The sequence below is a fragment of the Streptomyces sp. NPDC021212 genome (genome assembly GCF_044332925.1).
Taxonomy (GTDB): Bacteria; Actinomycetota; Actinomycetes; order Streptomycetales; family Streptomycetaceae; genus Streptomyces.
Window position 1 is genome coordinate 1 of record NZ_JBIRPZ010000023.1, and the last position, 56079, is coordinate 56079.

Annotated in this window: 53 protein-coding genes, 1 tRNA gene and 1 pseudogene (1 of these 55 only partly in view); 19 read left to right on the forward strand and 36 right to left on the reverse strand. The window is 71.4% G+C overall.

Annotated elements, in window-relative coordinates:
• Together ACH4SI_RS39415 and ACH4SI_RS39420 are read left to right on the forward strand one after the other, a co-directional pair.
• On the forward strand, positions 1-336 hold a 336-nt coding region (locus ACH4SI_RS39415), incomplete at its 5' end, for a DUF6415 family natural product biosynthesis protein (RefSeq protein ID WP_398304923.1).
• Between the two features lie 587 nt (positions 337-923).
• Positions 924-1665 (forward strand): annotated as a pseudogene (locus ACH4SI_RS39420) (tyrosine-type recombinase/integrase).
• Between the two features lie 76 nt (positions 1666-1741).
• On the opposite strand, the gene ACH4SI_RS39425 reads toward ACH4SI_RS39420, so the two are convergent.
• Positions 1742-1814: transfer RNA gene (locus tag ACH4SI_RS39425), tRNA-Thr, on the reverse strand.
• A gap of 178 nt (positions 1815-1992) precedes the next feature.
• On the opposite strand from ACH4SI_RS39425, the gene ACH4SI_RS39430 reads away from it, so the two are divergent.
• The 3 genes from ACH4SI_RS39430 to ACH4SI_RS39440 all read left to right on the forward strand — a co-directional run bounded on the left by ACH4SI_RS39430 (position 1993) and on the right by ACH4SI_RS39440 (position 4640).
• Positions 1993-3129, forward strand: coding sequence for an ABC transporter ATP-binding protein (locus tag ACH4SI_RS39430; protein WP_398304926.1), 1137 nt, complete (start codon positions 1993-1995; stop codon positions 3127-3129).
• Between the two features lie 219 nt (positions 3130-3348).
• Entirely contained in the window at positions 3349-3768 is a 420-nt protein-coding gene (locus tag ACH4SI_RS39435; RefSeq protein ID WP_398304929.1) for a hypothetical protein, read from the forward strand.
• A gap of 59 nt (positions 3769-3827) precedes the next feature.
• Positions 3828-4640 carry an NDP-sugar synthase gene (locus ACH4SI_RS39440; RefSeq protein WP_398304932.1) on the forward strand — a complete coding sequence of 271 codons (813 nt, stop codon included), beginning with the start codon at positions 3828-3830 and terminating at the stop codon, positions 4638-4640.
• A 94-nt stretch (positions 4641-4734) separates the two neighbouring features.
• On the opposite strand, the gene ACH4SI_RS39445 is transcribed toward ACH4SI_RS39440, so the two are convergent.
• From ACH4SI_RS39445 to ACH4SI_RS39475, 7 genes are all read right to left on the reverse strand, one after another.
• A complete protein-coding gene (locus ACH4SI_RS39445; RefSeq protein ID WP_398305259.1) occupies positions 4735-6432 on the reverse strand; it encodes a DoxX family protein in 1698 nt (565 codons plus the stop codon).
• 196 nt (positions 6433-6628) lie between these two features.
• Positions 6629-7582, reverse strand: coding sequence for a 23S rRNA (guanosine(2251)-2'-O)-methyltransferase RlmB (rlmB, locus tag ACH4SI_RS39450; protein ID WP_398304935.1), 954 nt, complete (start codon positions 7580-7582; stop codon positions 6629-6631).
• A 145-nt stretch (positions 7583-7727) separates the two neighbouring features.
• Positions 7728-9125, reverse strand: coding sequence for a cysteine--tRNA ligase (gene cysS / locus ACH4SI_RS39455; protein WP_398304938.1), 1398 nt, complete (start codon positions 9123-9125; stop codon positions 7728-7730).
• Positions 9126-9211: 86 nt separating this feature from the next.
• Positions 9212-9616, reverse strand: a complete 405-nt coding sequence (locus tag ACH4SI_RS39460; RefSeq protein ID WP_398304941.1) for a PPOX class F420-dependent oxidoreductase — start codon at positions 9614-9616, stop codon at positions 9212-9214.
• 229 nt (positions 9617-9845) lie between these two features.
• Positions 9846-10349: a 2-C-methyl-D-erythritol 2,4-cyclodiphosphate synthase gene (gene ispF, locus ACH4SI_RS39465; protein WP_398304944.1), complete on the reverse strand. Its 504-nt coding sequence runs from the start codon at positions 10347-10349 to the stop codon at positions 9846-9848.
• The gene (gene ispD / locus ACH4SI_RS39470; RefSeq protein WP_398304947.1) at positions 10339-11112 is read right to left on the reverse strand and encodes a 2-C-methyl-D-erythritol 4-phosphate cytidylyltransferase; all 774 of its coding nucleotides are present in this window, start codon (positions 11110-11112) and stop codon (positions 10339-10341) included. The genes ispF and ispD overlap by 11 nt, the downstream gene beginning before the upstream one ends.
• A 275-nt stretch (positions 11113-11387) precedes the next feature.
• Positions 11388-11870: a CarD family transcriptional regulator gene (locus ACH4SI_RS39475; RefSeq protein ID WP_009716930.1), complete on the reverse strand. Its 483-nt coding sequence runs from the start codon at positions 11868-11870 to the stop codon at positions 11388-11390.
• A gap of 659 nt (positions 11871-12529) precedes the next feature.
• Between ACH4SI_RS39475 and ACH4SI_RS39480 the strand changes: the two genes are divergently transcribed.
• Positions 12530-13216 carry a DUF461 domain-containing protein gene (locus tag ACH4SI_RS39480; RefSeq protein WP_398304950.1) on the forward strand — a complete coding sequence of 229 codons (687 nt, stop codon included), beginning with the start codon at positions 12530-12532 and terminating at the stop codon, positions 13214-13216.
• Between the two features lie 353 nt (positions 13217-13569).
• On the opposite strand, the gene ACH4SI_RS39485 is transcribed toward ACH4SI_RS39480, so the two are convergent.
• Together ACH4SI_RS39485 and ACH4SI_RS39490 are read right to left on the reverse strand one after the other, a co-directional pair.
• Complete coding sequence (locus tag ACH4SI_RS39485) at positions 13570-14250, reverse strand: response regulator transcription factor (RefSeq protein ID WP_009716928.1); 681 nt, start codon at positions 14248-14250, stop codon at positions 13570-13572.
• Positions 14247-15530, reverse strand: coding sequence for a sensor histidine kinase (locus ACH4SI_RS39490; RefSeq protein WP_398304953.1), 1284 nt, complete (start codon positions 15528-15530; stop codon positions 14247-14249). Before ACH4SI_RS39490 ends, ACH4SI_RS39485 begins: the two co-directional genes overlap by 4 nt.
• A 296-nt stretch (positions 15531-15826) precedes the next feature.
• Here ACH4SI_RS39490 and phoU point away from each other — a divergent pair, with 296 nt between their 5' ends.
• Together phoU and ACH4SI_RS39500 are read left to right on the forward strand one after the other, a co-directional pair.
• Positions 15827-16501, forward strand: a complete 675-nt coding sequence (phoU, locus tag ACH4SI_RS39495) for a phosphate signaling complex protein PhoU (protein WP_398304956.1) — start codon at positions 15827-15829, stop codon at positions 16499-16501.
• Positions 16502-16871: 370 nt separating this feature from the next.
• On the forward strand, positions 16872-17096 hold the full coding sequence (locus ACH4SI_RS39500; protein ID WP_398304959.1) for a hypothetical protein: 225 nt from the start codon (positions 16872-16874) through the stop codon (positions 17094-17096).
• A 157-nt stretch (positions 17097-17253) separates the two neighbouring features.
• On the opposite strand, the gene ACH4SI_RS39505 is transcribed toward ACH4SI_RS39500, so the two are convergent.
• The 6 genes from ACH4SI_RS39505 to ACH4SI_RS39530 form a co-directional block, all read right to left on the reverse strand.
• Positions 17254-18237, reverse strand: a complete 984-nt coding sequence (locus tag ACH4SI_RS39505) for a glycosyltransferase family 2 protein (protein ID WP_398304962.1) — start codon at positions 18235-18237, stop codon at positions 17254-17256.
• Positions 18238-18362: 125 nt separating this feature from the next.
• Positions 18363-18758 carry a hypothetical protein gene (locus ACH4SI_RS39510; protein ID WP_398304965.1) on the reverse strand — a complete coding sequence of 132 codons (396 nt, stop codon included), beginning with the start codon at positions 18756-18758 and terminating at the stop codon, positions 18363-18365.
• 108 nt (positions 18759-18866) lie between these two features.
• On the reverse strand, positions 18867-21251 hold the full coding sequence (locus ACH4SI_RS39515; protein WP_398304968.1) for a glycosyltransferase: 2385 nt from the start codon (positions 21249-21251) through the stop codon (positions 18867-18869).
• A gap of 538 nt (positions 21252-21789) precedes the next feature.
• Entirely contained in the window at positions 21790-22278 is a 489-nt protein-coding gene (locus ACH4SI_RS39520; RefSeq protein WP_398304971.1) for a hypothetical protein, read from the reverse strand.
• A 13-nt stretch (positions 22279-22291) separates the two neighbouring features.
• Complete coding sequence (locus tag ACH4SI_RS39525; protein WP_398304974.1) at positions 22292-22750, reverse strand: hypothetical protein; 459 nt, start codon at positions 22748-22750, stop codon at positions 22292-22294.
• A complete protein-coding gene (locus tag ACH4SI_RS39530) occupies positions 22747-23748 on the reverse strand; it encodes a helix-turn-helix domain-containing protein (protein ID WP_398304977.1) in 1002 nt (333 codons plus the stop codon). The genes ACH4SI_RS39525 and ACH4SI_RS39530 overlap by 4 nt, the downstream gene beginning before the upstream one ends.
• A gap of 263 nt (positions 23749-24011) precedes the next feature.
• Between ACH4SI_RS39530 and ACH4SI_RS39535 the strand changes: the two genes are divergently transcribed.
• The 5 genes from ACH4SI_RS39535 (at position 24012) to ACH4SI_RS39555 (ending at position 25596) form a co-directional block, all read left to right on the forward strand.
• The gene (locus tag ACH4SI_RS39535; protein WP_398304980.1) at positions 24012-24341 is read left to right on the forward strand and encodes a hypothetical protein; all 330 of its coding nucleotides are present in this window, start codon (positions 24012-24014) and stop codon (positions 24339-24341) included.
• On the forward strand, positions 24341-24523 hold the full coding sequence (locus ACH4SI_RS39540; RefSeq protein ID WP_398304983.1) for a hypothetical protein: 183 nt from the start codon (positions 24341-24343) through the stop codon (positions 24521-24523). The genes ACH4SI_RS39535 and ACH4SI_RS39540 overlap by 1 nt, the downstream gene beginning before the upstream one ends.
• A complete protein-coding gene (locus tag ACH4SI_RS39545; protein ID WP_398304986.1) occupies positions 24520-24867 on the forward strand; it encodes a hypothetical protein in 348 nt (115 codons plus the stop codon). The genes ACH4SI_RS39540 and ACH4SI_RS39545 overlap by 4 nt, the downstream gene beginning before the upstream one ends.
• A 93-nt stretch (positions 24868-24960) precedes the next feature.
• Positions 24961-25416 (forward strand): glycine-rich domain-containing protein, encoded by a 456-nt coding sequence (locus ACH4SI_RS39550; RefSeq protein ID WP_398304989.1) that lies wholly within the window; start codon positions 24961-24963, stop codon positions 25414-25416.
• Between the two features lie 33 nt (positions 25417-25449).
• On the forward strand, positions 25450-25596 hold the full coding sequence (locus ACH4SI_RS39555; protein ID WP_398304992.1) for a hypothetical protein: 147 nt from the start codon (positions 25450-25452) through the stop codon (positions 25594-25596).
• Positions 25597-25740: 144 nt separating this feature from the next.
• Here the strand turns inward: ACH4SI_RS39555 and ACH4SI_RS39560 are convergent, their stop codons facing one another.
• Positions 25741-26502: a phosphoglyceromutase gene (locus tag ACH4SI_RS39560; RefSeq protein ID WP_398304995.1), complete on the reverse strand. Its 762-nt coding sequence runs from the start codon at positions 26500-26502 to the stop codon at positions 25741-25743.
• A gap of 142 nt (positions 26503-26644) precedes the next feature.
• Here ACH4SI_RS39560 and ACH4SI_RS39565 point away from each other — a divergent pair, with 142 nt between their 5' ends.
• On the forward strand, positions 26645-27919 hold the full coding sequence (locus tag ACH4SI_RS39565) for an MDR family MFS transporter (protein WP_398304998.1): 1275 nt from the start codon (positions 26645-26647) through the stop codon (positions 27917-27919).
• Between the two features lie 170 nt (positions 27920-28089).
• Here the strand turns inward: ACH4SI_RS39565 and ACH4SI_RS39570 are convergent, their stop codons facing one another.
• The 3 genes from ACH4SI_RS39570 to mshA all read right to left on the reverse strand — a co-directional run bounded on the left by ACH4SI_RS39570 (position 28090) and on the right by mshA (position 31753).
• Entirely contained in the window at positions 28090-29766 is a 1677-nt protein-coding gene (locus tag ACH4SI_RS39570) for a glycoside hydrolase family 55 protein (RefSeq protein WP_398305001.1), read from the reverse strand.
• A 120-nt stretch (positions 29767-29886) separates the two neighbouring features.
• Entirely contained in the window at positions 29887-30399 is a 513-nt protein-coding gene (locus tag ACH4SI_RS39575) for a YbjN domain-containing protein (RefSeq protein WP_398305004.1), read from the reverse strand.
• On the reverse strand, positions 30392-31753 hold the full coding sequence (mshA, locus tag ACH4SI_RS39580; RefSeq protein ID WP_398305007.1) for a D-inositol-3-phosphate glycosyltransferase: 1362 nt from the start codon (positions 31751-31753) through the stop codon (positions 30392-30394). Before mshA ends, ACH4SI_RS39575 begins: the two co-directional genes overlap by 8 nt.
• A gap of 178 nt (positions 31754-31931) precedes the next feature.
• Here mshA and ACH4SI_RS39585 point away from each other — a divergent pair, with 178 nt between their 5' ends.
• Positions 31932-32744, forward strand: coding sequence for a class I SAM-dependent methyltransferase (locus ACH4SI_RS39585; protein WP_398305010.1), 813 nt, complete (start codon positions 31932-31934; stop codon positions 32742-32744).
• A 15-nt stretch (positions 32745-32759) separates the two neighbouring features.
• Here the strand turns inward: ACH4SI_RS39585 and ACH4SI_RS39590 are convergent, their stop codons facing one another.
• Positions 32760-33980 carry an ROK family protein gene (locus ACH4SI_RS39590; protein WP_398305013.1) on the reverse strand — a complete coding sequence of 407 codons (1221 nt, stop codon included), beginning with the start codon at positions 33978-33980 and terminating at the stop codon, positions 32760-32762.
• Between the two features lie 107 nt (positions 33981-34087).
• Here ACH4SI_RS39590 and ACH4SI_RS39595 point away from each other — a divergent pair, with 107 nt between their 5' ends.
• The gene (locus tag ACH4SI_RS39595) at positions 34088-35557 is read left to right on the forward strand and encodes an APC family permease (RefSeq protein ID WP_398305016.1); all 1470 of its coding nucleotides are present in this window, start codon (positions 34088-34090) and stop codon (positions 35555-35557) included.
• A gap of 57 nt (positions 35558-35614) precedes the next feature.
• Here the strand turns inward: ACH4SI_RS39595 and ACH4SI_RS39600 are convergent, their stop codons facing one another.
• Positions 35615-36484 (reverse strand): helix-turn-helix transcriptional regulator, encoded by an 870-nt coding sequence (locus ACH4SI_RS39600; RefSeq protein WP_398305019.1) that lies wholly within the window; start codon positions 36482-36484, stop codon positions 35615-35617.
• A gap of 134 nt (positions 36485-36618) precedes the next feature.
• On the opposite strand from ACH4SI_RS39600, the gene ACH4SI_RS39605 reads away from it, so the two are divergent.
• Positions 36619-37647: an aldo/keto reductase gene (locus tag ACH4SI_RS39605; protein WP_398305022.1), complete on the forward strand. Its 1029-nt coding sequence runs from the start codon at positions 36619-36621 to the stop codon at positions 37645-37647.
• 208 nt (positions 37648-37855) lie between these two features.
• Here the strand turns inward: ACH4SI_RS39605 and ACH4SI_RS39610 are convergent, their stop codons facing one another.
• The 4 genes from ACH4SI_RS39610 to mshD form a co-directional block, all read right to left on the reverse strand.
• Entirely contained in the window at positions 37856-38332 is a 477-nt protein-coding gene (locus ACH4SI_RS39610) for an NUDIX hydrolase (protein WP_398305025.1), read from the reverse strand.
• Between the two features lie 33 nt (positions 38333-38365).
• Positions 38366-39949 (reverse strand): CHAD domain-containing protein, encoded by a 1584-nt coding sequence (locus ACH4SI_RS39615; protein WP_398305028.1) that lies wholly within the window; start codon positions 39947-39949, stop codon positions 38366-38368.
• A gap of 91 nt (positions 39950-40040) precedes the next feature.
• Entirely contained in the window at positions 40041-42296 is a 2256-nt protein-coding gene (locus ACH4SI_RS39620; RefSeq protein ID WP_398305031.1) for an RNA degradosome polyphosphate kinase, read from the reverse strand.
• Positions 42297-42529: 233 nt separating this feature from the next.
• The gene (mshD, locus tag ACH4SI_RS39625) at positions 42530-43462 is read right to left on the reverse strand and encodes a mycothiol synthase (RefSeq protein ID WP_398305034.1); all 933 of its coding nucleotides are present in this window, start codon (positions 43460-43462) and stop codon (positions 42530-42532) included.
• 236 nt (positions 43463-43698) lie between these two features.
• Between mshD and ACH4SI_RS39630 the strand changes: the two genes are divergently transcribed.
• Positions 43699-45507, forward strand: a complete 1809-nt coding sequence (locus ACH4SI_RS39630; RefSeq protein ID WP_398305037.1) for a bifunctional metallophosphatase/5'-nucleotidase — start codon at positions 43699-43701, stop codon at positions 45505-45507.
• Positions 45508-45578: 71 nt separating this feature from the next.
• Here the strand turns inward: ACH4SI_RS39630 and ACH4SI_RS39635 are convergent, their stop codons facing one another.
• Both ACH4SI_RS39635 and ACH4SI_RS39640 read right to left on the reverse strand, forming a co-directional pair.
• The gene (locus ACH4SI_RS39635; RefSeq protein WP_398305040.1) at positions 45579-46754 is read right to left on the reverse strand and encodes a macrolide family glycosyltransferase; all 1176 of its coding nucleotides are present in this window, start codon (positions 46752-46754) and stop codon (positions 45579-45581) included.
• Positions 46755-47329: 575 nt separating this feature from the next.
• Positions 47330-49852 (reverse strand): ATP-dependent Clp protease ATP-binding subunit, encoded by a 2523-nt coding sequence (locus ACH4SI_RS39640; protein ID WP_009716899.1) that lies wholly within the window; start codon positions 49850-49852, stop codon positions 47330-47332.
• A gap of 462 nt (positions 49853-50314) precedes the next feature.
• On the opposite strand from ACH4SI_RS39640, the gene ACH4SI_RS39645 reads away from it, so the two are divergent.
• Entirely contained in the window at positions 50315-50983 is a 669-nt protein-coding gene (locus ACH4SI_RS39645; RefSeq protein ID WP_398305043.1) for an SCO3374 family protein, read from the forward strand.
• Positions 50984-50988: 5 nt separating this feature from the next.
• Here the strand turns inward: ACH4SI_RS39645 and ACH4SI_RS39650 are convergent, their stop codons facing one another.
• From ACH4SI_RS39650 to ACH4SI_RS39685, 8 genes are all read right to left on the reverse strand, one after another.
• Entirely contained in the window at positions 50989-51324 is a 336-nt protein-coding gene (locus ACH4SI_RS39650) for an Lsr2 family protein (protein ID WP_398305045.1), read from the reverse strand.
• A gap of 221 nt (positions 51325-51545) precedes the next feature.
• Positions 51546-52067, reverse strand: coding sequence for an amino-acid N-acetyltransferase (locus tag ACH4SI_RS39655; protein ID WP_398305048.1), 522 nt, complete (start codon positions 52065-52067; stop codon positions 51546-51548).
• Positions 52068-52092: 25 nt separating this feature from the next.
• Complete coding sequence (locus ACH4SI_RS39660; protein WP_398305051.1) at positions 52093-52485, reverse strand: BlaI/MecI/CopY family transcriptional regulator; 393 nt, start codon at positions 52483-52485, stop codon at positions 52093-52095.
• A gap of 115 nt (positions 52486-52600) precedes the next feature.
• Complete coding sequence (locus ACH4SI_RS39665; protein WP_398305054.1) at positions 52601-52795, reverse strand: hypothetical protein; 195 nt, start codon at positions 52793-52795, stop codon at positions 52601-52603.
• Positions 52796-52830: 35 nt separating this feature from the next.
• The gene (locus tag ACH4SI_RS39670) at positions 52831-53670 is read right to left on the reverse strand and encodes a hypothetical protein (RefSeq protein WP_398305057.1); all 840 of its coding nucleotides are present in this window, start codon (positions 53668-53670) and stop codon (positions 52831-52833) included.
• A gap of 420 nt (positions 53671-54090) precedes the next feature.
• A complete protein-coding gene (locus ACH4SI_RS39675) occupies positions 54091-54888 on the reverse strand; it encodes a type III pantothenate kinase (protein WP_398305060.1) in 798 nt (265 codons plus the stop codon).
• Positions 54889-54984: 96 nt separating this feature from the next.
• Positions 54985-56037, reverse strand: a complete 1053-nt coding sequence (gene nadC / locus ACH4SI_RS39680; protein WP_398305063.1) for a carboxylating nicotinate-nucleotide diphosphorylase — start codon at positions 56035-56037, stop codon at positions 54985-54987.
• Positions 56034-56079: the final stretch of an L-aspartate oxidase gene (locus tag ACH4SI_RS39685; protein WP_398305066.1), read on the reverse strand. Its footprint extends 1724 nt past the window's final position; only the last 46 of its 1770 coding nucleotides appear in the window; the start codon falls outside the window, past its right edge; it ends in the stop codon at positions 56034-56036. The genes nadC and ACH4SI_RS39685 overlap by 4 nt, the downstream gene beginning before the upstream one ends.

Consider the following 56079-nt stretch of genomic DNA (forward strand, 5'->3'; position numbering starts at 1 on the left):
GACGAGTTAGACGTTGATGCGATTGTCGCAACGGTCTCCCGCGCCTTACTCAAGCGGACGGCGCTGCCCCCGTACGAAGAACTCTGCGAGCTGCATGCGTCCCTGGTGGAACACATCAATGCCCTCATGCCGCATGTCGAAGAGCTGGTCAACCGTCTGAACCGAGGCACCGTGACGTGGTACCAGAAGCGGAGCAGGCTGAACATGATCCCGCACGAGCTGCGTCAAGGGCTCGGCTCCGGCCTGCAATCGGCCGACTGGCACGTGCGGAGCCTGGGCTACACGTGTCAGTTCCTGCTCGATGACTTCGTTCTCGCCCAGGAGCGCGATCGGTGACCTGAGACCGGGCGGGAGCTGCTGCCCATGGGAAGGACCCGTAGCTCCCGCCCCAGCCCCCGGGCGTGGTGACTGCGCGGCGGACGTCGTCCCGTTCGCCATTCCGCAGATGTCACCCATCGCGCCCAGGGCGGCGGCGGACACTGCACCATCCGCCGTCAGCGGTCCGGCTCCCTTGCTCGCTCCAACCCGTTCCGGGGGAAGGGGGCCGGGCCACGCACCACAACCGCACAAGCAAACCGGACCACCCCTCAAACCCTGGCAGGCGCGGGGTGGTCCGGTCGGAAGTCCATGATCAGGACCCCGGTGCCGATGGTACCGGGGACGTCGTCGTGCCCTCTTCGGCACCGCCTTGCCCCGGATGAGTCCAGGTGAAGAAAGGGATGGTGACAAGTGCGAGGCAGGCACGGCGAGGTGGGTTCGACGCTGGCGATGCGCGATGCGCGATGCGTTGACGACACGCTGGCCAGCCACAGCGATACCGGGACCGACGCGGAGCGACCACGACGGGCCGAACCACCGCGCGGCAGCAGCTGCTCCCCGCCCGCCACATCCGGAGCGGCACGTCTGCTCACGCAGCCGCATCCGTGACGGCGGCAGTACGGCGGCCGACCACATCGAACCGGGGACGACGACCGACCTGCCCCACGACGGCTTGCCGTGAGGAACTGATCAGCCGCAACGTCGCGCAGCTGGTCCCCGCCCCACGTGTCGAGCCTCGGGAGCTGCGGCCGTGGACGCTGGACGAGACCCTGACGTTCCTGGAGGCGGCGCGTTCGGACCCCCTGTACCCGGCGTTCGTCCTGGCGGTCGCGCTGGGACTCCGCCGTGGGGAGATCCTGGGCTTGCACTGGCGAGACGTGGACCTGGAGCGGCGCACCCTGACCGTGCGGTCGCAGCTCCAGCGCGGAGGCAAGGAGCTGTACGTGGACAGCACCAAGAACCGGCGCGCGAGGACGATCCCCCTCCCGCTGATGTGCGTCGCCCCGCTCCGGTGGCAGCGCCTCCGGCAGGCCAACCAGCGCACCGCTGCCGGGAAGGACTGGCAGGCTGGCGGCTACGTGTTCACCACGCGCAGCGGTCGGCCCATCGAGCCGCGCAACCTGAACCGGTCCTTCGGCCGGATCACGGAAGCCGCCAAGCTGCCACGACACCCGGCACGGCTGCGCCTCGCTGCTCTTCGCGGCCGGGATCGCCCCGCGCGTCGTGATGGAGATCCTGGGCCACTCGCAGATCGCGGTCACGATGAACGTCTACACCCACGTGAACGACGACAGCCGCCGTGAGGCCATCGGGCACATGGACCGGCTGCTCAGGCGCCGTAGGTAGGGAACTGCCGTCAACTTCTGCCGTCAACGCCCCCACGATCCAAGATCGCGGGGGCGTTCGGCCTGGTGAGGCACAGAGCCGACTGTCGGGTTCGAACCGACGACCTTCGCTTTACAAGAGCGGTGCTCTACCAGCTGAGCTAAGTCGGCGTCCCCAGCAGTGTACCCACCACACGGGGGTGCTCCGTTCGAAAATTGTCGTGCCCGGAGTAGAGACAGGGCGGGGGTGGGCGGTATAGCGTCACGCCAATCCACCTGCAGTGGACTAGACCCCTACCTTTACTCGGATCGTCCGGCACGTTCCTGCCGGTGAAGGGACCAGATCACCATGGCCACAGTCACGTATGACAAGGCGACCCGGATCTACCCGGGCACCGAAAAGCCCGCCGTCGATCAGCTCGACATCGGCATCGAAGACGGCGAATTCCTCGTTCTGGTCGGCCCCTCGGGCTGCGGGAAGTCCACGTCGCTGCGGATGCTCGCGGGGCTGGAGGACGTCAACGGCGGGGCGATCCGGATCGGGGATCGGGATGTGACGCACCTGCCGCCGAAGGACCGGGACATCGCCATGGTGTTCCAGAACTACGCGCTGTACCCGCACATGACCGTCGCGCAGAACATGGGCTTCGCGCTCAAGATCGCCGGGGTCAACAAGACTGAGATCCGGCAGAAGGTCGAGGACGCGGCGAAGATCCTGGACCTCACCGAGTACCTGGAGCGCAAGCCGAAGGCGCTGTCCGGTGGTCAGCGGCAGCGGGTGGCGATGGGGCGGGCCATCGTGCGGGAGCCGCAGGTGTTCCTCATGGACGAGCCGCTGTCGAACCTGGACGCCAAGCTGCGTGTGCAGACCCGTACGCAGATCGCGAGCCTGCAGCGGCGGCTGGGGATCACGACGGTGTACGTCACGCACGACCAGGTCGAGGCCATGACCATGGGCGACCGGGTGGCCGTCCTCAAGGACGGGCTGCTGCAGCAGGTCGACACGCCGCGGAACATGTACGACCGGCCGGCGAACCTCTTCGTGGCGGGCTTCATCGGCTCGCCCGCGATGAACCTGGTCGAGGTGCCGATCACCGACGGCGGTGTGAAGTTCGGCAACAGCGTGGTTCCGGTGAACCGTGAGGCGCTGGCCGCCGCGGCCGACAAGGGCGACCGTACCGTCACCGTGGGTGTCCGGCCCGAGCACTTCGACGTGGTGGAGGCCAACGGCGGTGCGGCCAAGTCGCTGTCGAAGGCGGCCGACGACGCCCCGGCCGGTCTCGCGATCACCGTCAACGTGGTCGAGGAGACGGGCGCGGACGCGTACGTCTTCGGTTCGGCCGAGGTCGGCGGCGAGAGCAAGGACCTGGTGATCCGGGTCGGCAGCCGCCAGGTGCCGGAGAAGGGCGCGCAGCTGCACGTCGTGCCGCAGCCGGGCGAGGCCCACGTCTTCTCCACCTCCACCGGGGAGCGGCTCAGCGACTGAGTGTGAGCGTGAGGCGCCGTCTGCCGCGGAAGCGGTGGGCGGCGCCTTCTTCGTGAGGGCGGCCAGCACCATGGCGTTGTTGCGTTGTCGATAAATTCCCCGACATTTGGGGCTTTTCGATTCCGTTCGTCAACTCATCTGCGAGCAAGGGTGGGTTTCCATCACCCGGCATGGTGACTCAATGTCGCCAAATCATCGCTCCTCGCTACGATCCCTCCCGTGAACACCGCAGCCCGCCGTATCGGCAGAACCCTCGCCCTCGTCCTCCCCGTCGTGCTCGTCCTCTCCGGAACGCTCGCCGTCACCCGCGTCCCGTGGGCCTCGCCGAGCGCCGAGTCGCAGATCCTCACCGCCTCCTCCGACCGTGCCTCCACCCGCGCCGTCCACCGTGCCCCGCACGAGCTGCTGCGCGACCGGCTGCTCGCGGAGTTGCAGGAGAAGGACCCGGGGGTGGCCCTCACCCACCTCCAGGTCGCCACGAACGAACGGCCGTCGCTGGCCAGGCACTGCGCGGACATCGCCCGTGCGCTCGGCCGCGCCGCGGTCGCCAAGTACGGGGGGACGAAGGGGGCCCAGGCGTACGCCCGTCCCGTCTGCGACACGTCGTTCGCGTCCGGCATCACCCAGGCGTACCGCTGACCGCACCACCCACCGCCGACCGCCGTGCGGTCACCGCGCCACCGCATATGGTGCGATCCATGACCGATGACCTCCACAGGCCCGGGCACCACGCTCACCACCCGCATGCCCCGCGCCCCACACAGGCCGTCGTCCTGGCGGGAGGCCAGGGCTCGCGGCTGCGTCCGTACACCGACGACCGTCCCAAGCCGATGGTCGAGATCCCGGGCACCGGGACCCCGATCATCGGCCATCAGCTGGCCTGGCTGGCCGCCGAGGGGGTCACCGACGCGGTCGTCTCCTGCGGCCATCTCGCCGCCGTCCTCCAGGACTGGCTGGAGTCGGCCGAGCTGCCGCTGCGCGTGACGACCGTCGTCGAGAAGGAACCGCTCGGCCGCGGCGGTGGCCTGAAGTTCGCCGCCGCCCGGCTCCCCCACCCCGATCAGCCCTGGTACGCCACCAACGGCGACATCTGGACCCGCTTCTCGCTGCGCGAGATGGCCGACTTCCACCACGAACGCGACGCCGTCGCAACGCTCGCGCTGGCCCGGCCGCGCATCCCCTGGGGGGCGGTGGAGACGGACGAGTTCGGTCACGTCCTCGACTTCATCGAGTCGCCGCCCTCCCCGTACCTCATCAACGCGGGCGTGTACGTCTTCTCCGCCACCTTCACGACGCTGCTGCCGGGGCGCGGCGACCACGAGCGGACGACGTTCCCGCGGCTCGCGCGCGAACGGCGGCTGGCCGGGTTTCCGCTGCCCCACGGGGCGTACTGGCGGGCCATCGACACCGCCAAGGACCTCACCGAGGCCGCCAAGGAACTCTCCGCGGGGCCCCCGCCGTCCGGTCGCGGCTCACTGGAATCAACTCCGGTCCGGCCACTGCACGATTGAGCCCCGGCACTCCCAGCCCGCAGGAAAGAGCCCTCCACGCGCTGCGTTTCGCGCGCGGAGGGCCTTGCTGCGTACGTACGCGGGCCGGCCCCCGTCAGCCGAGGAGGCCGCCCAGCGCGTGCTCCTCCTGGGCCGGTTCGCCCTCGTCGTAGGAGTCGGCCGACGAGGCACCGCCGCCCAGGCCGCCGCCCTCCGAACTCGTACCGCCCAGGCCCGCGCCGCCCGTGCCGCCGAGGTCCGGCAGGCCCGGTTCCGTCATCGGGGCGTCGGGCCGGCTCGGGATGCGGGGCGTCGTACGGTGGCCACGCCGCGACTGGCCGGGGCGGCCGGAGCCGCTCGCCGACCCCGTCGCGCTGGGCCTGCCCGAGGTGGCGGACGCCGACGGCGAGGCGGAGGGGGTCGAACGGCTCAACGGGGCGCGGTGCGACGGCGATCCCGGCGTTTCCACCCTGCCGCCCACCCCGCCGCGCGGGCTGGTCTCGGGCTTGCGGGGCAGCGGTGAGCCGGGGAGGCTGTTCCTCGGCACCTCGCGCGGCTCGGGCGCCCGCACCGTCTCCGAGGACCGTACGGCGCCGCCGATCATCGAACCGAGCAGCAGCGTGAGCCCGGCCACCACCATCGCCATCACGGTGCCGCGGCGCAGCACCCGCCGCCGCAGCGCCCAGAGTTCGACGCGCGGGCCGAGCCGCCGCCAGGCCTCGCCCGCGAGGCGCGCGTCGGCCGAGTACACCGGGGCGCCCGCGATGATCAGCGGGCTCCAGGCGGCGAGGTAGATGATGTCGGGCGCGTCGTAGACCGGTACGGTGCGCCAGCTCACGGTGAGGATCAGCGCGGCGGACAGCACCGCGCCGACGCAGGCCGCGAGCCGCTGCCACAGGCCGAGGACGGTGAGCACGCCGACCACGATCTGGAGGAACGCCACGGTCAGCCCGGCGCCCACCGGGTGTTCCAGAGCGAGGTCGCGCAGCGCCTCGGCGATCGGCCAGGGGTGCAGGGACTGCAGCCAGGTGACCATGGAGCCGCGCTCGCCGCCGTCGAAGTAGACCGGGTCGGAGAGCTTGCCCATGCCCGCGTAGACGGAGATGAAGCCGAGGAAGATGCGGAGCGGGAGGAGGACGACGCCGAGGTTCATCCGGCGGTCTGGGTAGTACGCGTGCCGCACCTGGTCGGAGGGGCGCCTCGGGCGCGGGGCCTGGGGAGTCCGGTGGGTATGGGGGGCCGGCTGGGGCTGCGCGGGCTGCCGGGGCTGGTGTGCGGCGTGGGGCCGGGGGACGCGCGGCGTCGGACCGGTGCGGTGCGTGGCGTCCGACTCCCGCGGCCGCGGCGGCCGGCCGGCCTCCGGCACCGGGCCCCGGTGCGGGCTGCGCGGCCCGATGACCGTGGGCGGGCCGTCGTCGAAGGTGACCCGCGGCAGCACCTGTGTAGTGCCCACGTCCTCGGAACCGGAACCGGGGCCGGAACCAGGTCCGGAACCGGGCCCGTCCACGGTTTCGGAGTACCGCACGGCCTGCAGCAGTCGGGTCGCCGCCGTGTCCCCGCCGGGTCGGGTGCGGCCGCTCCACACCACGGGCGGGCGGCGCCGGGGCGCGGCCCCGGCCCCGATACCGGCGAGCCGGGCCGTGTCCGCCAGCGCGCTGCTCACGACCGGGGAGGCGAGCTGCACCCGGAAGCTGGGGGGATTGACGGCGACCTTCGCAGGATCGCACGGCACCTTGGCCATGGTCAGCTGCGGTTCGTCGTCGAATCCCGGCGCGCGTCCCGCCCGGGGCGTGCGGAATTTTCTGGTCTCCACGCTCAACTAACCGAGTGACCGGCGGGAAAGACACTGCCGGGGACGGTGTGATCTGTCGGGGGACCGTCAAGATCGTCCGGGGGCGGGCATGCCCCTGCCCCGCCCGGTCATCGGAAAGACCGGGCGGGGCACAACAGGGCCTGTCGTCACGGCCCCTTACAAGTCCTTACGAGGCCTTACGATCCCTTACGATCCGTTACGCCCGGCGCCGGGACGCCTCGTACAGCACTACGCCCGCCGCGACACCGGCGTTGAGCGACTCCGCGCCGCCCGGCATCGGGATGCGGACCCGGAAGTCGCAGGTCTCGCCGACCAGTCGGGAGAGCCCCTTGCCCTCGCTGCCTACGACGATCACGACCGGGCCGTCCAGCGCCTCCAGGTCCTGCAGCTCCGTCTCGCCGTCCGCCGCGAGGCCGACGACCGTGAGGCCGGCCTTCTGGTAGGTCTCCAGCGCCCGGGTCAGATTGGTGGCGCGCGCCACCGGGGTGCGGGCGGCGGTGCCGGCGGAGGTCTTCCAGGCGCCGGCGGTCATCCCGGCCGCGCGCCGCTCCGGTACGACCACGCCGTGGCCGCCGAAGGCGGAGACCGACCGCACCACGGCGCCCAGGTTGCGCGGGTCGGTGACGCCGTCGAGGGCGACGATCAGCGGCTCCTCGCCCTCGTCGAAGGCGGCCGCGCTCAGGTCCTCGGGGTGGGCGTAGTCGTACGGCGGGACCTGGAGCACCAGACCCTGGTGGTTGAGCCCGTTCGTCATCCGGTCCAGCTCGGCCTTCGGGGCCTCCATGAGGTGGATGCCACCGCGGTCGGCGGCGATCTTCAGCGCCTCGCGCACCCGGTCGTCGCTGTCGATGAACTGCTGCACGTACAGCGTGTTCGCCGGGACGCCCTCGCGCAGCGCCTCGACCACCGGGTTACGGCCCACCACCAGCTCGTTCGTGCCCTTGGCGGTGCCGCGGCGCGGGGCCGGGCGCTTGGCGGCCTGCCGGGTGCGGGCGTTGGCGATGCGCTGCTTGGCGTGGCCCTTGCGCGCCTCGGCGGGCGGGGTAGGGCCCTTGCCCTCCAGGCCCCGGCGCCGCTTGCCGCCGCTGCCGACCGTCGCGCCCTTCTTGTTGCTGGTACGGCGGTTCCTGCGCTGGCTGTTGCCGGCCATGAATGTCACCTATCTCTTCACTGCTCAGCGCTGCTCGGCAAACGGCAAACGTCGAACGTCACACGCAACTACGGCTTACTGTCTACGGTCACATATTCGGTCACAAGTGTGCCGCCCGGCTCAGCAGGCGGCACAACGTGCGAGGTCAGCGGGTGCCCAGCTCCCAGCGCGGGCCGGACGGGGTGTCCTCGATGACCAGCCCAGACTGCTGGAGCTGGTCGCGGATCGCGTCCGCCGTCGCGTAGTCCTTGCGGCTGCGCGCGGCCTGGCGCTGCTCCAGGACCAGCCGCACGAGCGAGTCGACCACGCCGTGCAGATCCTCGCCGCGGTCCGAACCGCCCGACCAGTGCTCGTCGAGCGGGTCCAGGCCCAGCACGCCGAGCATGGCCCGCACCTCGGCCAGCCGCGCGACCGCCGCCTCCTTGTCGTCGGCGGTGAGGGCGGAGTTGCCCTGGCGGACGGTGGTGTGGACGACCGCGAGCGCCTGCGGCACCCCGAGGTCGTCGTCCATCGCCTCCGCGAAGGCGGGCGGCACATCGGCCGCGGGCTCCACGGCCCCCGCCTTCTCCACGACCCGCTGCACGAAGCCCTCGATGCGCGCGAAGGCGGACTCCGCCTCGCGCAGCGCCTCCTCGCTGTACTCGATCATGGAGCGGTAGTGCGGGGTGCCCAGGTAGTAGCGGAGCACGATGGGGCGCCAGCGCTTGACCATCTCGGAGACCAGCACGGAGTTGCCGAGCGACTTGCTCATCTTCTCGCCGCTCATGGTGACCCACGCGTTGTGCACCCAGTACGTGGCGAAGTCGTCGCCGAACCCCTTGGCCTGCGCGATCTCGTTCTCATGGTGCGGGAAGATCAGGTCGACGCCGCCGCCGTGGATGTCGAAGGCGCTGCCCAGGTACTTGTGCGCCATCGCCGAGCACTCCAGGTGCCAGCCGGGGCGGCCGCGCCCCCACGGGGTCTCCCAACTCGGCTCGCCGGGCTTGGCCGCCTTCCACATGGCGAAGTCGCGCGGATCGCGCTTGCCGGTCTCGCCCTCGCCGCTGGGCTGGCGCAGCCCGTCCAGGTCCTGGTTGGAGAGCCGGAGGTACTCGGGGTACGAGCGCACATCGAAGTAGACGTTGCCCTCGGCCGCGTACGCGTGACCACGGTCGATCAGGTCCCGCATCATCTCGATCATCTCGGGGATGTGACCGGTCGCGCGCGGCTCATAGGTCGGGGGCAGGCAGCCGAGGATGTCGTACGCGCTGGTGAAGGCGCGCTCGTTCTCGTAGCCGATCGACCACCACGGGCGGCCCTGCTCGGCCGACTTGGCGATGATCTTGTCGTCGATGTCCGTGACATTACGGACAAACGTGACACCGTAGCCGCGGTACGCGAACCAGCGGCGCATGATGTCGAAGTTGAGGCCCGACCTGATGTGCCCGATGTGCGGGGCAGCCTGCACGGTCGCACCGCACAGGTAGATCGAGACACAGCCCGGCGTGAGCGGGGAGAAGTCACGGATCTGCCGGGCACCGGTGTCGTACAGGCGAATAGTCACGCGTCAAGGGTAGTCGGAACCCGGCAGTGCCCCGCGACCCGTCGGCCGCAGGGACACAGAAGCGTGACACTTCACGGGGAGGGCGGTCAGAGGCTGCCGACGACCTTACGAGCGGCGATCCGTACGACGATGCGCTCGTCGTCCTGGGCGGCGGCCGGGTTGAACTCGGCGTACTTCTTGCCCGTGTACTTGAGCGACAGCTCGTCGATCAGGTCATCGGCGCCCTCGGTGGTGTAGCTCGCCGTGCCGCGGATCTCGGCGTACGTGTACGGCGCGTCCGCGGGCTCCACCAGGACCGTGACGCGGGGGTCGCGGTCGATGTTCTTCTGCTTGCGCCGTCCCATGGTGGTCGAGAACAGCAGCTCGTCGCCGTCGCGCTTCACCCACACCGGTGACAGCTGAGGGCTGCCGTCGGGCTGGGTGGTGCCGATGACGACGAAGACGGGGCTGTCGAGGACGCGCTTGAGGTCGTCGGAGAGGGTCGTGGCCACGGGATGCTTCCTTTCCTCGCGCTGAGCCGGGGGCCGAGGGCCCAAGGCTGGGGTTGCGGGCTGGGGCAGAAGGGGCCGCAGGGGCCTCTGGGATACGGGTTACCCGATCCGTACCCCACATACCGTCAAGGCGCGGGGCACGATACGAGGAACGGCCCGTACGGCGGAGGAATGCCCTCCGCCGTACCGATGCGCGACCGGCGCCGTGCGCCACCGGCACCGTGCGCGGCTAGCGCCGCACCACCAGCGCGGTCGCCACCGCCGCCAGGCCCTCGGCCCGGCCGGTGAGGCCCAGCCCGTCCGTCGTCGTGCCGGAGACCGAGACGGGCGCGTCGATCGCCGACGACAGCGCCTTCACCGCCTCGTCGCGGCGCTTGCCGATCTTGGGGCGGACGCCGATCACCTGGATCGCCACATTGCCGATCTCGAAGCCCGCCGCCCGCACGATCCGGGCCGCCTCCGCCAGCAGCGTCACCCCGGACGCGCCGGACCACTCGGGGCGGTCGGTGCCGAAGTGGGCGCCGAGATCGCCGAGGCCCGCGGCGGAGAAGAGCGCGTCGCAGGCGGCATGGGCGGCCACATCGCCGTCGGAGTGCCCGGCCAGGCCGTACTCGTCACCCTTCTCGGTCTCCCACAGCAGACCCGCGCACCACAGCTCGCGGCCCTTCTCGAAGGCGTGCACATCGGTGCCGATGCCGACCAGGGGAAGCGCGGCGGTTACGTCAGAAGCCATCGTTCGCCCTCCTGCGCGCGAGAACCGCCTCGGCCAGCACCAGATCCAGGGGCCGGGTCACCTTGAACGCCTCCTCGTGGCCGGGCACGACCACGACCTCGACGCCCATCCGCTCGACCATGCCCGCGTCGTCCGTCGCGCCGTCGCCCTCCAGGACGATCTTCTCGTGCGCGGCGGCCAGCGTGGCCCGGTCGAAGCCCTGCGGGGTCTGCACGGCGCGCAGCACGGCGCGCTCGGGGGTGCCGACGACCGGCTCGGGCTCACCGGCCCGGTCGCCGGTGCGCGGCTCGACCCGCTTGACGGTGTCGGTCACGGGCAGCGCCGGAACGACGGCCGGCGCCCCGTCCCGTACGGCGGCGACGACCGCGTCCACGGTGTCCACGGGGACGAGCGGGCGAGCCGCGTCGTGCACCAGCACCGTCGTGACGCTGTCGGGGACGGCGGCCAGGCCGAGGCGCACCGAGTCCTGGCGGGTCTCACCGCCGGGGACGACGACCACCTCCGTGGTCCCGGTGAGCGGGTACGCGTCGAGCAGCCTGCGGACCTCGTCGGCACCGTCCGGCGGGGCGACCACGACCACGAGCGAGACGGCACGCGATCCGGCCATCGCCCGAACGGCGTGCACGAGCATGGGCGTACCGCTCAGCGGACGCAACGCCTTGGGGGCACCCGGGCCCAGCCGCACGCCACGGCCCGCGGCGGGGATCACGGCGGCGGTGCGGACGGGGCGCCCGGGATCGTCAACAGATGGGGTTACGGACATTGCGTTGGCGTTCAGGTTTGCTTCCTCGGCCGAAATGGGTATGGCCACAGCGTGCCGGGCGCGATGCCCCGACCGGCCCCTTCCGTGACGACTGGTCGCGCCAGCTGCCCGGGCCCGGCACACCTTGCACCACAACAGCGACACCACAAACGGTCTTGCGCCATGGGCTCGGATGTGGTGGGCTGAGCTGCCTGTGTGCGCACATGCCGCAGCGCCCGGCGAACAGACTTACAGGGAGCAGGTCTGAATCACTCGGGCACCGCGGCATTTATATGTCAGGACGCGAGTACCTCATCCAGCAGGGCCTCGGCCTTGTCCTCGTTGGTGCTCTCGGCGAGGGCGAGCTCGCTCACGAGGATCTGGCGCGCCTTGGCGAGCATGCGCTTCTCACCGGCGGACAGACCGCGCTCCCGCTCTCGGCGCCACAGGTCGCGCACGACCTCGGCAACCTTGATCACATCACCGGAGGCGAGCTTCTCGAGATTTGCCTTGTAGCGACGGGACCAGTTCGTGGGCTCTTCCGCATACGGTGCGCGCAGCACCTCGAAGACCCGGTCCAGCCCGTCCTGGCCGACCACATCACGCACACCGACGAACTCCGCATTGTCCGCCGGCACACGAACCGTCAGGTCACCCTGAGCGACCTTCAGCACCAAGTAGGTCTTGTCCACGCCTTTGATCTGACGAGTTTCGATGGCCTCGATCAGCGCGGCCCCGTGATGGGGATAGACCACGGTGTCGCCAACCTTGAACGTCATGTGACAGGTACCCCTTCCGTGGCTATCCAGGGTAACACGTGAACGCCTTCTTCTGAATGGCGTTTTCGCAGGTCAGGGCATATCTCGGGGCTTGACAACAGCGGCTGGGACGTGCTGGGCAAGGTGGGCGGAACCGGGTATTCGCAGGTGGGAGCGGTTGTCCGGGCGGCTTGAAACCGGCCCGATACACGCCTTGAGAACATCATGCGGGTGGCCGTACGTCCCGTTTTGCCGGAGTCCGGTCGATGGACTTCCGCTACTCCGTTCGGTCCAGGAGCGACAGATCCGGCCCCGATTCCCGAATTGATCACAGCCGCACTGATCATGTCTGTGAGACATCTGCGGTCAAGCCCGTGATCAATTTTTCGGACCTCCACGGATTCCTTACCGATAATCTCCCCGATCCGTCACCGAACCGATATTCACGGTGGTCGGGAGGGTGGTCGGGAGGGTGGTCGGGAGGGTGATCGGGAGGGTGATCGAGAGGGCGGTCCGGAGGCGGTCCGGAGTTGGTCATGGAAGCGTGGCGCGGGAGGTGTGACGTGGGCGCGTCGCCCCGGGAGGCGGGTCGGGTGCGGGGCCAGAAGGGCGGATCGGTAACCTGAGCGGGCTGATCCATCTTTTACTTCGTCTACCTCGTCCTAGGAGATGCCGCCGCCGTGAGCAGCAGCCTTCGACGCGGCGTCCTCGCCGCAGCCGCCATCGTGGTCTCGGTCGCCCCGCTCTCCGCCTGCGCGGCCGGGAACGACGCGCAGACGCTGGAGGTCAAGCCCGACAACGCCGCGACGTCCGTCGGCGATATCAAGATCCAGAACGCCACTGTGGTGACCCAGCCTGACCGGACGGCGAAGGGCCCGGCCGTGGTCACGGCCCGGATCTTCAACAACGGCGACCGGGACGAAACCCTCACCGCCATCACGCTGCCCGACGCGAAGGCGCAGGCGAAGCTGCACCCGGCCGGCAAGGGCGCGGGCAAGGTCGTCGTCCCGGCGGGCGGCTCCGTCATCCTCGGCGGCGAGGGCAACGCCTCCGCCGTCGTCGCCGACGGGCGCGAGGCCGCCAAGGACGGCGACGCCCAGCGGATCGTCTTCGACCTCAGCTCGACCGGCAACGTGCCGATCACGGCCTTCGTCGTGCCCGCGACGAGCTACTTCAAGGGCTGGGGCCCGTCCGAGCTGCCGACCCCGAACCCGTCGGCCACGCGGCCCTCCGGCACGCCGGGCCAGCCGACGAAGCCGGGCGACAAGCCGTCCAATGAGCCGTCCGGCTCGGCCGGCAACAAGCCGGGCGGCGGCCAGAGCAACGGCATCGCCTCGGGCGAGCCGACGCCGAACGGCCAGCACTGAGCGCTGAGCACACGCGAGGGCGGCCCCGGAGATCCGGGGCCGCCCTCGCGTTGTAGGCCGCGACACCGCAGCCGGGGCCTGTTTACGGCCCGGCCACGCGTACGCGAACGTACCGGTCCGGTTTACGGCGCTGCGCCGGACTCCGTCCGGCAAGGCACACCCGACCCCCGCCCGTCTACGGCTCGAACTTGTAGCCCAGACCGCGCACCGTCACCAGATACCGCGGCGCACCCGGGTCCGGCTCGAACCCCCTCCCCGTGCGCACCTCGCACCGATCGGCCCCAGCGGGCCTCCCAGGCTTCGGCACACTGCGCCGGACTCCGTCCGGCAGGGCACACCCGACCCCCGCCCGTTTACGGCTCGAACTTGTAGCCCAGACCGCGCACCGTCACCAGATACCGCGGCGCACCCGGGTCCGGCTCGATCTTCGCTCGCAGGCGCTTGACGTGGACGTCGAGGGTCTTCGTGTCGCCCACGTAGTCCGCGCCCCACACGCGGTCGATCAGCTGCATCCGGGTCAGCACCCGGCCCGCGTTGCGCAGCAGCATCTCCAGCAGGTCGAACTCCTTCAGCGGGAGGTCCACCTTGCCGCCGCCGACCGTGACCACGTGCCGGTCCACGTCCATCCGGACCGGGCCCGCCTCCAGGGCGGCGGGGGTGACCTCCTCCGGCTCGCCGCGGCGGCGCAGTACGGCCCTGATCCGGGCCACCAGCTCACGCGACGAGAAGGGCTTGGTCACGTAGTCGTCGGCACCTATTTCCAGGCCGACGACCTTGTCGATCTCGCTGTCCTTGGCGGTGACCATGATCACCGGGACGTTGGAGCGGCCGCGCAGCTGGCGGCACACCTCCGTACCGGGCAGCCCCGGCAGCATCAGGTCGAGCAGCACCAGATCGGCGCCGTTCCGCTCGAACTCGTCGAGCCCCTCGGGTCCCGTTGCCGCGATGGCGACCTCGAATCCCTCCTTGCGGAGCATGTACGACAGCGCGTCACTGAACGATTCCTCGTCCTCGACGACCAGAACTCGGGTCACGGAAGGACCTCCGGGGCAGAAAGTTGTTCGTTGGTGAAGGTCTCGTACGGTCGGTCGCCGTCCTCCCCATCGAGGTCGGATCCGGAATCGTACGGCTCGCCCGGCCCGCCGGCCGAGCGATGGTCCCGCGCCGCACCGGCCTCCGGGAGCCTCAGGGTGAAGGTGGAGCCCTGTCCTTCGGCGCTCCACACCGTGACCTCCCCGCCGTGCGAGGCGGCCACATGCTTGACGATGGCGAGACCGAGGCCGGTTCCGCCGGTCTGCCGCGAGCGGGCCGGGTCGACCCGGTAGAACCGCTCGAAGATCCGCTCGCGATCCTTCTCCGAGATGCCGATGCCCTGGTCGGTGACGGCGACCTCGATCAGATCGCCGCCCGTCGCGGGGATGCGGCGGGCCGCGATGCCGACGCGGGTGCGGGCCGGGCTGTAGTTGACCGCGTTCTCGACGAGGTTGCCGAGGGCGGCGGCCAGCTGGCCGCGGTTGCCCCACACCCGCAGATCGGCGGTGCCGCCGGTGGCCATCGTGATCTGCTTGGTGCCCGCCTGGTGGCGGCAGCGGTCGATGGCCTCGGCGACCAGCTCGTCCACCCGGACCGGCTCGGCGTCCTCCAGCGGGTCGTCGTTCTGGACCCGGGAGAGGTCGATCAGCTCCTGGACCAGGCTGGACAGCCGGGTCGCCTCGACCTGCATCCGGCCCGCGAAGCGGCTGACCGCCTCCGGGTCGTCGGACGCGTCCATGACGGCCTCGGAGAGCAGGGAGAGCGCGCCGACCGGGGTCTTCAGCTCATGGCTGACGTTCGCGACGAAGTCGCGCCGTACGGCCTCGATCCGGCGGGCCTCGGTCAGGTCCTCGACCAGCAGCAGGACCAGCCGGGAGCCGAGCGGGGCCACTCTGGCGGACACGGCGAGGGCGTCGCCCCGGCCGGTGCCGCGCCGCGGCAGGTCCAGCTCGATCTGCCGGATCTCGCCGTCCCGGCGGGTGTCGCGGGCCATCGCCAGCATCGGCTCGACGGCGAGCTTGCCGCCGCGCACCAGCCCCAGCGCGTACGCGGCCGAGCTGGCCTTGACGACGGCATCCGCCTCGTCGAGGACGACGGCCGAGGAACGAAGTACCGAGAGGACCGTGTCCACGCCGGGCGGCAGGGCGGCATCGGTATGCAGGGATGAGCGCGTAGGCTTCGCCTGTTCGCGCTCGCTCCAGCGGAACGCCAGCATGGCGATGACACCGGTGCACAACCCGGCGAGCGCCGCCACTGCGGCGATCGCCGCGTTCACGTTCATGCGTCCAAGGTTATGCGGGCGGGGAACGGCCTCCACAGCCCCGCACGGGAGACCTCGAACAGACGTTGCCGAGAGTTCACCGGGGGGATGGCGCCGGTTCACTCCGGACGCTCCGGCGGGCAGGCGCCGCACGGGGTGGCGTGGGGGCCGTTGCCGAGAGTTCACCTGGACGTTCGGGGCGGTTAACCGAGGGGCGCCGAGCCGGACGCGTTCCGATCCGAACGTGGCAGGGTGGGGCACACGAGTCCACGAAGAGCGAAGATCCGTCAGCGAGAGTCAGTGAGAGAAGGTCAGTGATGCGCGACGCGTACCACGAGGAGCTGGATTCGATCGGGGAGGGCCTGGTCGATATGGCCCGGCTCGTCGGTTCGGCCATCGGCCGCGCCACCACATCCATCCTGGACGCGGACCTGAAGCTCGCCGAGAGCGTCATAGCCGCCGATGAGAAGGTCGACGACCTCCAGCGCGACCTGGAGACCCGGGCCATAACCCTGCTCGCCCGGCAGCAGCCGGTCGCCACCGATCTGCGGATCGTCGTCACCAGCCTGCGCATGAGTGCCGACCTCGAACGCTCCGGTGACCTGGCGCAGCACGTCGCCAAGCTCACCCGGCTCCGCTTCCCGGACAACGCCGTACCGGGCGACCTCCACGCCACCATCCTGGAGATGGGCCAGCTCGCGCAGCGGCTGATGGCGAAGGCGGCCGAGGTCATCGTCACCAAGGACGTCGACCTCGCCGCGCAGCTGGAGCAGGACGACGACGCGATGGACCTGCTGCACCGCACCCTCTTCCAGCACCTGATGGACGACCGCTGGAAGCACGGCATCGAGACGGCCGTCGACGTCACCCTGCTGGGCCGCTACTACGAGCGGTTCGCCGACCACGCGGTGTCGGTCGCCAAGCGCGTCATCTACCTGGTCACAGGCGAGCACGCGGACGAGATGGTTCCGGACACCACCCAGGGCGCCTGAGGGCGTGGTGTCACCACGACGGCGTGCCTCCGCGCGCCGTCGATGCGCCCCTGCGGGCGGGCCGTGGACCGGGACCATGAGCAGCAGGTGTTCCCTCCCGAGGAGACGACTCATGGCGGACATCACCCGTCCCGAACCCCACCCCACCCACTCCGCAAGCGGCTGCAGCTGCGGCCCGGGCTGCGGCTGCGGCTGCCAGTCCGGCGGCTCCTGCTCATGCGGCGGCAACTGTGGCTGACAACGGCGGCTGACAGCGGCTGCTGACAAAGGCGCGGGCCCGGGACCGAGCATCGGTCCCGGGCCCCGTGTCAGCTCCCCCTCTCTCCCCTGCCAAGGTGCGGGCGGCGGCCACTGCGGCGAATCTGGTCGTATGAACGATGAGACCCCGGCCCGGCCCCGCGTGGTCGTCGAGGAACCCCTCGACGGCCGCCGCCGCGTACGGGTCGACGGCGAGGACGTGGGAGTCGTGGTGAACCCCGACGAGCTGCGCCGTCTCCTGACCCGCGCGGGCCTGACGGCCGAAGACGCCCCCGTCGACGACCCCCGCCTGATCGACTGGCAGGGCGGCGGCCCCGACGACTGGCCGGCCGCGTAGGCCCGGCGGTCTTCGCAGGGCCGGTGGGCTTCCGTACCCCCGACGGATGTCCAGCCACAGGAGCGGCACCGCGCCCTGCTCGCCGTCGCGGGCATCGCCGCGACCATCGGTGCGCTCGGCGTACCGGTCATCGAGGCCGTCAACAAGGTCCTCGAACTCATGGGCGCGAAGTGAGCGCCGTCGGGGCCGGGTGCTTCTCCTGGACCTCCTGGGCGGGAGAGCCGGCCGCGGGGCGGTGAGCCGCCAGCTCCTTCTGCAGCCGCTGGATGTGGTAGTGCTGAACCCGCGCCGTGCGCTGCAGGGCCATGACCGCGGTGAGGAAATGATCCATCTCGGCGGCCCGGGTGAGGATGTCGTCGGGCACGCGTTCGTCCCGCAGGCAGGCTTCCGCGTCCTGGCCGAGCACGGCCTTGGCCCAGCCACGGGTGATCGGCTTGAACAGGTTCGGGTGGTTGGCCACGATCCGCGCCCGGATGGCCAGGTCGTTCTCGGCGGCCTCCACGTGCAGTCCCGTGTCCTTGTTGCACGCCCCGAACAGCGGCTCGTGGATGTGGTGGGCATCGAAGCCGTGCTCGACGCAGCCGACCCAGAAGTCCCAGTCCTCTCCGGCCCGCATGCTCTCGTCGTAGCCGCCCACGGTCTGCCACACCTCCCGGCGGTACAGCGAGCAGTAGAACATGATCAGCCGCTGGAGCATCAGTTCCCGGCTGTAGGCGGGGAGGGTCATCGCCTGCGGGGGCAGATCGTCGTCGGTGAAGGTGAACACGTCAGTGGAGGCGATCGCGATGGCGGGGCTGCCGTCCAGGACCGCGACGGTCTTCTCGAGCATCGTGGGAGCGATCACGTCGTCGGCGTCCAGCGGAAGGACGTAGCGGCCGGCGGCTTCCTCGATCCCGGTGTTGCGGGCGGCCGAGACACCGCCGTTCGCCCGCTGGACGAGCCTGATGCGCCGGTCGGGGTGGCGGGCGATCAGGGACCGGGTCACCTCGGCGGTGTCGTCGGTGCTGCCGTCGTCGACGACGAGGATCTCCCAGTCCCGGAAGGTCTGGGCAAGGATGCTGGACACGGCCTCGGGCAGATAGCGGGCGTAGTCATGGCAGGGGATGACCACCGAGACCACGGGGGCGGGGTTGTGTGGCATGCGCGGTCTTTCGGTTCGGGAAGGGGAGTGGGAGAGGGGGCTGGACTACGGCGGTCCGGGTGCCGGCCGTCCCCCGGGGGCTGCGGGCCCACGGCCGGGCACAGCGACGGATCCTGCGCCAGGGCCTAGCTGCGCTCGGGCTCCGCGTACTCGCGGTGGAGGCCGAACCCGAGCTCGAGTCCGTGGTCGTCACTGACCTCGCAGAACCACCCGTAGCCGGGGATGGTGATGTTGCCGACGTTGCAACAGTGCCCGTAGTCGGTGATGGTCACGTTGCTCACGGGCGGACAGCAGTGCCCGTAGTCGGTGATCGTGACGTTGCCGATCGGCTTGCAGGGGTGAACGGTCCCGGGCGTGAGGGTGGCGTCGCCGCTCAGCGGCTGTTCCGCATACCCGTACGTCGCCGTCCCCGTCTGCGCGTCCGGGGCGACGGCGGCGTAGGCCGCCTCCGCAGTGCTGAGCAGTCCGGCCGTGGCCAGCGCGGCAGGCAGAGCCAGTGAGGTGATGACACGGGATTTCACGGTGGCACCTTTCCTTTGGGTGCGGGGGAGCTGCCCGGCATATCGGCACACTTCGCGACACAGGCAGTGAAGCCACCGTAAATTTGGTCACCCAATGTGTCAAAACGACTACTGACCGTGCGTGACGGCCAGGGTGGCGGGCTCCGGCCGCGTTGCGCCGTGGTGCGGATGCACCACTTCCAGATCGGGCAGGGCCCAGCAGGCGGTTCCCATGTCCACGGCCATCGCGGCCAGCCCCTCGGTCTCGATGAGCTGCCGGTAGGGGAAGGACGGGAAGTTGAGGCCGTCGCGGTGCAACTCCGCACGGACCAGCAACGCGGTTCCGCCGACCGAGTCGACACGGACGAGTCCGCGTCCACGCAACTCGTCGAGGTACGTCCGGCCGAACCCCCGGGGAGGCTGAAGGATGCCGTCGCGCAGCCACCGGTCCCAGTTGAGCCTGCCGGATCCGGGCTTGAGGACGAAGGTGTTGAGGTCGTACGTCGGCCCGCCGGGCGCGGTCGCGCAGTGCGGGACGACGATGTCCTTGCGCGCGCCGAGCAGGCGCTGGACGAGGTCCGCCGGGTAGTCGGTGACATCGACGTCGAGCCACAGCACCCACTCCTCGTCGGCCAGGGCCCGGGCGAGGAGATGATTGCGCACCTTGGCCAGCACCGACCGGCGCCGGCACTGGATGCCCGGCTCCCAGCGGGGTCCGGCCAGCTGGAGACCGTAGTCACGGTGGACGAGGGTCACCCGCCGGAATTCGGCCTCGATGCCGGGCAGCACCTGTCGGAGCAGTTCCGGGGTCTCGTCCCTGCTGTCGCCCTCCAGCAGGCCCAGTGAGATCGCCTCGCGCGGGTAGTCCAGGGTGCGCAGGCGGTCCAGATAGCCGGGCAGGAACGAGGCCGCGTCCTTGAGGGGCGTGAGCACCAGCACCGGGGGCCGCTCGCTCGCCGGCCCCGGGGCGGGCTCGGGGGCCGGGTGCGGCTTCCGCTCGTACGTGCGCGCGGCGCCCGCGGCGGTCTCGGCGTGCGCGATGTCCCCCGGCTCGAGCGGCAGCCGGGTCGCCATGGCGAGCAACTGCTCGGCGTAGGCGCCGAGTTCGGCCCACACCTGGGTCGCCACCTCGAAGTGCTCCGCGAAATGCGACTCGTCGAAGGTGTTGTTCCCGTGGCACACGTAGGTGTAGAGGTCGGGCGCGTCCACCGAGACCACCCGGCAGCTTCGGACCACCTCCTCGGCTACCGGGGTGTCCTCGCCACGGCGCTGGGCCGGATAGCGCGGGAGCCGGTCCTTCGCGCACACCATCGACCCTTCCCAGACCCGGGCGCAGGAGACGGCGAGCTTGCGGCGGGCGGGCCACCACAGCCGCTCACGGGCGAGGAAGCACGCGTCGGCACCGAGCGCGAGAATCGCCGCCATCTGGCTCTCCACCCGCTCCGGGTCGTACAGGTCGTCGTCGTCCCACTGGCACACGTACGGCCCCGTGGCCCGGTCCACCGCCTCGTTGCGCAGCTCCCCCAAGGTCCGTCCCTCGGGAGGGAGCCGGTGATGGCGGATCCGCTGGTCGCCCAGGTCACGGATGTGCCGCTCGAGCGCGTCGTCGGTGCCGTCCTCCAGCACGACCAGCTCCAGGTTCGGGTAGGTCTGAGCGGTGAAGCACCTGATCGCGCGGCGTGCCGTCGCCGAGCGGTCCTTGGTCACCATCAGGCAGGACACTGTCGGCGCCGCCGAACCCGAGGCCCAACGGCGCCGCTGCGCCTCCAGGTTGAGCAGGCCGTCGGCGACCGGTTGCCGCTCCTGGCTCGCCCAGAACGGGAACCGTCTGCCCGCCGAGACCCTTGGCGCGGTCGCGGTGTCGCAGGCCCAGCTGCCCGACCAGTGGTGCACGGCGTAGGCACGGTCGTAGTCGGCCTCCTGCGGGCCGAACAGCGCCGTCGCGTGCGGGCTCACCTCCGGGTACAGGGCCTCCGCGCCGACCACCGTGATCGAGTCCGGCTCCGGGGCGCTGTCGACCGCTCTGGTGAGGAAGAACGGGCCGGTCGTGTCGAGCGTGGCCGGCAGCTTGTGGGCCCCGACCAGCCGACGGTGCACATGGGCCCAGAAGGGGTGGCCCGGCCGCGACGCGATGAACGCGTTGCCGACGATGCGGGAGAATCCGCGCTGCCGGGCCAGCAACAGGCGGGTGTGTGCCTCGGGTTCGCAGCCGAGGACGAGTTCGTGCCCGTCGAGGAGGCCGTTGACCGGCTTCAGGCACTCGAAATCCAGATCCACATAGAGGCCGCCGAAATGGTCGAGCAGGAAATAGCGGATCGCGTCGGCCCGCATGATCGGTTCGGGATAGCCGTCGTAGACCGGCAGGAACCACGGATAGTGCTCCTGGAGAAAGGCGCGATTGTCCGCGTCCGTCCACAACCGGTAGCCCCAGCCGGGGTGGTGCAGCCGCCAGGACTCGGCCCACTTCTGCCATGCCGGAGGGAGGTCGGCGTCTTTCCATGTCTGATGGATCAAGGGAGTAATTGTCTTTTGTGCAGCCATTCACACAGTATGTGCGTGCTATGTGCTGGGCCGGATATACGGCGATACCCGTCACCGGAGCAATCACCCGAACGGCCTGAGGTCGCAGCGCATCGGGCAGGCCGGGGCAGGGCAAGGGGCTGTACGGCCTGCCGCGCGCCATCCATGCGTCTCACACGCCGACCACCTCCTCAGACTCGATCAGCACACTGACCAGGGCGGGCGCATGCGGGCGCCGCCCTGGTTGGGATCTCGGTGAGCTGCGTTTTTGCTAGTGGGAGCGCTGTTCGCTACGTCCTCAGTCCACGACGTACCCTTCTCCGGAATCAGGTGTCTGATTGCTGAGCGCGCGGCATGGACAGCAGCCGGGCCGGAGCGGGGCGGAGAAATGAGCGCGGGCCCGGCCGGAGGCCGGGGCCCGCGCGTGAGTGTGAGCGAGCCGCATTGAGCGCGTAGAGAAGGCTGTGGCTCACCGTCAGTGCTTGGTGCTGGGCCTCCTCGTCTGGGCTTCGGGCCGGGCGAGAGGCTTTCGTCATGCCTGGCGGGATGCGCCGTTCGGCCAGATGACGTCCACCGGGATGTCTGCCTCGCGCGCCTGGTGCACCACATCCGCCGTGCCGCCGCCCTTGCCGGTGGGTGGCTGGCCATTCCACACCGCCACCAAGCGGTCGGCGCGCTCGAGCAGAACCGCGTTCGCGCCTTCGTATGCCTGCCGGTTCGCTGTCTCATGCGGCATGACGAGTACCTCGTCTGCCGCATCGAGGAGCCGGTCGAAGGTCTCGGCGTGGTCCGGCTTCACCTTCGCTTGCCGGTAGTCCTGCGACGGAATCACCACGACCAGGCGCCCGCCGGCCGCCAGGACTGCCTCTGCGAACAGGCTGTCGCTGCCCCTCGCGATGCATGACACGCCTACCAGCCCGGAGGGCTCGTAGGCGGCGAGGACCTTGTCCAACTCGGCTCGTACCAGCGGGATCGACTCGTCGGTGAGGTCCATGTGCCCGGTCACAGAGATCGTCGTCATCGCGTCTTCCTCGTCATGTGGTGAGCAGGGTGCGGATGCTACCGCGCACGTCGGCGACGGCCCGGGGCACGCTGTCCCCCACCGTGTACGGATAGAGCTGTGCCAGTCGAGTGCGCACACGCCCGGAGTGGAGGCCGTGCGCGACTTCGACAGCGCGTTGTGAGTGATCGGCGGCACTGGTGATGTCGCCGAGCAGGAAGGCGCATTCGGCGAGCCCGATGCAGTCCAGAGCGTGGCCGCGGCCACGCTCTGGACTGCGCTGGTCCAAGGCGGTACGGATGTGGTCAGCGGCTTGGTCGGCATAGGCGCGCGGGTCGGAGCGGGCCATGTCCAAGAGTCTGCCGCCGGTCACCCCTGCGAGTTCGGCGTCGTCGAAGTAGCCGATCCAGTAGGGCTCGTCGAGTCGACCAGCGTCGCTGAGGGCCTCGGCGGCCTGTCCAGTTGCGCGGCGAAAGCCGGACGGCCGGTTCATGCGGCCAAGGCCCACGCTTCCCGTGTGCGAAGCATTGCCCGCAGCCGCGGGCCCGCTGTGTGGCGGGCTCCGTCCTGGGCGAGCCGGACCAGTTCGAGAGCGTCCTGCGGGCGGTCGTTGTAGAGCATCTGTCGGGCCATGCCGGCCAGCACGTTGGCGCCGAATCGGGTGTCGCCACCTGCGTGGGCTGCGCGGAGCGCCAGCCGGTAGTAGTCCTGGGCGCGGCGCTGCTGGCCGACGTCCCACGCCATCGAGGCTGCCGTTCCGGCGAGTTGGGCCATGACTCCGTAGAGGCGCCGTTCGATGGCCGGGGCCTGGTGCTCGTCAAGAACGGCCGCTACCTCGGCGAGCTGCCCGGCAACGGCCTTTCTGCGAAGCCCGCCTCCGCCGGTGCGGCCCCACTGGCGGAAGGCACGGGCTGTGGCCTCTAGTTCCTCCACTTCACGCGTGCCTAAGCGTCCGGGGCGTCGGGCTCGACCGTCATCGGCGGAAGGTGTGCGCCACCCGTCGAGGGCGTCGAGGAGTGGGGCGCCGGTGACGGCGGCGCCTGCAAGAGCGCGCGTCGCGGCTCGGCGGTCCATCACGAGGTCGCTCCTGGTCAGATCGGAGGCCATGCCTGTGGTGGCGTCCGGCCGCCACGGTACGGCGTCGGTATCTGCTGGTCCGGTGTGGCGTTTGGACGTCTGCGGTTCTGGTGGGGTGGAGGGCGCTCTTTCCCAGGGGCGGGGCGCAAGGCCGACCAGGTGCCCGGGGATGCGGAGCCCGTCTGCGATCCGGCGGATGACCTCTATGGAGGTGACCCGGGCGGAACCGGCCATGATCGTGCTGACCTTGCCGGGGGTGAGCTGGCAGGCCGCGGCAATCCGGTTCTGTGACAGACCGCCCCACTTCTTGATCAGCGAAAAAGCTGCGGCGAAGTCGTGCTCTTCCAGGGCTCGGCGCAGGTCGTCCCTGTTGAGGACATCCGGGGCGAGCGGGCCGGGGGCGATGGCGTCCATGGGGCCAACTTCCGGTTGATCGTAGGCGCACCAATGTTGTGTACCGAACCAAGAACGAGCGTATTACCGCCTTGGTAACACCTGCCGGTTATGCCGTGATTGCGGTCGCTCGACCAATCTCGACGTTGTGCTCGATCGAGAACTTTCGCCGATGAGACCGGGAGGCTGATGTGCCAGAGAAATCCGAAGTTCTGACGTGGACACCACCGGCCGACCCGGGCCCCGAGGCCTTACCGACAGGCAGGTGGTGGGATGCGGTCCGCGTGCCTGAGGACGTCGGCGAACGCGCCCTCGTCATCCTCGGCGATCAGTCCGGTGCGGTCATCAAGGACCGCTGCAACACCCTCTACTGGCTCATCGCGCCGGGCACGGCCACGTCCTGGAAGCTGCGCGGAGTCACCGTCCTCGCCCATGCCGAGGGCGTCGCCACCTACCTCGGAGTGCCCCCGGCAGACCGCCTGCCCCGCCCCGGCTCGTACTGGCGGATCCCGTTCACTCGCGGCCGGTACCTCACCGACCCGCAGCTGCTGTACAAGGCGCTGGTCTCCGTCCTGTTGGAAGACCCCGGCGAGGGCCAGGAGGGCGACCGGTGATGCCACAGGTCTGCGCCCGCTGCCAGACGACCACCAGCCAGCCGGTCGTGGTCGCGATCGGGCACGGCGCGAGCGCCGGCGGCGGCACGGTCTATGCCTGCCCGGGCACGTGCGCCGACAGCTTCCCCAAGCAGCGCGACCCATTCGAGGCCCGCGACACCCTCGCCAGGCCGGAGCGATGACGTCCCGCCAGCAGCCTGCGACGACCGCGGCCGGCCTGGACCCGGCCACGCTCACCCGCGAACAGCTCCAGGGCTGGGCCTGCGCACTGTGCGGCGCGCACCTCACCGTCGATCGGTCGCTGGGCACCGTCACGGTCGACCACGGGACGACTAGGACGACGTACGAAGTGTGGGCCTGCGCCCCCGCCTGCGACGTACGCCCCGCCCCGCCCGCGCCGACGGCATGGGGACGATTCCTCGTCCACGCCGTGGATTGTGCCGACTGCCGGACAGGCCAGCGGTGCGCCGCCGGGAACGGGCTGCACCACGCGGTGCGGGAGGCCGTCACCGCCGCAGCCCCATGACCGGGCGGACAAGCCCCGCCCCGGACGCGTGCTTGGACGGCCGGCGACCGGGACGGAAACCGTGCACCACCCCATTCAGAGAGAGGCAGACACATGCGAGACGTTACTGCGTTACTCGACCCACCACAGCGGGCCGAGGTCATCGGGACCGTCCTGCGCAACAACCCCGGCATGGACCAGGGCATGGCAGGCCGCATTGTCGATGAGGCGGTGAAGTTCGTCGCCGCAGTGGCGGGGGTGCCTCACCCGCTCGCCCCGTCGCGGGTCGTGGACGAAGGCTGGCACGCACTGATCCTGCACACCCGCACGTACCGCCAACTGTGCGAGCGCGTCGGCGCCTTCGTTCATCACGTCCCGGAGGCCCCGGCCCCGGAGCGGCGGGACCCCGAGGCGCTGAACTGGACCCAACGGCGCATCGTCCAGGCTGGGTTCCCCGTGGACGACGCGCTGTGGCTGGCGCCCACCGACCAGAGCATCCAGGTCGCGGCCCGCTGCCAGCACTCGGACGACGGCGGGCCGATCGTCATCATCCCCAAGCCCAAGGGCTGACCCGCATAGGCTGCGGGCCGAAGGAGGACACCCATGGAATGGATCGACCCGAAGTACGCCCAGCTGGTCGCGACCATGCGGCGGGCCCAAGCGGACGCCTCCGAACAGGATCCGCCCGAGGCCCGGCCGGTCCGGGGGTTCATCGTCCCCGAAACCGGTCCCGGCCCGCTGCCGCACTGAGCCGCGCCCGTCCGGTGCCTTGCGGCGCTGGACGGACCGGACTCTTCACTGCCGTCTTCGACGCGGCCCATTGACGGCCCTCAGCCCAGCAATAAGCCCCCTACTCGCGGAGAGACCGCAGGTAGGGGGCTTACTGGTGTCGGGTTACTTCTTCTTGCCCTGGTTCTTGACCGCCTCGATCGCGGCCTTCGCGGCCTCCGGGTCGAGGTAGGTGCCGCCCGGGTTGGTGGGGCGGAAGTCGGCGTCGAGCTCGTAGGAGAGCGGGATGCCGGTGGGGATGTTGAGGCCCGCGATGTCGGCGTCGGAGACGCCGTCGAGGTGCTTGACCAGGGCGCGCAGGGAGTTGCCGTGGGCGGCGACGAGGACGGTGCGGCCGCTGAGGAGGTCGGGGACGATGGCGTCGTACCAGTACGGGAGCATGCGGACGACGACGTCCTTGAGGCACTCGGTGCGCGGGCGCAGCTCCGGGGGGATGGTGACGTAGCGCGGGTCGGCGCTCTGGGACCACTCGGCGCCGTCCTCGAGCGGGGGCGGCGGGGTGTCGTACGAGCGGCGCCACAGCATGAACTGCTCCTCGCCGAACTCGGCGAGGGTCTGGGCCTTGTCCTTGCCCTGGAGGGCGCCGTAGTGGCGCTCGTTGAGGCGCCAGCTGCGGGCGACCGGGATCCAGTGGCGGTCGGCGGCCTCGAGGGCGAGCTGCGCGGTGCGGATCGCGCGCTTCTGGACGGAGGTGTGGACCACGTCGGGGAGCAGGCCGGCGTCGCTCAGCAGCTCACCGCCGCGGACTGCCTCCTTCTCGCCCTTTTCGTTGAGGTTCACGTCCACCCAGCCGGTGAACAGGTTCTTGGCGTTCCACTCGCTCTCGCCGTGGCGGAGGAGGATCAGCTTGTACGGTGCGTCGGCCATGCGGTCGAGCCTACTGGACCGGTCGGAGGCGGTTGATTGACGGACCTGGTCAATTGAGTGGCGGTGCGGGGGCCGGACTCAGTAAGTTGCGGATGCTGGCTGCGCCTCTTACATGGGGGTGCGCATTCGTGGGGGAGCTCGCATGTCCGTTGTTCGGTTGGGGCAGGTCGCCAGGGAGAGCGTGGTGGGGTTGCCCCGGGCGTTCTGGTGGCTGTGGACGTCCACGCTGGTGAACCGGCTGGGCGGGTTCGTGGCGACCTTTCTTGCGATGTATTTGACGGTGGAGCGGGGCTACTCGGCTACGTTCGCCGGGCTGGTCGGGGCGCTGCACGGGCTGGGCGGGGTGGTGTCGGCGGTGGTCGCGGGGGTGCTCACCGACCGGCTCGGGCGGCGGCCCACGCTGCTGGTGGCGCAGGTGTCGACGGCGGTCACGGTGGCCGTCCTCGGCTTCGTGCAGGATCCGGTGGCGATCGCGGTGGTGGCCTGCCTGGTGGGCATGACGAGCAACGCGTCGCGGCCGGCGGTGCAGGCGATGATGGCCGACATCGTCGCGCCCGAGGACCGGATGCGGGCCTTCTCGCTCAACTACTGGGCGATCAACCTGGGCTTCGCGTTCTCCGCGATGGCGGCCGGGCTGATCGCCCGGCACGGGTATCTGGTGCTGTTCCTCGCGGACGCGGGGGCGACGCTGCTGTGCGCGCTGATCGTCTTCGTCAAGCTGCCGGAGTCCCGGCCGGAGGGGAAGGGTGCGGGGCACGGGGAGAACGGAAAGGAGGTCGGGCTCGGGACGGTGCTGCGCGACCGGCGGTTCATGGCCCTGGTCGGGCTGACGTACCTGGTCGCGACCCTCTTCCAGCAGGGCTACGTGGCGCTGCCGGTGGCGATGGGCGCGGACGGGCTGTCCAGTACGGACTTCGGGTTCGCGATCGCGGCCAACGGGGTGCTGATCGTGGCCGTGCAGATCCCGGTCACGCGGTTCATCGAACACCGGGACCCGGCGCGACTGCTGGTCCTCTCCGCGCTGCTGACCGGGTACGGATTCGGGCTGACCGCCTTCGCCGGGTCGGTGGGGATGTACGCGCTGACCGTCTGCGTCTGGACGCTCGGCGAGATCATCAACGCTTCGACCCAGACGGGCCTGGTGGTGCGGCTCTCCCCGGTCCACGGGCGCGGTCGCTACCAGGGGATGCACGTGCTGGCGTGGTCGCTCGCCTCGCTGACCGCGCCGCTGGCGGGCGGTGCGGTGATCGACCGCTTCGGGGCGGCCACGCTGTGGGCGGCGAGCGCGGTGGTGGGCACGGTGGCCGCGGTCGGTTACGCGGTGCTGGGGCGGCGGCTGCGGGCCGAGGACCAACCGGGGACGGTGGAAGCGGCGGGGGCGAAGGGCGCGCGGGTCGAGGGCGCGGTGGCGGGCTGATCGGCGGGGTCGTACGGGCGCGGTGCGCGTGGCGGGGGGATGCGCACCGCGCCCGTACGGCCGGGGGGCGGCAGCCCGTACAGCCGGGGCGCCTCAGCCCGTACGGCCGGGGACGGCAGCCCGTACAGCCGGGGCGCCTCAGCCCGCACGGCCGGGGCGGCCGGGGCGCCTCACCGCAGGGCGCGCTGCGCCTCGTACAGGTTGCGCGGGCGGACGGCCTCGGGGCGGCCGTAGGACTCGCTACGGGAGTGGAGCGGACCGCTGAAGTCCGGTACGTCGGTCTGGCCGAACTGCCGGACCTCGCTGATGCCGACCGTCGCGCTGTACGGGGCGACGTCGTCGATCTTGACGCAGCCCGCCCGCTGATTGGTGACGGTGACGTTCCAGTGGGCGAACCGGGCGCCGTACAGCGGCCCCGCGGTCGCGTCGCCGCCGTGCGCGCCGGTGTTGTCGACGGTGATCTGGGTGCGGACGTCGGCGAACGGCATGCCGCGGTGGGTGTCGAAGGTGCCCATCTCCATCCGGCCGCGTGACCAGACGTTGTAGCTGGACAGCCCCTCGACGTTGATGCCGTGCAGCTGTGTCCCGGCGGGCGCGGGCACGGTGCGCTGCGCCAGGACGAAGTCCTCGACCAGGTTGTCGTGCGAGCCCTCGCGGCAGCAGTACGGATGGTGGCTGCCGCGCCCCGAGACGATGACCCGGCGCAGGGTGCACGCCTTCGCGGCGACGAGCAGGAAGCCGTTGTCGACGTTGTTGACGGTCACGTCGTCGACCCAGCAGTCCCACGCGCACTGCAGCGCGACGCCGTTGTAGCCCTTGTCGAGCAGATGCTGCGCCTGCGGCGTCTCGACGACGTCGAGCGTGATCCCCTCGACGCCGGAGCCGGTCAGCGGCCGGATCAGCGTGGTGAGGCGGGGCTTCCAGGCGAGGCGGGCGTCGAGGGGCAGCGGACGGTCCAGGGTCACCCGGCGGCGGCGCCGGTCGACGGCGGTGATGCGGCACGGCCATTCGTACGGGACGTACGAGGTCAGCTTCGTCTTGTCGGCCCAGGGGTAGGCGGCCGCACCCTCGATGTCACCGGCCATGTGCTGGAGCAGGGTGTGCGCGCCGTCGTCCGCGAGCTGGAACAGCACCCGGTCGCCGCGCCGGAGGGCGGCGGTGCTCTCGACGGGCACGGTCCAGTCGCCGCGCCGGGCGGGGCGGTCGACGGCGGCCAGCGTGCGCCACTCGTCGCGCTCGTTGCCGGTCCAGCCTTCGAACGGCCACGCCTGGGCCCTGATCGCGGCGGTGAGGGACCGCCAGCGGGCGTCCGGGCACATCCAGATGAGGCCACCGGCCCAGGACCAGGACGACTTGGTGCCGCCGTACCGGCTGCCGTACGGCCCGATCAGCTCGGTGAGGTTGCGGGTCGCGCGGAGGACGGTCCGGCCGCTGCCCGCGCCGCGCAGCACGACGTTGTCGTAGCCGATGCGGATGACGCCGTCGATGCGGTACGTCCCGGGCGGCACCACCACCGTGCCGCCGCCGCGCCGCCCGACGGCCTCGATGGCGCGGTTGATCGCGGGCGCGGCGTCGGCCGAGCCGTCGGGCCGCGCGCCGTGGCGCCGCACGTCGGCGGCGACCGGGTAGCGGGGCAGGTCCGCGCGCCCGCCGCGGAATCCGGCGCGGCCGACGTAGGGGATCTGGGGGTGGTGGTACGGGTCGGCGCGGAACTCGCGCCATAACTCCGAAGCCACCGGCCGTCCGGCCGCGGCGGCCGGTGTCGTACCCAGGAGCCCCACCACGCTGCCCGCCGCCGCGCCCGCCGCGGCCGCGACGACGGTACGTCTGTCGATGTCCCTGTCCATGAGCCCACACCTTCCATGGATGTGAACGTCGTTCAGATGAGCGACGGGCGTGAGCATGCCACGACAGCCCCCGGCGCGGAAGGGGGCGGGACGAAGCCGGTCATTCGGACCGGAGAACCGTCACTCGGCGGCCACGTCGCGGGTCAGGTGGGCGAACGCCTCGAGGTTGCGGGTGGATTCGCCGCGGGACGTGCGCCACGCGTACTCCTTGCGGATCGCGGTCGCGAAGCCCATCTCCAGCAGGGTGTTGAAGCTGCCGTCCGCGTTCTCCAGCACCGTGCCCAGCAGACGGTCCAGCTCCTCCGGGGTGACGGAGGCGAGAGGGAGGCGGCCCACCAGGTAGATGTCGCCGAGCTGGTCGATCGCGTAACTCACCCCGTACAGGCGGGTGTTGCGCTCCAGCAGCCAGCGGTGCACGGCCTCGTGGTTCTCGTCGGGGTGGCGGACGACGAAGGCGTTGATGGAGAGCGAGTGGCGGCCGACCCGCAGGGAGCAGGTCGTCGACAGCTTGCGGGTGCCGGGGAGCTTGACGACGTACGTGCCGGCCTCCGGGCTCTCCCACTCCAGCTCGGCGTCGTTCAGGGTCCGCTCGATGACGGTGTGGGGATCGGCCTGGTGGATGGTGTCAGCCATGGGCCGATCGTAGGTGACGCCGCTCGCGCATCGCGTCCGTGTAGACGTCCGCCGTCGCCGCCGCGGCCGTGTCCCAGCCGAAGGACTCGGCGTGGCGGGCGGCGGCCGCGCCCATGCGGGCCGCGCGGCCGGGGTCGTCCGCGAAGGGGCGCAGGGCCCGGGCGTAGTCGGCGGGGTTGTGGCCGTCGACCAGGGTGCCGCTGACCCCGTCCCGTACCGCCACCGGCAGGCCGCCCACCGAGGCCGCGACCACCGGGGTGCCACAGGCCTGGGCCTCGACCGCGACCAGGCCGAACGATTCGCTGTACGACGGCATCACCAGCACCGAGGCCGCCCGGTACCAGTCCGCCAGCTGGTCCTGCGCGACCGGCGGCTGGAAGCGGACGACGTCGCCGATGCCCAGGCGCGCCGCGAGTTTGTGCAGCCGCTCGGGCTTCGCGAGGCCGGTGCCGCTCGGCCCGCCCACCACGGGGACGACGATCCGCTCGCGCAGCGACGGCTGCTCCTCCAGCAGGTGGGCGACCGCGTGCAGCAGGATGTCCGGGGCCTTCAGCGGCTGTATGCGGCCCGCGAAGAGGGGGATCAGCGCGTCGGGCGGCAGCCCGAGCCGGGCCCGGGCGGCGGCGCGGCCGTCGGCGGGGCGGAACCGGTCCAGGTTCACCCCGGGGTGGACGACGGCGACCAGATCGCGGGCCGCCTCGTAGTGGCGCACCAGCTCCTCCGCCTCCTCGGCGGTGTTCGCGATCAGCCGGTCGGCGGCGCTGACGATCTGCTGCTCGCCGATGACGCGGGCGGCCGGTTCGGGGGTGTCGCCGGCGGCGAGGGCGGCGTTCTTGACCTTGGCCATGGTGTGCATGGCGTGCACCAGCGGCACCCCCCACCGCTCGGCGGCCAGCCAGCCGACGTGGCCGGAGAGCCAGTAGTGGGAGTGGACGAGGTCGTAGTAGCCGGGCCGGTGCCCTGCCCACGCCTGCATCACCCCGTGCGTGAACGCGCACAGCTGCGCCGGAAGCTCCTCCTTGGCCAGCCCCTCGTACGGGCCCGCGTCCACGTGCCGCACGAGCACGCCCGGCGTCAGCTCGACGGTCGGGGGGAGCGTGCCGGTGGTGGCCCGCGTGAAGATCTCCACCTCGATGTCGATGGCGGCGAGACGGCGCGCCAGTTCGACGATGTAGACGTTCATCCCGCCCGCGTCGCCGGTGCCGGGCTGGTGCAGCGGCGAGGTGTGCACGCTGAGCATCGCGATCCGTCGCGGACGCCGCGGAATGCGCCTGAGGCGGTGGTGGGACGGGCTGCCGAAGGGCGTATGGGACCGGCCACGCAGGCCGCCGAGCCGGTACACGTGCTGGCTCACCGCGCGATACCTCCTTTTCGGGGCGTGGCTTCCCCTGAGCCTTCCCCTTCCAACCCACAACACCGGAACCAGCCATTCCCATTTCCGTTTTGCCAAAGTGTGACGTTCGCCGCTCGGCCCCCGGGGGCGCGGCGACTCATGGTCAGAGCCCGGCCACGCAGCGCATAGGCTGCTCGCCATGACTGCCCGCGTGCCTCCGCCGATCCGCCCCATCGGCTCGGCCACGCGCGGGACCACCAACCCCAACCGGCTGCGCCGCATGGACCGCTGGATCGCCGCCGTCCACGGCACCACGCTGCGGCGCGCCGGGACGGCGGTGGCCGTCGACCTCGGGTACGGGGCCGCGCCCTGGACGGCCGTGGAGCTGCTGCACCGGCTGCGGACCGTACGGCCGGGGGCCCTCGTGGTCGGGGTGGAGATCGACCCGGCGCGGGTCGCCGCCGCGCGGCCGTACGAGCGGGACGGGCTCGTCTTCGCGCACGGCGGGTTCGAGGTGCCGCTGCCGGGCGGGGTGCGGCCCGTGCTCATACGGGCGGCCAATGTGCTGCGCCAGTACGACGCGGACGAGGTCGCCGGCGTGTGGCGGCGGCTGTGCGCGCGGCTGGCGCCCGGGGGCGTGCTGGTGGAGGGGACCTGCGACGAGGTCGGCCGCCGGCACGTCTGGGTCGCGCTCGACCCGGCGGGCCCCCGTACGGTCACCTTCGCCGCCCGGCTCGGGTCCCTGGACCGCCCCTCCGACCTGGCCGAACGGCTCCCGAAGGCGCTCATCCACCGCAACGTGCCGGGCGAGCCGGTGCACACCTTCCTCCGCGACTTCGACCGCGCGTGGGCCGCGGCCGCGCCGTACGCGACGCTGAGCGCCCGCCAGCGGTGGATACGCAGCGCCCAGGCCCTGCGCGCGGCGGGCTGGCCCCTGACGGACGGCCCGACGCGCTGGCGGCAGGGCGAGATCACGGTGCGCTGGGACGCGGTGGCCCCACGCGGAGCGTGATCACAGAACGCCGGATCAGGGGGCTTCGCGGGAACGGGTGAAGACGCGTTCGCGGGCCTCTTCCGTCGCCGTCGCCACCGCGCCCAGCAGGACCGCGTCCTCGCCCAGGGTGCTGGCGCGGACCCTCGGGCGGAGGGGGCCGATGCGGTGGAGGGTCGTGGTCACCGGGGGCAGCAGCAGGTCCGCTCCCCCGCCGAGGCCGCCGCCCAGGACCACCAGGTCCGGGTCGAGCACGGCGGCGACGGAGGCGATCACATGGGCCAGCCGCTCCGCCTCCTGGCGTACCGCCGCCACCGCCGGTTCGACGCCCTCCCGCGCCGCGTCGAAGACGTCCTTGGCGGACCCGGGGTGGGCCATGCCCAGTGCGCGCGCGGACCGGACGACCGCGCCGCCCGCCACCGCGTCCTCCAGGTCCCGCCCGCCGTCCCACCCCCCGTTCGGCCCGTCGTTCGGCAGCGTCGGCAGGAAGCCGATCTCCCCCGCCGCGCCGTGCGCGCCCGTGAAGAGGCGGCCGTCGGCGACGACGCCCATGCCCAGGCCCGTGCCGACCATGACGAAGACGAAGAGCCTGCTGCCCCGGCCCGCGCCGAAGGTGTACTCGCCCAGCGCGGCCAGGTTGGCGTCGTTGTGGACGGACAGCGGCGTGCCCAGCTCCTCGCGCATCCGGTCCAGCAGGCCCGCCCGCCCCCAGCCGGGCAGGTTCACCGCGTACCGCACCCGCCGCCGATCCGGGTCGTACACGCCGGGCGCGCCGACGACCGTGTGCGCGACCAGCGCCGGGTCCACCCCGGCGTCCGCGACGACCTGGCGGGCGGCGGCGACGGTGAGGTCGGCCATGGCGGCGCCGCCGCGGCCGCGGTTGCGGACGTCGGACCGGGCGACGACGGTCCCGTCCAGGTCGGCGGCGGCCACTCGCAGCCAGGACCGGCCGATGTCCAGGCCGAGGACGTACCCGGCTGTCGGGTCCGGTTCGTACAGCACCGCGACCCGCCCCCGCTCCGGCGGCGCCTGCCGCCCGGCCTCCCGGACGAGCCCCGCCTCCTCCAGGGCGGCGAGCGCGGTGGAGACGGTCGGCTTGGACAGGCCCGTGTCGCGGGCGAGCTGGGCGCGGGAGGCGGGGCCGCCGGCGCGGAGCCGGGCGAGGAGCAGGCGCTCGTTGTTGCTGCGCAGCCGCTGCCGGTTCCAGGGGCGCGCGGCGTCGCCCGTACGGGCATCGGCACCGGTCAACTCGTCCACGGCGGGCCCCCTTCGCGCGCTTCCCGAACCCTTGACGCCATCAAGTAAAGCTCCTTAACTTAACCCACCCACGGAGGTGGAACTCAACCCATCCCACGGAGGTGGACATGTCCGGCACCCAGGGCGGATTCGTCCGCCGCATCGGCCTGTTCCAGGCCACCGCGATCAACATGAGCCAGATGTGCGGCATCGGGCCGTTCGTCACCATCCCGCTCATGGTCGCCGCCTTCGGCGGGCCGCAGGCCGTCGTCGGCTTCGTCGCGGGCGCCGTGCTCGCCCTCGCCGACGGGCTGATCTGGGCGGAGCTGGGCGCCTCGCTGCCCGGGGCCGGGGGCAGTTACGTCTATCTGCGCCAGGCGTTCCAGTACCGCAGCGGCAAGCTCATGCCGTTCCTCTTCGTCTGGACGGCGATGCTGTTCATCCCGCTGATCATGTCCACGGGCGTGGTCGGCCTCGTGCAGTACCTGGGCTATCTGTGGCACGGCATGAGCCAGACGCAGGGGGATCTGGTCGGGCTCGGCGTCATCGCGCTGGTCGTCGGGCTGCTGTGGCGCGGGGTCGAGCACATCGCGCGGATCACGGCCGTGATGTGGTGCGTGATGATCGCCTCGGTGGTGCTGGTGATCGCCGCCGCGTTCAGCCACTTCGACGCGGGGCAGGCGTTCACGTACCCCGCGGGCGCCTTCGATCTGGGCAGCGGCCACTTCTGGACCGGTTTCGCGGCCGGGCTGACCATCGGCATCTACGACTACCTCGGCTACAACACGACCGCGTACATGGGCGCCGAGATCAAGGACCCCGGCCGCACACTGCCGCGCGCGATCGTCGCCTCCATCCTCGGCATCATGGGCATCTACCTGCTGCTCCAGATCGGCACGCTCGGCGTCGTCGACTGGCACCAGATGCTCGACCCGAACTCGGTCGCGTCCCAGTCCGTCGCCTCCGCGGTCCTGGAGGAGACCTGGGGGAAGACCGCGGCGGACGTCGTCACCGTCCTCATCCTCATCACCGCCTTCGCGTCCGTCTTCGCCGGACTGCTGGGCGGTTCGCGGGTGCCGTACGACGCGGCCCGCGAGCGCGTCTTCTTCCGCCCGTACGGCACGCTCCACCCGCGGCACCGCTTCCCGGTGCTGGGGCTGGCGACGATGGGCGTGGTGACCGCGGTCGGCTTCCTCATCGGCCGCCACACCGATCTGGCCACGCTCATCCAGCTGCTGACGACGGTCATGGTGATCGTGCAGGCGCTGGCCCAGGTCCTCGCCGTCACCGTGCTGCGCCGCCGCCAGCCGACGCTGCGGCGGCCGTACCGGATGTGGCTCTATCCGCTGCCGAGCGTGGTGGCGCTGGTGGGCTGGCTGGTCATCTACGGCTACGCGGACAAGAACTCCCCGGGGCGGCACCCCATCGAATGGTCCCTCGCCTGGGTCGCGGCGGGGTGCGTGGCGTTCGTGCTGTGGGCCCGGGCGGAGAAGGTGTGGCCGTTCGGCCCGAAGGAGATCAGCGAGGAGTACGTGCACGGAGGCGACCCCGACGCGGCGGGCGCGGAGGGCGCGCGGGGCGGCGCGGCCTCGGTCTGACGGCCGGGGGCGCGGGGTTCAGATTCGGGGCGCGGGGTTCAGGCTCGGGAGCAGAGTTCAGGCGCGCGCCTCTACGTCCGCCCCTACGTCGGCCTCCGCCGCCAGGGCCCGCAGCGCCTTCTCCGACGCGGACCCCTTCTCCACCGTGTACGTGCACAGCGTCTGCCCCGGGTCCGCGGGCAGCACCAGCGCCTCGAACGTCACCACGAGGTCCCCCACCTCCGGGTGCCGGTACCACTTCGTACCGCGCATCCGCTCCTGCACCGCCTGCGCCTCCCAGCTCTGACGGAACTCCTCACTCCGCTCCCGCAGCTCATGGATGACCTGGCACAGCCGCGCGTTGCCCGGGGTCCGCCCGACCTCCGCGCGCAGACTGGCCACCGTGTCGTCGGCGACCTCGGACCAGTTCGGGTGCAGCTCTCGCGTCCGGGGGTCGAAGAAGATCAGCAAGGCGCCGTTGCGCTCGTCCTCCGCCATCCCGCCGAAGTCGAGGCCGATGCGGCCGCCGAGCCGGTTCCAGGCCAGGACGTCCATGCCCGGGCCGAAGACGAAGGCCGGAACCATACCCTCGTCCATCGCCTCCAGCAGCCGGAGGATCTCCGGCCGCACGCGCGGGCGCGGGGCCGGGTCCGGGCGGCCGTGCCGCCTCGGCAGGGTGATGTTGCGCAGGTACGTGTGCTCGGACGGGGTCAGCCGCAGCGCCCGCGCCAGGCCCTCCACGACGGAGTCCGAGACGGCCGGGGCGCGGCCCTGTTCGATGCGGGTGTAGTAGTCGACGCTGATCCCGGCGCGCTGCGCGACCTCCTCGCGGCGCAGGCCGCGCACCCGGCGCCGTACGACGCCCTCCGGCAGCCCCACCTCGGCCGGGTCGAGGGCGGCGCGCCGCGCCTTGAGGAACGCCTTGATCTCCGGTTCGGAATGGCCCATCGGTCCATTATCCGGCCCGGGCGTTCCGGGTGGTTCCGGCAGACCCAGGTTGGGCCGGGCCTGGTCCGGTACTCGCACAGGGCGAAGGCTGGGCCCCGCACGGACTCGGCAGGCACCCAGCGGGAGGCAAACCCATGAAACGCAGGATTCTCGGCGGCACCGGCATCTCGGTCAGCGAATACGCCCTGGGCGCGATGATGTTCGGCGCCGTGGCCAACCGGGACCACGACGACTCGGTACGGATCATCCACCGCGCCCTCGACGCGGGCATCAACTTCGTCGACACCGCCGACATCTACTCGGCGGGCGAGTCGGAGGAGATCGTCGGCAAGGCCCTCAAGGGCCGCCGCGAGGACGTCGTCCTGGCGACCAAGGCCCATGGCTCGATGGGCGACGACGACAACCACAGCGGCAACTCACGCCGCTGGATCACCCGCGAGATCGAGAACAGCCTGCGCCGCCTCGGCACGGACTACATCGACCTCTACCAGATCCACCGCCCCGACCCGACGACCGACGTCGACGAGACCCTGGCCGTCCTGTCCGACCTGGTCCGGGCGGGCAAGGTGCTGGCCGTCGGGTCGTCCACCTTCCCGGCGGAGCAGATCGTGGAGGCCCAGTGGGTGTCGGAGCGGCGCGGCCACGTCCGGTTCCGCACCGAGCAGCCGCCGTACTCGATCCTGGCGCGGAGCGTGGAGGCGGCGGTGCTGCCGACCGCGCAGAAGTACGGGATGGGCGTGCTGAGCTGGGGCCCGCTCTCGGCGGGCTGGCTCTCGGGCCGCTACACGAAGGCGTCCGACATCGACCTGGCGGGCGGCGGCCGGGCGGCGCTGGAGCAGTTCAAGTTCGACCCGTCGCGGCCGGAGAACGCCCGGAAGCTCGAAGCGGTCGGTGAGCTGAGCAAGCTGGCCTCCGACGCCGGGCTGTCGCTGCCGCATCTGGCTATCGCGTTCGTCCGGGCCCACCCCGCCATCACGTCGGTGATCATCGGGCCGCGCACGATGGACCAGCTGGAGGACCTGCTCGCCGGGTCCGAGGTGGAGCTGAGCGCGGACGTACTGGACCGGATCGACGAAATCGTGCCGCCGGGCACCGACCTCAACCGGGCGGACAGCTACTACGTGCCGCCGTCGCTCGCCGACAAGGCCCTGCGGCGGCGCTGACCGGCGGATGTCCCCCACCCCGCCCCTTCCCGAAACCAGGGGCACGGCCCCCGGCCCCGCCGGGCCGGCGGCAATCGGGACCGCTCAGGGGCGCTCAGGGCGCGGCCGACGAGGGTGAGCAGCGCATTCACGAGGGTGCGGTCGTGCGGGGGGGGATGTCCCCGGGGGCAGCCCCCGGCCCCGCCGGACCTGCGGCAATCGGGACCGTTCAGGGCGCGTCCAGCGCGGTGAGCAGGGCGTCCACGAGGGTGCGGTCGTGGTCGTAGGTGAGGCGGCTGCGGGCCGCGGCCGGGGGCAGCCAGAGCAGCCGGTCGACCTCCCGGTTCGGCACGAACGTCTCGTCGGGGACCGCCTCGGCGGCCCAGTAGCGGACCTCCTTCGGGCGGCCCCTGGCGTCGTAGTGCAGGGTGGGCAGCTCCGCGCCGGGCGTGCAGCCCATCCCGGTCTCCTCCACCACCTCGCGCACCGCGCAGTGCAGCGCGTCCTCGCCGCGCTTCAGCTTGCCCTTGGGGTGCGACCAGTCGTCGTACCGGGGCCGGTGGACGAGGGCGATCTCCAGCCCGCCGTCCCGCCCGGCGGGCCGCGTGTCCTGCGGGGTGTGCCGCCAGAGCACACAGCCCGCCGCCAGCACGGTCGTCACATCGTCCCGGTCGTCCCGGTCGTCCCGGGATTTGCCCTCGTTCATCCTGCCGTCCCGCCTCCCCTTTGGCGTCCGTCGTCAGGAAGCCTGGCCCGCGACCCGCCGCCACATCCGGCCGAACGCGAACCTGGCCGCCTCCACCTCGTGCCGCTGGTCCGCGTGCAGCACGCCGAGCGCGTACGCGGTCGCCGGGGCGATCCGCGGCGTACGGGCAGCCGCCGCAGCGGCGGCTGCCGCCTCGGCGGCGTCGCGGTGCCGCTCCAGCGCCTGCCCGGCGGCCTGCAGCCGCGTGGCCGTGGACGGCTCCGCGTCCGCCGGCGCGGGCGCCGCCGCCATCAGGTCCAGCACCTCCAGCGCGTATCGCCGCATCCGCACCAGCCGCCGCACCTGGTGCCAGGGCGCGTCCTGCCGGTCGCTGGCGGGCGGCGCGTCGGCGGTGGCCGTCGCGGCGAGCCCGTGGACCAGCGCCTCCGCGTTGTACGGATGCCCCGCACGGCCCAGCGGAAGCGCCTCCACCGCCTCCATCAGCCGCCGGTTCGCCAGCTCGGCGAGCGGCGGCAGCACCTGCTCGGCGGGCCGCCCGGCGGTCGTCTCGTCGAGCGGCACCTCGGAGGCGAGGAGCGCGACGGTGTCGGCGACCGCGTGGAAGCGGGACGAGCCGAGGGCCTGGAGCGCGGCGGTGTGCGCACGGGTCTTGGCCAGGGTGAGCTGACGTTCCAGCAACGCCCCGGCGCGGGCGGCCCCCACGGTCAGCGCCCCGCCCCGGGCCTCCTCCGGATCCCCGGCCCGCTGGTGCGGGGACGTACGCTCCTCCGCGCCGGGACCGCGCGTACCGCCCGCACTCGTGCCGCCCGCACCATCCGTGGCCTCCGGCGGGGCGGTGTCGCCCCACTCCTCGGACCCCTCGTACGGGCGGCGGGGCGCCTCCACGTCCCGGTCCGGGGCGCCGGACGCGGCGCTCCGCGCCCGGGGGTTGCGTCCGCCCGCTTCCACCGCCTCCTCCGGGCCCGCGCCGCCGCGGGTGGCGCGCGGCGAGGAGTCCGGGGCCCCGGCGGCCAGGGAGACGCTGCGGCGCGCGGTGCGGGACGAGCGGGGAGCGGCGCCCGGGCCGCCGTCGATGCCCGCCGTGGCCCCGCCGCGCGCGGTGCGGGCCGCGACGGTGGTGGACCCGGAGGCCCCCACAGCCTCCGGATCCACGCCGGTGGCCGCCGGTTCCCCGGACGCCGCGTCCCCCGGCGGCGTCCGGGGCGGCGGTCCGCCCGCGCCCGAGAGCCGGTGCAGGGCGTCGCGCAGCCGGGCCAGCCGCCCGGCGTACGCGTGCTCCAGCGCCAGCGTGCCCGACAGCCACGCCAGCTCGGCGCGCAGCTGGTCGGACCAGGCCGTGTCGGTGATCGGGCGGTAGACGGAGAGCGCGCCGCTGATCCGGCGCGCGGCACGGCGCAGCAGGCGGGCGGCCTCGGCCGCCTCCTCGACGTCGGCGCCGCTCTCGCCGTGCAGCCGCAGGCTGCGCAGGAAATCCCCCGCCTGGGTGTGCAGATACGCCGACAGCACCTCGCCCGCGGTGGCGGGGCCGCCGGTGGCGGTACCGAGAACGGGACCGCCTGCGGGCGCGGGCGGCGCCATGGGCACCTCCGCCACCCGGTCCGCCGCGTGCTTCGTCATGTCGTACCCCCCGGGACCCACGGCTGCGGCGGCGGTGCGGGGCGGGGTGCCGGGTGACCCCGCACCCCCGGTAATCCCGACCAGCGGCAGGTCATGTCGTCGAACCACGCCGTCGCCTCCGGGCGTCTATGAGCATCTCCTGTACGTTCCGCAGCGGCTGTCCGTCCGCGTCCGTCGCATGCCGGGTCCAGCCGCCGTCCGGGCCCAGGTGCCAGGAGGAGGTGGAATCCGACATGCCGGTCTCCAGCAGACGGTGGAGCGAGGAGCGGTGGGCGGGGTCGGTGACCCGCACCAGCGCCTCTATGCGGCGGTCCAGATTGCGGTGCATCATGTCGGCGCTGCCGAGCCACACCTCCGGCTCGCCGCCGTTCCCGAACGCGAAGACGCGCGAGTGTTCCAGGAACCGGCCCAGGATGGAGCGGACCCGTATGTTCTCCGACAGCCCCTCGACGCCCGGGCGCAGCGCGCAGATGCCGCGCACCCAGACGTCGACCGGCACCCCGGCCTGCGACGCCCGGTAGAGGGCGTCGATGACGACCTCGTCCACCATCGAGTTGACCTTGATCCGCACGGACGCGGGCCGTCCGGCCCGGTGGTGCGTGATCTCCTTGTGGATGCGGGTGACGAGGCCGTCGCGCAGCGACTTGGGTGCGACGAGCAGCCGCCGGTAGTTCTCCCGCCGCGAGTAGCCGCTGAGCCGGTTGAACAGGTCGGAGAGGTCCGCGCCGACCTTGGGGTCGGCCGTGAGCAGCCCCAGGTCCTCGTACAGCCGGGCCGTCTTGGGGTGGTAGTTGCCGGTGCCGACATGCGCGTAGCGGCGCAGCGTGTCGCCCTCCTGGCGGACCACCAGGGACAGCTTGCAGTGGGTCTTCAGCCCGACCAGGCCGTAGACCACATGGCAGCCGGCCTCCTCCAGCTTGCGCGCCCACTTGATGTTGGCCTGCTCGTCGAACCGGGCCTTGATCTCGACCAGCACCAGCACCTGCTTGCCGGACTCGGCGGCGTCGATGAGCGCGTCGACGATCGGCGACTTGCCCGACGTCCGGTAGAGCGTCTGCTTGATCGCGAGGACGTCCGGATCGGCCGCGGCCTGCTCCAGGAACGCCTGGACGGAGGTCGAGAACGAGTCGTACGGGTGGTGCAGCAGCACATCGCGCTCACGCAGCGCGGCGAAGATGTCGGGCGCGGAGGCGGACTCCACCTCGGCCAGGTCGCGGTGGGTGCCCGCGACGAACTTCGGGTACTTCAGCTCGGGCCGGTCGGAGGCGGCTATGTCGAAGAGCGCGGTGAGGTCGAGCGGGCCCGGCAGCGGGTACACCTCGGCGTCGGAGACCTTCAGCTCGCGGACGAGCAGGTCGAGGACGTACGGGTCGATCGACTCCTCGACCTCCAGCCGCACCGGGGGCCCGAAGCGGCGCCGCAGCAGCTCCTTCTCCAGGGCCTGGAGCAGGTTCTCCGCGTCGTCCTCCTCGACCTCCAGGTCCTCGTTGCGGGTCACCCGGAACATGTGGTGCGCGAGCACCTCCATGCCGGGGAACAGCTCCTCCAGATGCGCCGCGATCACGTCCTCCAGCGGGACGTACCGGTGCGGGGACGCCTCCAGGAACCGCGAGAGCAGCGGCGGAACCTTCACACGTGCGAAGTGATCGTGCCCGCTGACCGGGTTGCGGACCACCACGGCCAGGTTGAGCGACAGCCCCGAGATGTACGGGAACGGATGCGCCGGGTCCACCGCGAGCGGGGTCAGCACCGGGAAGATCTGCTGGCGGAACAGGGTGAAGAGGCGGGACTGCTCCTTCTCCGTGAGGTCCGCCCAGCGGATCAGATGGATGCCCTCCTCGGCGAGCGCCGGGGCCACGTCCTGCTGGTAGCAGGCGGCGTGCCGGGCCATGAGCTCGCGGGACCGGGTCCAGATCTGCTCCAGCACCTCCCGGGGCTGGAGCCCGGAGGCGGAGCGGGTGGCCACGCCGGTCGCGATGCGCCGCTTGAGCCCCGCGACCCGCACCATGAAGAACTCGTCCAGGTTGCTGGCGAAGATCGCGAGGAAGTTCGCCCGCTCCAGCAGCGGGGTCGCCGGGTCCTCGGCCAGCTCCAGCACCCGCTCGTTGAACGCCAGCCAGCTGCGCTCGCGGTCCAGGAACCGGTTGTGGGGCAGCTCGGTGCCGTCCGCGTCCGGGCCGCCGTCCCCCTCCTCGTAGGTATCCGGATCGGCGTCGAGATCGGGATCCAGCGCCCGCACGGGCGGGGCGACGACCGCGTGCGGACGGTGCGCCGCGATGGACCCGACCGACGGCTGGGGCTGGGGCTGCGGAGCGTGGACCGGTGCCTGATCGCTGGACTCGTTCATGACCTCATTGTTCCGCGCCGCGACGAGACGCGGCGTGGCGGAAGGCGACGCGATAGCGGCACGGAGCCTCCGGGGCGAGGGATCGGGCACAGCGGGCTGCATTCAGTGATGCTTGCAACCGAGATTGAACCGTCGGTAACGGAGACATGGCGTTTGGGAAATCGGGACCCGACCCGCGGGAGTCCCGACCGCCCCTCCCGGAGACCCTCGGAGCCCTCCTGCCTCCCCTGCCCTCAGGTTTCGGTTCGATACATCAGATCGGTCTCATGCGTGACGAAGCCGAGCCGGTCGTAGACGGACACCGCGGCGAAATTGTCCGCGTCGACGTACAGCATCGCCGTCGGCAGACCCTGCGCGGCCAGATGCCGCAGCCCGATCGCGGTCAGCGCCCGGCCGAGACCGCCGCCCTGCGCGTCCGGCCGCACCCCCACCACGTACACCTCGCCCAGCCGCTCCTCGGCGTGCACCTTCGTCCAGTGGAAGCCGACGATCTCGCCCGCGCGCTCGGCCAGGAAGAACCCGGCGGGGTCGAACCACGCCTCGCCCTTGCGGTCGTCCAGGTCGCGCTGGGTGAGCGCGCCCTGCTCGGGGTGGTGGGCGAAGGCGGCGGCGTTCGCGGCCAGCCAGGCCCGGTCGTCGTCACCGGGCCGGAAGGTCCGTACGGTCACGCCCTCCGGCAGCGTCGGCTCCGGGATCCCCAGCTCGTCCGGCGGCCCCAGCGGGCGCCGCATCTGCCGCAGCTCACGGAACAGGGTCAGCCCCAGCACCTGCGCCAGATGCCGCGCCGAGGCGTGCCCGCCGTGCGCCCACACCCGCAGCCGCTTCCCGGACTCCTTGAGCAGCGTCATGCCCAGCGCCCGGCCGTGCCCCCGGCCGCGGTGCGCGGGGCGCACGACCAGCTCGGCGGCCGGGGCCTCCACCGGGTCGGTGTCCTCCAGCTGCGCGTAGCCGGCCAGCTCCCCGCTCGGCTCGCGCAGCACCAGATGGCGCACCCCCGCCCGGCGCCCCCGCAGCTGCAACCGCCCCTGCTCCGACACCGCCTGCTGCCCATCGGCGCGCGCGGACTCGGCGATCAGCCGCAGCACGTCCTCCACCACTGCGGGCGCCAGCTCCTCCAGCACCTCGATGCGGCGCGCACCAGGCGTCTCGTTCACCACGTCATCCATGGGACCGAGCCTACGACCGACCCCTTGTCCGGCAAGCCGCCGGACTCCCCGTCCCCGGCGGGTCACCCGGCTGCCCGATCGCCCCCGATCGCCACCCGGGGCGTCCCTGGCACGAACAGCGGCCCGGGAGTTGGCCACCGGCAACCAGCTCGTAACCTCCATCCCCCTGCCCCGCTACGCGCGTTGACCGTAAGCTGCGGCCCACCACACACCCACGGGGCACACAAGGGGACGACATGTCAGCGAGACCTGGGCGGCGCGGAGCGGCACGCCGGTTGACCACCGGAGTCGCGGTGCTGGCCGCCGCGGCCGGGGTGCTGTCCGCCGCGAACCCGGCGGGGGCGGACGCCCCGCGGCACAAGCCCGGCCGCACCGTCGACGTACAGCTGCTGTCCTTCAACGACCTGCACGGCAACCTGGAGCCCCCGCAGGGCTCCTCCGGCACCGTCACCGAGGCCCAGCCGGACGGCACGACCAAGGCCATCCCGGCCGGCGGCGCCGAATACCTCGCCACCGCACTCCGCCAGGCCCGCAAGGGCCACGAGTACTCCGTCACCGCCGCCGGCGGCGACATGATCGGCGCGAGCCCGCTGATGTCCGGCCTCTTCCACGACGAGCCGACCATCGAAGCCCTCAACAAGCTCGATCTCGACGTCACCTCCGTCGGCAACCACGAGTTCGACGAGGGACGCGCCGAGCTGACCCGCATGCAGAACGGCGGCTGCCACCCCAAGGAGGGCTGCTACGAGAAGGGCAAGACCTTCCGCGGCGCCGACTTCCCCTACCTGGCGGCCAACGTCACCGACGAGAAGACCGGCAAGCCCATCCTCAAGCCGTACACCGTCTGGCGTCACAACGGCGTGAAGGTCGGCTTCATCGGCGTCACCCTGGAGGGCACGCCCGATGTCGTCACCGCCGAGGGCGTCAAGGGCCTGAAGTTCCACGACGAGGTCCAAACGATCAACAAGTACGCCAAGGAGCTGCAGCGCCAGGGCGTGAAGTCGATCGTCGCCCTCATCCACGAAGGCGGATTGCCCGCCTCCGCCGCGTACAACGCCGACTGCGACAACGGCGGTGCGGGCAAGGGCATCTCCGGACCCGTAGTCGACATCGCCAGACACGTCACCCCGAAGGTCGACGCCCTGGTCACCGGCCACACCCACCAGGCCTACGCGTGCACGATCCCGGACCCCTCCGGAACCCCGCGCACCGTCACCTCCGCCGCCTCCTTCGGCCGCCTCTACACCGACACCACCCTCACCTACGACCGCCGCACGAACGACATCGTGCGCACCACCGTGAAGGGCGCCCACGCGGCGAACCACGTCGTCGACCGCGACCGGCCCAAGGCCGCCGACATGACCTCCCTCATCGGCCGCTGGAACAAGCTCGCCGCGCCCATCGCGAGCAAGCCCGTCGGCTACGTCTCCGCCGACATCAACGGCCGCGGCGCCGCGACGTACGAATCTCCGCTGGGCGACGTCATCACCGACGCCCAGCTCGAAGCGCTCGCCCCGGACGGCAAGGGCGGCGCCCAGATCGCCCTCATGAACCCCGGCGGCATCCGCTCCGACCTCGCCTACAAGGCGTCCGGCAGCGAGGGCGACGGGGTCGTGACGTACGGCGAGGCGTTCACCGTGCAGCCCTTCACCAACATGATGAACGTCATCGACCTGACCGGAGCCCAGCTCATCACCGCGCTCCAGCAGCAGGTCAGCGGCTCCAACGAGGCATCCCCCAGGATCCTCCAGGTCTCGAAGGGCCTCACCTACACCCTCGATCTGACCAAGTCCGGCAAGGACCGGATCGTCACCGACACGGTGAAGCTCAACGGTGAGCCCATCGACGCCGCCAAGACCTACCGCGTCGCGATGAACGAATTCCTCGCGGGCGGCGGCGACGGCTTCGCCGCCTTCAAGGACGGCAAGAACAAGCTCGTCGGCGCCTCCGACCTGGAGGCGCTCAACGCCTACCTGGGCGCGCACTCGTCGGCGTCCACGCCCCTGGACCCGCCGAAGGCGGACCGCATCAGCATCGTGAGGTGAACGCGTGAAGTGAACGCGTGAAGTGAACGCGAACCTGCGGCCCGGCCCGAGGGCCGGGCCGCAGGCGTGTCTCAGCCCAGCATCTCCTCGATCAGATCGGCGGCCCGCGCCGTGCCGCCCTCCGCCCGCACCTGGTCCCGCAGCTCGGCCGCCCGCCGGGCCACCTCCGAGTCCCCGGTCAGGTCCAGCAGCGCGGCGCGCAGCACCTCGGCGGTCGCCTCCGCCGTGTCGACGCGGCGGGCCACGCCCAGTTCGACGAGCCGGTCGGCGTTCATCGGCTGCTCGGCCCCCTGCGGTACGGCGATCATTGGCAGCCCGCAGTACAGGCCCTCGCCGCTGCTGCCCATCCCGGCGTGGGTGACGAACGCGTCGGCCTGCTCCAGGATCGCCAACTGCGGCACCCACGGGTGGACCTCGACGCCTGCCGGGATGTGCCCCAGCTCCGCCGGGTCGACATGACGGCCGATCTGGAGCACGACATGCCATCCGGGCAGATCACCGAAGGCCGCCAGGCACTCCCGGTAGAAGCCGGGCTGCCGGGTGTAGGCCGAGCCCAGGGAGACCAGCAGCACCCTCCCGGCGCCCGCGGGGCGTTCCCACCGGCCCTGGTCGGCGCGGTCGCCGAGACACGGCCCGACGAACGTCACCACCTCCTCGTCCACCCGGTCGGCGTTCGGCTGCATGGCCTTGGGGATCAGCGCGATCGCCCGCCCGGGCGGCCCGCAGAAGGCGTTCACCTCGGTGGTCACCGCCCCGCAGCCGGCCAGCCACGCGGCGAACTTCGCCTGGTACGCGCCGGCCCCCGGCAGCGCCATGATCTGCGCCGCGACCTCCTGTTCGTAGCCCTCCCAGGCGACGAAGGTCGGCGAGAGCTGCGCCGCCGGACGCCCCTGTGCCTCGGCGATGGCCCGCCCGGCGTACGCGCCGATGTCGTACAGGTAGAGGTCGGCGGGGTCGTGGTCGTACGCGGCGCGCAGCTGCGGCAGCGCCTGGATCGCGTCGTCCAGGAAGACGGTCATCGCGGCGATGGGGTCCGCGGGCCAGTCGTTGTCGACGACGGGCAGGGTCGAGTCGTACGGCACCAGCGCGGCACCGGTCGGCTTGATGACGTCCGCCAGATGCGCGTCGTTGGCGTACGTCACGCGGTGGCCCCGCGCCACCAGCTCCCGGATGACCTCGAGGCTGGGGAGCGTATGGCTGATGGCGGGAATACCGACCATCGCGATATGGGCACGGCGACGGGACATGAGAGATCACTCGATTCAGGTCTACGGCGAAAGGGACACGACGAACCGGCGCAGCGGCGGTCTCGCCGGTGCGCCGGAGGGAACGGCGTGTCAGCCGTAGATCTGAAGGAATGAGTACATGCGGGCACGCTACTCCGACGGTTCGCACCGCCGCCTCCCCTTTTTGCCACCCGATCCGGACTCAGCCCGCCATAAGCGATCACTCAGCGCCCGGCCTTAGGGTCACCCCTGCGACGGGCCGCCCGTTCTCCCCCCTCTCCCGGCGGGCCGTCGCTCTCAAAGGCCACGGGCGGGATGCCGCTGCGCCGGGAAGCCGCGCCGGGAAAGGGAAACGCTGTCGACTATCCGCCACTTTCCGCCACGCGGCCGAAACGTGCCCTATGGCGCGGCTCTTTATCGCATGAGCCTTGCGGGATGATCGGAATGGCGGCCCGCAAAGGACCGCGAGGGTCAGTAAGGGGCCGTAAGGGCCGGTAAGGGCCCGCGACAGCGCGCGGACGCGCCAGCATGACAAAAGGGCCGCTGAACCGTTCAGAAACGGTCCAGCGGCCCCTCAGCCGCTCACAAGATGACGCTTATGCGTCCTTGCTCAGGTTCGGGCCTCCGCCGGCGGCGGACTCGATCGGCGGGGTGTCCGGCAGTGCCGACTTCTCCTCGCCGCGGAAGGTGAACTTCTTCTCCTCACCCTCGCCCTCGGTGTCCACGACCACGATGTGGCCCGGACGCAGCTCGCCGAAGAGAATCTTCTCCGACAGCACGTCCTCGATTTCCCGCTGAATCGTCCGGCGCAGCGGCCGGGCGCCCAGCACGGGGTCATAGCCCCGCTTGGCGAGCAGCTTCTTGGCGACGCCACTGAGCTCGATGCCCATGTCGCGGTCCTTGAGCCGCTCGTCCACCTTGGTGATCATGAGGTCGACGATCTGGATGATGTCTTCCTCGGTGAGCTGGTGGAAGACGACCGTGTCGTCGACACGGTTGAGGAACTCGGGGCGGAAGTGCTGCTTCAGCTCCTCGTTGACCTTGTTCTTCATCCGCTCGTAGCCGGTCTTCACATCGCCCTGGGCGGCGAAGCCCAGGTTGAAGCCCTTGGAGATGTCCCGGGTGCCGAGGTTGGTGGTCATGATGATCACCGTGTTCTTGAAGTCCACGACCCGGCCCTGGGAGTCGGTCAGCCGACCGTCCTCCAGGATCTGCAGCAGCGAGTTGAAGATGTCCGGGTGGGCCTTCTCGACCTCGTCGAAGAGGACCACGGAGAACGGCTTGCGGCGCACCTTCTCGGTGAGCTGGCCGCCCTCCTCGTAGCCCACGTATCCGGGCGGGGAGCCGAAGAGCCGCGAGACGGTGTGCTTCTCGCTGAACTCCGACATGTCGAGCGAGATCATCGCGTCCTCGTCGCCGAAGAGGAACTCGGCGAGAGTCTTGCTCAGCTCGGTCTTACCGACACCGGACGGGCCCGCGAAGATGAAGGAGCCGCCGGGGCGCTTGGGGTCCTTGAGGCCCGCACGCGTACGCCGGATGGCCTGCGAGAGCGCCTTGATGGCGTCCTTCTGGCCGATGACGCGCTTGTGCAGCTCGTCCTCCATGCGGAGCAGCCGCGAGGACTCCTCCTCGGTGAGCTTGAAGACCGGGATGCCGGTGGCCGTGGCCAGGACCTCTGCGATCAGCTCCTCGTCGACCTCGGCGACGACATCCATGTCGCCGGCCTTCCACTCCTTCTCCCGCTTCGCCTTCGCGGCCAGGAGCTGCTTCTCCTTGTCGCGCAGGCCCGCGGCCATCTCGAAGTCCTGCGAATCGATCGCGGACTCCTTCTCCCGGCGCACGTCGGCGATCTTCTCGTCGAACTCGCGCAGGTCCGGCGGCGCGGTCATCCGGCGGATCCGCATCCGGGAGCCGGCCTCGTCGATCAGGTCGATCGCCTTGTCCGGCAGGAAGCGGTCCGAGATGTAGCGGTCGGCCAGGGTGGCGGCCGCGACCAGGGCCGAGTCCGTGATCGAGACGCGGTGGTGCGCCTCGTAGCGGTCCCGCAGGCCCTTGAGGATCTCGATGGTGTGCGGCAGCGACGGCTCGGCGACCTGGATGGGCTGGAAGCGGCGCTCCAGGGCCGCGTCCTTCTCCAGGTACTTGCGGTACTCGTCGAGCGTCGTGGCGCCGATGGTCTGCAGCTCGCCCCGCGCCAGCATCGGCTTGAGGATGCTCGCGGCATCGATCGCGCCCTCGGCGGCGCCCGCACCCACCAGGGTGTGGAGCTCGTCGATGAACAGGATGATGTCGCCGCGGGTGCGGATCTCCTTGAGAACCTTCTTCAGGCGCTCCTCGAAATCACCGCGGTAGCGGGAGCCGGCGACCAGGGCGCCCAGGTCCAGGGTGTAGAGGTGCTTGTCCTTGAGGGTCTCGGGCACCTCGCCCTTGACGATGGCCTGGGCCAGCCCCTCGACGACCGCCGTCTTGCCGACGCCGGGCTCGCCGATGAGGACCGGGTTGTTCTTGGTGCGGCGCGAGAGCACCTGCATGACCCGCTCGATCTCCTTCTCGCGCCCGATGACCGGGTCGAGCTTGGATTCGCGGGCGGCCTGGGTGAGGTTGCGGCCGAACTGGTCCAGGACGAGCGAGGTGGAGGGAGTGCCCTCCGCCGGGCCGCCGGCGGTGGCGGCCTCCTTGCCCTGGTAGCCGGAGAGCAGCTGGATGACCTGCTGCCGCACCCGGTTCAGATCGGCGCCCAGCTTCACGAGGACCTGGGCGGCGACGCCCTCGCCCTCGCGGATCAGGCCGAGCAGGATGTGCTCCGTGCCGATGTAGTTGTGGCCGAGCTGAAGGGCCTCGCGGAGCGACAGCTCCAGGACCTTCTTGGCACGGGGGGTGAAGGGGATGTGCCCGGACGGGGCCTGCTGGCCCTGGCCGATGATCTCCTCCACCTGCTGGCGGACCGCCTCGAGCGAAATCCCGAGGCTCTCCAGGGCCTTAGCGGCGACACCCTCACCCTCGTGGATCAGGCCCAGGAGAATGTGTTCGGTGCCGATGTAGTTGTGGTTGAGCATCCGGGCTTCTTCCTGAGCCAGGACGACAACCCGCCGCGCGCGGTCGGTGAACCTCTCGAACATCGTTAATCGCTCCTCAGAGCGGTCAGAAAGATCGGGGACGATCCCCTCCCTGTCCTTCCGCATGCTAGTCCCGCAACCCGGGACAGCTCATTCCAACTGCCGACAACCGTCCGGATCGGCCCCACTCTCACAGGGCGCACAGCAGATGCCCTCCTGCCCGAACAGCCGACAACTGCTCCAACCCGATGGTGCGAGACGATGTTCCCGCAGGCCAGGCATATACGCCCACCGTCACTACGCCGATGGCGAACGCCCCTTTCTCCCGACGCGCGGACCGCCCCTCCCACAAGGGATGTCTTACCCGCAAGCACGGACACTCCATGCCGGGCGACCCGGTTCCCTCAGCTACGGGCGAACAACCTTGCGTCCGTTCACCGCCCCTGCAGACCCCCATCCGATCACGCGACGCGGTTGCCCGCCTACGGGACGTAACCTTCGGGGAGGGAGGGAGTTGCTCTGGGCATGATCTCCACCGCCGCGGCGCCGTCCGGCCGCTCACAGGACCGCTCGGCCCCCGAACAGGGACAGGTCCGCCAGGGCCGACAGGGCGCGCCGGGATGTGCGCGGTGGTACGAGCGGGAGCTGGACTGGCAGACGACCGGCAGCGGTCCCGTCGAGCTGCTCACGGGGGTGGCATTCGACGTACTGGAGCTGCCGGTCGCCGCCGGTCTCGCGCTGCTGCGGCGCGTACCGCGGACCGGTCCGGTCGCGGTGGAGGGCCCCTGGATGCGGCTGCTCGTGGCCGCGGGCAGCGCCGACGAGCTGCCGGGGCTGCTCGACTGGCTGGAGTGGGGCGGCGTTCCGCTGGATCTGACCGCCCTCGGCACCGGCGGCCGCATCACCGCTCCGTGCCCCTCCGCCTCGTGGCCCCCGCCCGGGGATCCCGGGGCGCCCGCGGGTCCCGAGGCCGTGGCGCCCGCCGGACGGTGCCCGCAGGAGGCCGCCGTATGGCTGCGGCCTCCCGAGCCGAAGGGCGGGGTGGAGCCGACGCTGCCGGTGACAGGCTTCGGGGGCGATGGGGGCGCCCCCGACCTCGTGCGGCTCGTGGGCGCGGCGGCCACGGAGTGCCACCGAGCCCGGTTGCTGCGCACCCGGCCACTGCCCGGACAGCGGCGAGCCGGGGAAGGGTGACGCGCTCAGCCGTTGGCCTTCTCGTACGCCTCGCGAACGGTCGCCGGAACACGGCCGCGGTCGTTGACCTCGTAGCCGTTCTCCTTCGCCCAGGCGCGGATCTTCGCGGTGTCCTGGCTGCCGCCCGACGCCGCACGCGCCTTGCCACGGCCACCGGAAGCCCGGCCACCGGTGCGACGACCGCCCTTGGTGAACGGCTCCAGGGCATCCCGGAGCTTGTCCGCGTTGGTGGTGTTGAGGTCGATCTCGTAGCTCTTGCCGTCCAGCGCGAACGTCACGGTCTCGTCCGCCTCGCCGCCGTCGAGGTCGTCGACAAGAAGGACCTGAACCTTCTGTGCCATGGGGTTCCTTTCAGGGAAAACGGGGGGCTCGGGCGCGCGGCGTTAGCCGCTGATGTCTCACCCCCCAGGTAATTACACTACGAGAGAATAGGAAACCGCTTTTCCCGGAAAAACACAAACCCTCCGGGAAGGTTCGACCGATCGTCCATGCGGGAAGGCTGATGGAACCCACTGTTCCGGAGCTATGTGATAGGGGCGCGATTCGGACATAGGGCCCGCGATCACAGTTGCAGAAGCATCCGGCTGTTGCCAAGGGTGTTCGGCTTCACCCGTTCGAGACCGAGGAACTCGGCGACGCCCTCGTCATAGGAACGCAGCAGCTCGCTGTAGACATCCCCGTCGACCGGCGTCTCGCCGATCTCCACGAAGCCGTGCTTGGTGAAGAAGTCGACTTCGAAGGTGAGGCAGAAAATGCGCCGGACGCCCAGCCAGCGCGCCGTCTGCAACAGCTTGTCGAGCACCAGGTGGCCCACACCACCCCCCTTGTGAGTGGGATCCACCGCGAGAGTGCGAACCTCCGCGAGGTCTTCCCACATGACGTGGAGTGCGCCGCAGCCAATGACCTCGGCGTCCTCGTCCCGCTCCGCGACCCAGAACTCCTGGATGTCCTCGTAAAGGGTCACCGTGGCTTTGTCGAGCAGGATGCGATCGCTCACGTAGGAGTCGATGAGCCGGCGCACCGCCCGTACATCGCTGGTCCGGGCGCGGCGGACGGTGACTGCTTTTGATAGGGCAGAGGACATGGCCGGACGCTATCGCCCCACCTCATCACCCCGACTCACCGGGGCTCTCTCCGGGCTCACCGAGTTGTGCGACGCGCATGGCATCCCGCAGTGCATCTCGCTGCTCTTCGGACATCATCTCGAAGAACGCGACGAGGGCGGCCGCCGGGTTGTCACTGGTTGACCACGCTTCGTTCATCAGTGCGGCCGAGTACGAGGCCCGGGTGGAGACCGCGGCATATCGATAGGCGCGGCCTTGCACCTCCCTGCGGAGCCAGCCCTTGTGGTGGAGGTTGTCCATTACGGTCATGACCGTCGTGTAGGCGATCGAGCGTTCTCGCTGAAGGTCTTCCAGGACTTCTCGGACCGTGACCGGGCGGTTCCACTTCCACACCCGCGTCATGACCGCGTCTTCGAGCTCTCCCAATGGCCGAGGCACATGTGAATAATAGTGGGAGATGTACCGAATGTCGGAGGATGTGCGCGGCGAATGGCCGCACGCCCCGGGATGCGGGCGCATCCCGGGGCGTGCGGTGAAGGTGCGGGGGTCGGCGTCAGGTCGCGTCGCGGCCCGGCGCCTGGCCGGCCGACGCCGTGCGGTCCGCCTCGGCGCGGGCGAGCGCCGCGTCCACGAGGTGGTCCTCCTTCGCCTTGTTGGCGCCACCCTGGCTCTTGATCATGGTCACGATCAGAAAGGTGAAGGCCACGGCCATCACCAGGGGCGGTACCAGCGCGGAGACGTAATCCATTGGCTATCGGCCTCCTTTTGCTCGATGCCCCCAGATTACGCGGCGCCCGCGTCGGCCCCCGCGCCGGGCCTGGCACCCGGCCTTACGCCGGGGCCGAGCCGGGACTCGTTGTGGTCCGGCGGCGGGGAGGGGCGGCGGCGCTTGGGCGGGAAGACCTCGGCGGGCGTCGGCACCGGCCGCTGCGGGCGCGGGGTGCCACGCCCCGGCTCACGCCGCTTCGGCTCCTCACGGTCCCCGCGGTCGGGGGCGGGGGTGGGCTTCTTGCGCGGCTCCCGCTTCGGCTCGTCGTCCTTCAGCACCGGCCCGGTCGCGGCTGCTCCCCGTCCGGTTCCGGCGCCGCCCGGCAGGGCGCGCAGCCGGGCCTCCAGGGGGCGCTCCAGAGGGCGTTCCAGAGGGCGGGGACGCGGCGGCGCGGCGGCCTGGGCGCGCGTCGCGAGCCGGGCGCGTACGCAGCGCTCGGCCAGGCGCTCGCAGTGGCTCAGCAGCGCGCGGCGGCGCTCGGCCTCGCCGTCCGACGCGGTGGCCCGGCACAGCGTACGGAGCGCGGCCAGGTCCTCCGGCAGCGGCTCGTAACCGGCGGCCAGAGCGCCCTCGAGCTGTCGCAGATAGCCAACGGCGGCGCCGGGGAGAGCGGCGCGATAGCGGGCCAGCTCGTCGAGCAGGAACGCTCGCAGCCGCCCGCCCTCGCGGACCGCCTCGTCCACGGCTTCGGCGAGCCGGAAACAGTCCTGGACCTCTTCCGCCCGGTCCGGGCCGAGGGGGCCGGGGGGAGTGACGGGTTCGGGTTGGAGGGCGATGGCGAGGGCGCGTCGGAGCACACGCAGCTCATCCGCACTGAACGCCATTCCGCCGCGGGATCCATAGGGCGTGGGCATGGGAGGACTTTAAGTGCTAAGCGGACAAATTTCGCTGAGCGGCGGGCGGTGCGGCGCGTTGCGGGGGCGGCCATTCGGCGGTGGGAGCCGAAGCGCGGTCCCGACTCCGCATCGGAGTCCGCCCGTCATCCGCGCGGGCGGACTCCTGTCGGCGGCGGGCAGCGGCCGGGCGGGTTCCGCTTGTCGATCCCGCTGTCGATCCCGAATTCGACGGACGGCATTCCTCGACTGCGCCTCGGCAGTCGGTGGAGTGCCCTCACCGGCGCCCTGCCGAATGAACAGCGCGCGGAATTCGTTTCGTAATGCCGCCAATACCGCCGAGTTCGCAGGTGAACGGTGTTTTCGGCGTGATCGCGCGCCGAACGGCCCGATCAGCGCCGAGAGCGCCGATCAGTGCCGTTCATCGCCCTTCACCGCCGTTCAGCCGCGCGCGACGTTGCGCTCGTAGACCAGCCGCAGGCCGATCAGGGTGAGCCAGGGCTCGTGCTCGTCGATGACCGAGGCCTCGCCGAGGACCATCGGGGCCAGACCGCCGGTGGCGATCACCGTCACGTCCTCGGGGTCCTGGGCCAGCTCCCGCGCCATGCGCCGGACGATCCCGTCGACCTGGCCCGCGAAGCCGTACAGGATGCCGGACTGCATGGCCTCCACGGTGTTCTTGCCGATCACGCTGCGCGGGCGGGCCAGCTCGATCTTGCGCAGCTGCGCCCCGCGGACGCCCAGCGCCTCGACCGAGATCTCGATACCGGGCGCGATCACCCCGCCCACGTACTCGCCGCGCGAGCTGACCGCGTCGAAGGTGGTCGCGGTGCCGAAGTCGACGACCACGCACGGGCCCTCGTACAGCTCGACGGCCGCCAGCGCGTTGATGATCCGGTCGGCGCCGACCTCCTTCGGGTTGTCCATCAGGATCGGCACGCCGGTCTTCACGCCCGGCTCGACCAGGACGGACGGCACGTCGCCGTAGTAGCGGCGGGTGACCTCGCGCAGCTCGTGCAGGACGGAGGGGACGGTGGAGCAGATCGAGATGCCCTCGATGCCGTCGCCCAGCTCCTCGCCGAGCAGCGGATGCATCCCCATCAGGCCCTGCAACAGGACGGCCAGTTCGTCGGCGGTGCGGCGGGCGTCGGTGGAGATCCGCCAGTGCTCGACGATCTCCTCGCCGTCGAAGAGGCCGAGGACGGTATGCGTGTTCCCCACGTCGATGGTCAGCAGCATGGGCGACACCGCTTCCGGTCGGGCTCACGGCAGAGGGCGAGTTCTGGGGTGGTGGGCGGGGCGACGGGCGGGCCGATGGTCAGCAGCATGGCGCAGTCACCCCGTCTCGCGGAGATCCAGGCCGATGTCCAGGATCGGGGACGAGTGGGTGAGCGCGCCGACCGCCAGGTAGTCGACGCCCGTCTCGGCGTACGCACGGGCGTTGGCCAGCGTCAGGCGGCCCGAGGACTCCAGCGCGGCCCGGCCCGCGACCAGTCCGACCGCCTCGCGGGTGCGCTCCGGCGTGAAGTTGTCCAGCAGGATCAGGTCCGCGCCCGCCTCCAGGACCGGCGGGATCTGATCGAGGGTGTCGACCTCCACCTCGATCGGCAGGTCAGGGAACTCGGCCCGGACGGCGCTGAACGCCTGCGCCACGCCGCCCGCCGCGACCACGTGGTTGTCCTTGACGAGCGCCGCGTCCGACAGCGACATGCGGTGGTTGACGCCCCCGCCGCAGCGCACCGCGTACTTCTCCAGCGCGCGCAGCCCCGGCGTCGTCTTCCGGGTGTCGCGGACCTTCGTCTTCGTGCCCTCCAGCACGTCCGCCCAGGCGCGGGTCGCGGTCGCGATGCCGGAGAGGCGGCAGAGCAGGTTGAGCGCGCTGCGCTCGCCGGTGAGCAGATCGCGGGTGCGGGTGCGGACGCTCAGCAGCTTCTGGCCGGGCTCGACCCGGTCGCCGTCCTCCACGTGCCGCTCGACCTCGAACTCGTCCGTGCAGACGACGGACAGGATCGCCTCGGCGATCCGCAGCCCGGCCACGGTGCCCGCCTCACGGGCCGTGAAGTCGCCGGTGGCGAAGGCGTCCTCGGGGACGGTGGCGACGGTCGTCACGTCCACGCCCTGGTCGAGGTCCTCCTCGATCGCCATGTGCGCGACGTCCTCGACCTGTACGGGGTCGAGCCCGGCGTCGGCCAGCAGCTGGGCCAGGTCGGGGTCGAGGCCGCACTCCATCGGGTCGAGCCCGTACGCGCCGTCGTCGGCGCCGCTGCCGCAGCCGCAGGCGCTGCCGCAGCCGCCGTCCTCGCCGCCGCCCGGGACGCCGATCTGGAGCAGCGGAAGGTCCACGGGCCGGGGCGGGCTCTGCTGGCGGTCGTCGGAGGTGCTGCTCACGGGTGGGACTCCGTCTCGGGTCGGGTGGTGGGTGAGGGGAAC

Coding starts and splice junctions, on each gene's coding strand:
- ACH4SI_RS39430 (WP_398304926.1), top strand. CDS start 1,993: ATGGCCACAGTCACGTATGACAAGGCGACCCGGATCTACCCGGGCACC.
- ACH4SI_RS39440 (WP_398304932.1), top strand. CDS start 3,828: ATGACCGATGACCTCCACAGGCCCGGGCACCACGCTCACCACCCGCAT.
- rlmB (WP_398304935.1), bottom strand. CDS start 7,582: ATGGCCGGCAACAGCCAGCGCAGGAACCGCCGTACCAGCAACAAGAAG.
- ispF (WP_398304944.1), bottom strand. CDS start 10,349: ATGGCTTCTGACGTAACCGCCGCGCTTCCCCTGGTCGGCATCGGCACC.
- ispD (WP_398304947.1), bottom strand. CDS start 11,112: ATGTCCGTAACCCCATCTGTTGACGATCCCGGGCGCCCCGTCCGCACC.
- ACH4SI_RS39475 (WP_009716930.1), bottom strand. CDS start 11,870: ATGACGTTCAAGGTTGGCGACACCGTGGTCTATCCCCATCACGGGGCC.
- ACH4SI_RS39490 (WP_398304953.1), bottom strand. CDS start 15,530: ATGAACGTGAACGCGGCGATCGCCGCAGTGGCGGCGCTCGCCGGGTTG.
- phoU (WP_398304956.1), top strand. CDS start 15,827: ATGCGCGACGCGTACCACGAGGAGCTGGATTCGATCGGGGAGGGCCTG.
- ACH4SI_RS39500 (WP_398304959.1), top strand. CDS start 16,872: ATGAACGATGAGACCCCGGCCCGGCCCCGCGTGGTCGTCGAGGAACCC.
- ACH4SI_RS39505 (WP_398304962.1), bottom strand. CDS start 18,237: ATGCCACACAACCCCGCCCCCGTGGTCTCGGTGGTCATCCCCTGCCAT.
- ACH4SI_RS39520 (WP_398304971.1), bottom strand. CDS start 22,278: ATGACGACGATCTCTGTGACCGGGCACATGGACCTCACCGACGAGTCG.
- ACH4SI_RS39525 (WP_398304974.1), bottom strand. CDS start 22,750: ATGAACCGGCCGTCCGGCTTTCGCCGCGCAACTGGACAGGCCGCCGAG.
- ACH4SI_RS39530 (WP_398304977.1), bottom strand. CDS start 23,748: ATGGACGCCATCGCCCCCGGCCCGCTCGCCCCGGATGTCCTCAACAGG.
- ACH4SI_RS39540 (WP_398304983.1), top strand. CDS start 24,341: ATGCCACAGGTCTGCGCCCGCTGCCAGACGACCACCAGCCAGCCGGTC.
- ACH4SI_RS39545 (WP_398304986.1), top strand. CDS start 24,520: ATGACGTCCCGCCAGCAGCCTGCGACGACCGCGGCCGGCCTGGACCCG.
- ACH4SI_RS39550 (WP_398304989.1), top strand. CDS start 24,961: ATGCGAGACGTTACTGCGTTACTCGACCCACCACAGCGGGCCGAGGTC.
- ACH4SI_RS39555 (WP_398304992.1), top strand. CDS start 25,450: ATGGAATGGATCGACCCGAAGTACGCCCAGCTGGTCGCGACCATGCGG.
- ACH4SI_RS39560 (WP_398304995.1), bottom strand. CDS start 26,502: ATGGCCGACGCACCGTACAAGCTGATCCTCCTCCGCCACGGCGAGAGC.
- ACH4SI_RS39565 (WP_398304998.1), top strand. CDS start 26,645: ATGTCCGTTGTTCGGTTGGGGCAGGTCGCCAGGGAGAGCGTGGTGGGG.
- ACH4SI_RS39570 (WP_398305001.1), bottom strand. CDS start 29,766: ATGGACAGGGACATCGACAGACGTACCGTCGTCGCGGCCGCGGCGGGC.
- ACH4SI_RS39575 (WP_398305004.1), bottom strand. CDS start 30,399: ATGGCTGACACCATCCACCAGGCCGATCCCCACACCGTCATCGAGCGG.
- ACH4SI_RS39585 (WP_398305010.1), top strand. CDS start 31,932: ATGACTGCCCGCGTGCCTCCGCCGATCCGCCCCATCGGCTCGGCCACG.
- ACH4SI_RS39595 (WP_398305016.1), top strand. CDS start 34,088: ATGTCCGGCACCCAGGGCGGATTCGTCCGCCGCATCGGCCTGTTCCAG.
- ACH4SI_RS39600 (WP_398305019.1), bottom strand. CDS start 36,484: ATGGGCCATTCCGAACCGGAGATCAAGGCGTTCCTCAAGGCGCGGCGC.
- ACH4SI_RS39605 (WP_398305022.1), top strand. CDS start 36,619: ATGAAACGCAGGATTCTCGGCGGCACCGGCATCTCGGTCAGCGAATAC.
- ACH4SI_RS39610 (WP_398305025.1), bottom strand. CDS start 38,332: ATGAACGAGGGCAAATCCCGGGACGACCGGGACGACCGGGACGATGTG.
- ACH4SI_RS39615 (WP_398305028.1), bottom strand. CDS start 39,949: ATGACGAAGCACGCGGCGGACCGGGTGGCGGAGGTGCCCATGGCGCCG.
- ACH4SI_RS39620 (WP_398305031.1), bottom strand. CDS start 42,296: ATGAACGAGTCCAGCGATCAGGCACCGGTCCACGCTCCGCAGCCCCAG.
- mshD (WP_398305034.1), bottom strand. CDS start 43,462: ATGGATGACGTGGTGAACGAGACGCCTGGTGCGCGCCGCATCGAGGTG.
- ACH4SI_RS39630 (WP_398305037.1), top strand. CDS start 43,699: ATGTCAGCGAGACCTGGGCGGCGCGGAGCGGCACGCCGGTTGACCACC.
- ACH4SI_RS39635 (WP_398305040.1), bottom strand. CDS start 46,754: ATGTCCCGTCGCCGTGCCCATATCGCGATGGTCGGTATTCCCGCCATC.
- ACH4SI_RS39640 (WP_009716899.1), bottom strand. CDS start 49,852: ATGTTCGAGAGGTTCACCGACCGCGCGCGGCGGGTTGTCGTCCTGGCT.
- ACH4SI_RS39645 (WP_398305043.1), top strand. CDS start 50,315: ATGATCTCCACCGCCGCGGCGCCGTCCGGCCGCTCACAGGACCGCTCG.
- ACH4SI_RS39650 (WP_398305045.1), bottom strand. CDS start 51,324: ATGGCACAGAAGGTTCAGGTCCTTCTTGTCGACGACCTCGACGGCGGC.
- ACH4SI_RS39655 (WP_398305048.1), bottom strand. CDS start 52,067: ATGTCCTCTGCCCTATCAAAAGCAGTCACCGTCCGCCGCGCCCGGACC.
- ACH4SI_RS39665 (WP_398305054.1), bottom strand. CDS start 52,795: ATGGATTACGTCTCCGCGCTGGTACCGCCCCTGGTGATGGCCGTGGCC.
- ACH4SI_RS39670 (WP_398305057.1), bottom strand. CDS start 53,670: ATGCCCACGCCCTATGGATCCCGCGGCGGAATGGCGTTCAGTGCGGAT.
- ACH4SI_RS39675 (WP_398305060.1), bottom strand. CDS start 54,888: ATGCTGCTGACCATCGACGTGGGGAACACGCATACCGTCCTCGGCCTC.